The 56,122-nt window shown below is 60.5% G+C and carries 53 protein-coding genes and 8 pseudogenes (2 of these 61 cut by a window edge); 17 read left to right on the top strand and 44 right to left on the bottom strand.

The window, feature by feature from the left end:
* Positions 1-683 carry the 3' portion of an acyltransferase family protein gene (locus ABVQ20_RS30515; RefSeq protein WP_354463393.1) on the top strand. It extends 388 nt beyond the left edge of the window, so the window shows 683 of its 1,071 coding nt (coding positions 389-1,071); its start codon lies beyond the left edge, outside the window; its stop codon occupies positions 681-683.
* On the top strand, positions 680-949 hold the full coding sequence (locus ABVQ20_RS30520; protein ID WP_354463394.1) for a hypothetical protein: 270 nt from the start codon (positions 680-682) through the stop codon (positions 947-949). The genes ABVQ20_RS30515 and ABVQ20_RS30520 overlap by 4 nt, the downstream gene beginning before the upstream one ends.
* Before the next feature lie 208 nt (positions 950-1,157).
* Here the strand turns inward: ABVQ20_RS30520 and ABVQ20_RS30525 are convergent, their stop codons facing one another.
* The 4 genes from ABVQ20_RS30525 to ABVQ20_RS30540 form a co-directional block, all read right to left on the bottom strand.
* Positions 1,158-1,784, bottom strand: coding sequence for a hypothetical protein (locus ABVQ20_RS30525; protein ID WP_354463395.1), 627 nt, complete (start codon positions 1,782-1,784; stop codon positions 1,158-1,160).
* The gene (locus tag ABVQ20_RS30530; RefSeq protein ID WP_354463396.1) at positions 1,781-2,365 is read right to left on the bottom strand and encodes a thermonuclease family protein; all 585 of its coding nucleotides are present in this window, start codon (positions 2,363-2,365) and stop codon (positions 1,781-1,783) included. The genes ABVQ20_RS30525 and ABVQ20_RS30530 overlap by 4 nt, the downstream gene beginning before the upstream one ends.
* Positions 2,362-2,697: a single-stranded DNA-binding protein gene (locus tag ABVQ20_RS30535; RefSeq protein WP_354463397.1), complete on the bottom strand. Its 336-nt coding sequence runs from the start codon at positions 2,695-2,697 to the stop codon at positions 2,362-2,364. The genes ABVQ20_RS30530 and ABVQ20_RS30535 overlap by 4 nt, the downstream gene beginning before the upstream one ends.
* A gap of 184 nt (positions 2,698-2,881) precedes the next feature.
* On the bottom strand, positions 2,882-3,151 hold the full coding sequence (locus ABVQ20_RS30540) for a hypothetical protein (protein WP_354463398.1): 270 nt from the start codon (positions 3,149-3,151) through the stop codon (positions 2,882-2,884).
* A 122-nt stretch (positions 3,152-3,273) separates the two neighbouring features.
* On the opposite strand from ABVQ20_RS30540, the gene ABVQ20_RS30545 reads away from it, so the two are divergent.
* Both ABVQ20_RS30545 and ABVQ20_RS30550 read left to right on the top strand, forming a co-directional pair.
* Positions 3,274-4,254 carry an IS30 family transposase gene (locus ABVQ20_RS30545; protein ID WP_354463471.1) on the top strand — a complete coding sequence of 327 codons (981 nt, stop codon included), beginning with the start codon at positions 3,274-3,276 and terminating at the stop codon, positions 4,252-4,254.
* Positions 4,255-4,377: 123 nt separating this feature from the next.
* Positions 4,378-4,929: pseudogene (locus ABVQ20_RS30550) on the top strand (helix-turn-helix domain-containing protein); the annotation flags it as partial.
* A gap of 256 nt (positions 4,930-5,185) precedes the next feature.
* On the opposite strand, the gene ABVQ20_RS30555 reads toward ABVQ20_RS30550, so the two are convergent.
* The 5 genes from ABVQ20_RS30555 to msuE are packed head-to-tail and all read right to left on the bottom strand — an operon-like array spanning position 5,186 to position 9,828.
* Entirely contained in the window at positions 5,186-5,947 is a 762-nt protein-coding gene (locus ABVQ20_RS30555) for an ABC transporter ATP-binding protein (protein WP_354463399.1), read from the bottom strand.
* 14 nt (positions 5,948-5,961) lie between these two features.
* On the bottom strand, positions 5,962-6,960 hold the full coding sequence (locus tag ABVQ20_RS30560; protein ID WP_354463400.1) for an ABC transporter substrate-binding protein: 999 nt from the start codon (positions 6,958-6,960) through the stop codon (positions 5,962-5,964).
* 39 nt (positions 6,961-6,999) lie between these two features.
* Positions 7,000-7,845 (bottom strand): ABC transporter permease, encoded by an 846-nt coding sequence (locus ABVQ20_RS30565; protein WP_354463472.1) that lies wholly within the window; start codon positions 7,843-7,845, stop codon positions 7,000-7,002.
* Positions 7,846-7,870: 25 nt separating this feature from the next.
* Positions 7,871-9,235, bottom strand: a complete 1,365-nt coding sequence (locus tag ABVQ20_RS30570) for an LLM class flavin-dependent oxidoreductase (RefSeq protein ID WP_354463401.1) — start codon at positions 9,233-9,235, stop codon at positions 7,871-7,873.
* 35 nt (positions 9,236-9,270) lie between these two features.
* Complete coding sequence (msuE, locus tag ABVQ20_RS30575) at positions 9,271-9,828, bottom strand: FMN reductase (protein ID WP_354463402.1); 558 nt, start codon at positions 9,826-9,828, stop codon at positions 9,271-9,273.
* Positions 9,829-10,432: 604 nt separating this feature from the next.
* Between msuE and ABVQ20_RS40545 the strand changes: the two are divergent.
* A pseudogene (locus ABVQ20_RS40545) lies at positions 10,433-10,935 on the top strand (Ros/MucR family transcriptional regulator).
* Between the two features lie 555 nt (positions 10,936-11,490).
* Positions 11,491-11,682, top strand: a complete 192-nt coding sequence (locus ABVQ20_RS30585) for a hypothetical protein (protein WP_354463403.1) — start codon at positions 11,491-11,493, stop codon at positions 11,680-11,682.
* 184 nt (positions 11,683-11,866) lie between these two features.
* Here the strand turns inward: ABVQ20_RS30585 and curA are convergent, their stop codons facing one another.
* From curA to ABVQ20_RS30610, 5 genes and pseudogenes are all read right to left on the bottom strand, one after another.
* A complete protein-coding gene (curA, locus tag ABVQ20_RS30590) occupies positions 11,867-12,886 on the bottom strand; it encodes an NADPH-dependent curcumin/dihydrocurcumin reductase (protein ID WP_354463404.1) in 1,020 nt (339 codons plus the stop codon).
* A 50-nt stretch (positions 12,887-12,936) separates the two neighbouring features.
* Positions 12,937-14,019 carry an amino acid ABC transporter permease gene (locus ABVQ20_RS30595; protein ID WP_354463405.1) on the bottom strand — a complete coding sequence of 361 codons (1,083 nt, stop codon included), beginning with the start codon at positions 14,017-14,019 and terminating at the stop codon, positions 12,937-12,939.
* On the bottom strand, positions 14,016-15,209 hold the full coding sequence (locus ABVQ20_RS30600; RefSeq protein ID WP_354463406.1) for an amino acid ABC transporter permease: 1,194 nt from the start codon (positions 15,207-15,209) through the stop codon (positions 14,016-14,018). The genes ABVQ20_RS30595 and ABVQ20_RS30600 overlap by 4 nt, the downstream gene beginning before the upstream one ends.
* Before the next feature lie 6 nt (positions 15,210-15,215).
* On the bottom strand, positions 15,216-16,238 hold the full coding sequence (locus ABVQ20_RS30605) for an amino acid ABC transporter substrate-binding protein (RefSeq protein ID WP_435528458.1): 1,023 nt from the start codon (positions 16,236-16,238) through the stop codon (positions 15,216-15,218).
* A 442-nt stretch (positions 16,239-16,680) separates the two neighbouring features.
* Positions 16,681-17,117, bottom strand: a pseudogene (locus tag ABVQ20_RS30610) (2OG-Fe(II) oxygenase family protein); the annotation flags it as partial.
* An 82-nt stretch (positions 17,118-17,199) separates the two neighbouring features.
* Between ABVQ20_RS30610 and ABVQ20_RS40550 the strand changes: the two are divergent.
* On the top strand, positions 17,200-17,982 hold the full coding sequence (locus ABVQ20_RS40550; RefSeq protein WP_435528459.1) for an ATP-binding cassette domain-containing protein: 783 nt from the start codon (positions 17,200-17,202) through the stop codon (positions 17,980-17,982).
* A 709-nt stretch (positions 17,983-18,691) separates the two neighbouring features.
* On the opposite strand, the gene ABVQ20_RS30620 is transcribed toward ABVQ20_RS40550, so the two are convergent.
* The 4 genes from ABVQ20_RS30620 to ABVQ20_RS30635 form a co-directional block, all read right to left on the bottom strand.
* The gene (locus ABVQ20_RS30620) at positions 18,692-18,970 is read right to left on the bottom strand and encodes a hypothetical protein (protein WP_354463408.1); all 279 of its coding nucleotides are present in this window, start codon (positions 18,968-18,970) and stop codon (positions 18,692-18,694) included.
* 572 nt (positions 18,971-19,542) lie between these two features.
* Positions 19,543-19,746 carry a hypothetical protein gene (locus tag ABVQ20_RS30625; protein ID WP_354463409.1) on the bottom strand — a complete coding sequence of 68 codons (204 nt, stop codon included), beginning with the start codon at positions 19,744-19,746 and terminating at the stop codon, positions 19,543-19,545.
* Positions 19,747-19,883: 137 nt separating this feature from the next.
* On the bottom strand, positions 19,884-20,006 hold the full coding sequence (locus ABVQ20_RS30630; RefSeq protein WP_354463410.1) for a hypothetical protein: 123 nt from the start codon (positions 20,004-20,006) through the stop codon (positions 19,884-19,886).
* Positions 20,007-20,277: 271 nt separating this feature from the next.
* Entirely contained in the window at positions 20,278-20,505 is a 228-nt protein-coding gene (locus tag ABVQ20_RS30635; RefSeq protein WP_354463477.1) for a hypothetical protein, read from the bottom strand.
* Between ABVQ20_RS30635 and ABVQ20_RS30640 the strand changes: the two genes are divergently transcribed.
* Positions 20,411-22,066, top strand: a complete 1,656-nt coding sequence (locus tag ABVQ20_RS30640; protein ID WP_435528452.1) for an MFS transporter — start codon at positions 20,411-20,413, stop codon at positions 22,064-22,066. The two genes, ABVQ20_RS30635 and ABVQ20_RS30640, sit on opposite strands and share 95 nt — an antisense overlap.
* Before the next feature lie 599 nt (positions 22,067-22,665).
* Here the strand turns inward: ABVQ20_RS30640 and ABVQ20_RS30645 are convergent.
* The 13 genes and pseudogenes from ABVQ20_RS30645 to ccoN form a co-directional block, all read right to left on the bottom strand.
* Positions 22,666-23,199 (bottom strand): GGDEF domain-containing protein, encoded by a 534-nt coding sequence (locus ABVQ20_RS30645; protein ID WP_354463412.1) that lies wholly within the window; start codon positions 23,197-23,199, stop codon positions 22,666-22,668.
* A gap of 57 nt (positions 23,200-23,256) precedes the next feature.
* On the bottom strand, positions 23,257-23,589 hold the full coding sequence (locus ABVQ20_RS30650; RefSeq protein WP_354463413.1) for a hypothetical protein: 333 nt from the start codon (positions 23,587-23,589) through the stop codon (positions 23,257-23,259).
* 206 nt (positions 23,590-23,795) lie between these two features.
* Positions 23,796-24,977 (bottom strand): 5-demethoxyubiquinol-8 5-hydroxylase UbiM, encoded by a 1,182-nt coding sequence (ubiM, locus tag ABVQ20_RS30655; RefSeq protein ID WP_354463414.1) that lies wholly within the window; start codon positions 24,975-24,977, stop codon positions 23,796-23,798.
* Positions 24,977-25,381, bottom strand: coding sequence for a globin domain-containing protein (locus ABVQ20_RS30660; RefSeq protein WP_354463415.1), 405 nt, complete (start codon positions 25,379-25,381; stop codon positions 24,977-24,979). The genes ubiM and ABVQ20_RS30660 overlap by 1 nt, the downstream gene beginning before the upstream one ends.
* Positions 25,382-25,421: 40 nt before the next feature.
* Positions 25,422-25,859 (bottom strand): substrate-binding domain-containing protein, encoded by a 438-nt coding sequence (locus tag ABVQ20_RS30665; RefSeq protein WP_354463416.1) that lies wholly within the window; start codon positions 25,857-25,859, stop codon positions 25,422-25,424.
* A gap of 303 nt (positions 25,860-26,162) precedes the next feature.
* Positions 26,163-26,312: pseudogene (gene ccoS / locus ABVQ20_RS30670) on the bottom strand (cbb3-type cytochrome oxidase assembly protein CcoS); the annotation flags it as partial.
* A complete protein-coding gene (locus tag ABVQ20_RS30675) occupies positions 26,309-28,588 on the bottom strand; it encodes a cation-translocating P-type ATPase (RefSeq protein ID WP_354463417.1) in 2,280 nt (759 codons plus the stop codon). The pseudogene ccoS and the gene ABVQ20_RS30675, both read right to left, overlap by 4 nt.
* Complete coding sequence (locus ABVQ20_RS30680; protein WP_354463418.1) at positions 28,585-29,079, bottom strand: FixH family protein; 495 nt, start codon at positions 29,077-29,079, stop codon at positions 28,585-28,587. The genes ABVQ20_RS30675 and ABVQ20_RS30680 overlap by 4 nt, the downstream gene beginning before the upstream one ends.
* On the bottom strand, positions 29,076-30,635 hold the full coding sequence (ccoG, locus tag ABVQ20_RS30685; RefSeq protein WP_354463419.1) for a cytochrome c oxidase accessory protein CcoG: 1,560 nt from the start codon (positions 30,633-30,635) through the stop codon (positions 29,076-29,078). Before ccoG ends, ABVQ20_RS30680 begins: the two co-directional genes overlap by 4 nt.
* Before the next feature lie 205 nt (positions 30,636-30,840).
* On the bottom strand, positions 30,841-31,704 hold the full coding sequence (gene ccoP / locus ABVQ20_RS30690; protein WP_354463420.1) for a cytochrome-c oxidase, cbb3-type subunit III: 864 nt from the start codon (positions 31,702-31,704) through the stop codon (positions 30,841-30,843).
* 2 nt (positions 31,705-31,706) lie between these two features.
* Positions 31,707-31,856 (bottom strand): cbb3-type cytochrome c oxidase subunit 3, encoded by a 150-nt coding sequence (locus ABVQ20_RS30695; RefSeq protein ID WP_354463421.1) that lies wholly within the window; start codon positions 31,854-31,856, stop codon positions 31,707-31,709.
* 11 nt (positions 31,857-31,867) lie between these two features.
* The gene (ccoO, locus tag ABVQ20_RS30700) at positions 31,868-32,599 is read right to left on the bottom strand and encodes a cytochrome-c oxidase, cbb3-type subunit II (RefSeq protein ID WP_354463422.1); all 732 of its coding nucleotides are present in this window, start codon (positions 32,597-32,599) and stop codon (positions 31,868-31,870) included.
* Complete coding sequence (ccoN, locus tag ABVQ20_RS30705; RefSeq protein WP_354463423.1) at positions 32,590-34,221, bottom strand: cytochrome-c oxidase, cbb3-type subunit I; 1,632 nt, start codon at positions 34,219-34,221, stop codon at positions 32,590-32,592. Before ccoN ends, ccoO begins: the two co-directional genes overlap by 10 nt.
* Before the next feature lie 374 nt (positions 34,222-34,595).
* Between ccoN and ABVQ20_RS30710 the strand changes: the two genes are divergently transcribed.
* Positions 34,596-34,733, top strand: a complete 138-nt coding sequence (locus ABVQ20_RS30710) for a hypothetical protein (RefSeq protein WP_354463424.1) — start codon at positions 34,596-34,598, stop codon at positions 34,731-34,733.
* A 155-nt stretch (positions 34,734-34,888) separates the two neighbouring features.
* Here ABVQ20_RS30710 and ABVQ20_RS30715 read toward each other — a convergent pair whose 3' ends face one another.
* Positions 34,889-35,635 (bottom strand): Crp/Fnr family transcriptional regulator, encoded by a 747-nt coding sequence (locus ABVQ20_RS30715; protein WP_354463425.1) that lies wholly within the window; start codon positions 35,633-35,635, stop codon positions 34,889-34,891.
* 156 nt (positions 35,636-35,791) lie between these two features.
* Here ABVQ20_RS30715 and hemN point away from each other — a divergent pair, with 156 nt between their 5' ends.
* The 3 genes and pseudogenes from hemN to ABVQ20_RS30730 all read left to right on the top strand — a co-directional run bounded on the left by hemN (position 35,792) and on the right by ABVQ20_RS30730 (position 38,288).
* The gene (gene hemN / locus ABVQ20_RS30720) at positions 35,792-37,141 is read left to right on the top strand and encodes an oxygen-independent coproporphyrinogen III oxidase (protein WP_354463426.1); all 1,350 of its coding nucleotides are present in this window, start codon (positions 35,792-35,794) and stop codon (positions 37,139-37,141) included.
* Between the two features lie 112 nt (positions 37,142-37,253).
* Positions 37,254-37,428 (top strand): annotated as a pseudogene (locus tag ABVQ20_RS30725) (integrase); the annotation flags it as partial.
* 650 nt (positions 37,429-38,078) lie between these two features.
* Positions 38,079-38,288, top strand: a complete 210-nt coding sequence (locus ABVQ20_RS30730; protein WP_354463427.1) for a hypothetical protein — start codon at positions 38,079-38,081, stop codon at positions 38,286-38,288.
* A gap of 844 nt (positions 38,289-39,132) precedes the next feature.
* Here ABVQ20_RS30730 and ABVQ20_RS30735 read toward each other — a convergent pair.
* From ABVQ20_RS30735 to queC, 4 genes are all read right to left on the bottom strand, one after another.
* Positions 39,133-40,248, bottom strand: coding sequence for a hypothetical protein (locus ABVQ20_RS30735; RefSeq protein WP_354463428.1), 1,116 nt, complete (start codon positions 40,246-40,248; stop codon positions 39,133-39,135).
* A 640-nt stretch (positions 40,249-40,888) separates the two neighbouring features.
* Positions 40,889-41,623 carry a 7-carboxy-7-deazaguanine synthase QueE gene (queE, locus tag ABVQ20_RS30740; protein WP_354463429.1) on the bottom strand — a complete coding sequence of 245 codons (735 nt, stop codon included), beginning with the start codon at positions 41,621-41,623 and terminating at the stop codon, positions 40,889-40,891.
* Positions 41,620-41,976, bottom strand: coding sequence for a 6-carboxytetrahydropterin synthase QueD (gene queD / locus ABVQ20_RS30745; protein WP_354463430.1), 357 nt, complete (start codon positions 41,974-41,976; stop codon positions 41,620-41,622). The genes queE and queD overlap by 4 nt, the downstream gene beginning before the upstream one ends.
* On the bottom strand, positions 41,976-42,674 hold the full coding sequence (queC, locus tag ABVQ20_RS30750; RefSeq protein WP_354463431.1) for a 7-cyano-7-deazaguanine synthase QueC: 699 nt from the start codon (positions 42,672-42,674) through the stop codon (positions 41,976-41,978). The genes queD and queC overlap by 1 nt, the downstream gene beginning before the upstream one ends.
* A gap of 237 nt (positions 42,675-42,911) precedes the next feature.
* Here queC and ABVQ20_RS30755 point away from each other — a divergent pair, with 237 nt between their 5' ends.
* Positions 42,912-43,127: a hypothetical protein gene (locus ABVQ20_RS30755; protein WP_354463432.1), complete on the top strand. Its 216-nt coding sequence runs from the start codon at positions 42,912-42,914 to the stop codon at positions 43,125-43,127.
* Between the two features lie 1,243 nt (positions 43,128-44,370).
* Positions 44,371-44,652, top strand: a pseudogene (locus tag ABVQ20_RS40555) (spore coat protein U domain-containing protein); the annotation flags it as partial.
* On the opposite strand, the gene ABVQ20_RS30765 reads toward ABVQ20_RS40555, so the two are convergent.
* Positions 44,631-44,975 (bottom strand): hypothetical protein, encoded by a 345-nt coding sequence (locus ABVQ20_RS30765; protein WP_354463434.1) that lies wholly within the window; start codon positions 44,973-44,975, stop codon positions 44,631-44,633. The pseudogene ABVQ20_RS40555 and the gene ABVQ20_RS30765 sit on opposite strands and share 22 nt — an antisense overlap.
* 85 nt (positions 44,976-45,060) lie before the next feature.
* Between ABVQ20_RS30765 and ABVQ20_RS30770 the strand changes: the two genes are divergently transcribed.
* Positions 45,061-45,450: a hypothetical protein gene (locus tag ABVQ20_RS30770; RefSeq protein WP_354463435.1), complete on the top strand. Its 390-nt coding sequence runs from the start codon at positions 45,061-45,063 to the stop codon at positions 45,448-45,450.
* Between the two features lie 1,152 nt (positions 45,451-46,602).
* On the opposite strand, the gene ABVQ20_RS30775 is transcribed toward ABVQ20_RS30770, so the two are convergent.
* From ABVQ20_RS30775 to glmS, 3 genes are all read right to left on the bottom strand, one after another.
* Positions 46,603-46,857, bottom strand: a complete 255-nt coding sequence (locus ABVQ20_RS30775) for a helix-turn-helix domain-containing protein (RefSeq protein ID WP_354463436.1) — start codon at positions 46,855-46,857, stop codon at positions 46,603-46,605.
* 416 nt (positions 46,858-47,273) lie between these two features.
* Positions 47,274-47,495: a hypothetical protein gene (locus ABVQ20_RS30780; protein WP_354463437.1), complete on the bottom strand. Its 222-nt coding sequence runs from the start codon at positions 47,493-47,495 to the stop codon at positions 47,274-47,276.
* Positions 47,496-47,578: 83 nt separating this feature from the next.
* The gene (glmS, locus tag ABVQ20_RS30785) at positions 47,579-49,402 is read right to left on the bottom strand and encodes a glutamine--fructose-6-phosphate transaminase (isomerizing) (RefSeq protein ID WP_354463438.1); all 1,824 of its coding nucleotides are present in this window, start codon (positions 49,400-49,402) and stop codon (positions 47,579-47,581) included.
* A 194-nt stretch (positions 49,403-49,596) separates the two neighbouring features.
* On the opposite strand from glmS, the gene ABVQ20_RS30790 reads away from it, so the two are divergent.
* Positions 49,597-51,081, top strand: coding sequence for a Fic family protein (locus ABVQ20_RS30790; RefSeq protein WP_354463439.1), 1,485 nt, complete (start codon positions 49,597-49,599; stop codon positions 51,079-51,081).
* A 601-nt stretch (positions 51,082-51,682) separates the two neighbouring features.
* Here ABVQ20_RS30790 and ABVQ20_RS30795 read toward each other — a convergent pair.
* The 3 genes from ABVQ20_RS30795 to ABVQ20_RS30805 all read right to left on the bottom strand — a co-directional run bounded on the left by ABVQ20_RS30795 (position 51,683) and on the right by ABVQ20_RS30805 (position 55,226).
* Positions 51,683-52,657: a hypothetical protein gene (locus ABVQ20_RS30795; protein ID WP_354463440.1), complete on the bottom strand. Its 975-nt coding sequence runs from the start codon at positions 52,655-52,657 to the stop codon at positions 51,683-51,685.
* Positions 52,658-52,857: 200 nt separating this feature from the next.
* Positions 52,858-53,553 (bottom strand): DNA -binding domain-containing protein, encoded by a 696-nt coding sequence (locus tag ABVQ20_RS30800; protein WP_354463441.1) that lies wholly within the window; start codon positions 53,551-53,553, stop codon positions 52,858-52,860.
* A gap of 281 nt (positions 53,554-53,834) precedes the next feature.
* Positions 53,835-55,226, bottom strand: a complete 1,392-nt coding sequence (locus ABVQ20_RS30805; protein ID WP_354463442.1) for a TolC family outer membrane protein — start codon at positions 55,224-55,226, stop codon at positions 53,835-53,837.
* A 327-nt stretch (positions 55,227-55,553) separates the two neighbouring features.
* Here ABVQ20_RS30805 and ABVQ20_RS30810 point away from each other — a divergent pair.
* Positions 55,554-55,790 (top strand): annotated as a pseudogene (locus ABVQ20_RS30810) (hypothetical protein); the annotation flags it as partial.
* Positions 55,791-56,045: 255 nt separating this feature from the next.
* Here the strand turns inward: ABVQ20_RS30810 and ABVQ20_RS30820 are convergent.
* Positions 56,046-56,122 (bottom strand): annotated as a pseudogene (locus tag ABVQ20_RS30820) (LuxR family transcriptional regulator) (it continues 641 nt past the right edge of the window).

Consider the following 56,122-nt stretch of genomic DNA (forward strand, 5'->3'; position numbering starts at 1 on the left):
GTTTCGGGGGCGCCGCAGGATGCGGGAACGCCTTTGCGTTCGCGCCATTCTGGTCGGTCGCTGCGGAGGTGCAATTCTATCTGCTGGCTCCGCTCCTGGTGTTCCTGCTACCGCGGCCCGCGCTTGTCGCGCTGGCCGGGCTCGTCCTCGTGGTCGGGGCGTTCACGCTCCGGCCATGGGGCGGGACGCTTTGGACGTTCCGCATCGATGCAATCGCGGTCGGGCTGGCGATCGGAGCAATCATGGGGACGAGCTCATGGCCGCGTCTGGCGGAACACCTGCGGGCGATCGGCAACATGGAAGCGGCGTTCTGGATGTCGGTCGCGGCCTTCATGTTGGCGATCTTGCCGCCGGCGACGCATGGCGTGGCGACTGCCATGCTGGCGTTGATGTGCGGGTGGATCGTGGCAAGGGCGACCCTGCGAGCCGGTTCCGTGACCTGGCCAGGGCGGATGCTGCACCGACTAGGAGGTATCTCATATGCCCTCTACCTGATCCATCTGCCGGTGCTGGCGCTGTACAACTGCTCGCTTGGCCAATTCCTGGGTGCCCCGGCGACCGCAACGCTCTCGATCGCGACGGCGATCGGGATGTCTCATGTGCTGACGGCGGTCATGGGAGATCCGCTCCACCAGCTCGGTCGCCAATGGTCAAATCGAACAGTACGGGAGGTGTCGCCGTGACGGAAGAAAATCGTCAATGGTCGCTTGGTGGTGTAGATGTCGATCAGATTCCGCGAGGGGTGAGAGCGCTGGCGGAGCAGCTATTGACGGAGAACGACGGCAATGCCTTGGCAGCGCTCGTCGGGGCATGCTGCGTCATTGGAGCCATGCGCCCGGCGATATCGAGGGGCATGGTACGCAATGCATCCTCGTCAGGGGTCGATATAGCGCAAGTGCTGGATGTGTTCGTGCGAAGCGAGCACCAGCCAGAAGAGCAGGACCGGTAATGGTGAATTGCGTGTAGCTGCTAGAATTTATCCGCGACCGCCTGGGAAAAAATAGGCTCGGCGAGAGCATCGCCGAGCGGTCATCGGCCGATAGCGAGAGAGACGTGGTAGTAAATCGGCAAGCTGCGTGACGACACATCCGTAGCGTCGCAGAAGCCAGTAGCGAAAGCTTTGGTTTTGCTCGACCATTGGAGTGTGACGGCGCCGCTTAATAGCGGTCGCCGAACCAACCCTTGCTCTTTGGGGGCGAGGGTTCCTGATAAGCCCACGGTACGGACTTGTAGGACGGTCTTGGATCTTGGACGCGCCAAGCCTTCTGCCAGTAGTAGAAATTGAGGGGTACTCGGGCCAGCACGCGGCCATCGTCCGACAGGAGGTCGCAAGCGCAGGCGACGACGGGGCCGTTGTAATATTGCACGCGGCCGGAATAGCCGTTGAGCGCTCCTGGCCGGCAGGCAAAGACGCGGACGCCTGCAGCAATCATGTCCGGGGCTTCTGCAGGGACGGAGATCATCTTTATGCCTTCCTTCGTGAGCGATCGCAAAGGCACGGAGCTCCAACGCGAACGGCGCAAAGCGTTGTTCGCCTGGGCTTCTGTTGGGTAGCCGGTGAGCCGGGTCACGATCGGCGGGAAGCGGCCCCAGTCGGGGGCATATTCCTGCCTGCTGCGGCTGACCCAACCCGGCTTCCAATAGGGGTCTGTGACCGCAACGGGGCTGGCGAAGGCAGAATGTGAAGCATCCGGCGAAAGCCCGGCGCAGCCGGCGAGCAACGCCGCGGATGCGACGACGGGAAGGATATGGCGAAAGGGACGCATGTCGTGCTCCGGGGTCATGGATTTGGCGAGGATTTCCGGTACAGCCAAGGCATCTGGAAGGCGCTGGCCCAAATACCGCGATAGGATTTGCGAGCCTCACGCTCGAGCTGGGCGTAGATTGGGATGCGACGATCGGGATCGTCGGGGAGGGTGATGGCTATACCGGCTTTCAGCATTTCGCCTGCGACGTCGGCCATTTCGCCGGTTGCACAACGCGCGACGATGACAGCCTCGTCTTTCCGGACCGGCAAGCAGACAACCCATTTATTCAAGGTGGCGTTCACGAGCCATGCCACGGCGACAACGCCACATGGCCATGTTTGCTTTCCAAGCCTCGCGGTCTGGCTTAGGTCGCAGGCGTCAACATAGAGCCGGTACTTTTGTTTGGTTTCGACATCCTGGAACGTCGTGGGGGAGAGGACCACGACGCGCATCGGATTGCTCGCTGCGCGGTCGCCCGGGGTATAGACATCGGGCGCCGTGGGGGTGTCCAACGTGGGGATCTGCGCTGGCGCGACTGGCGGCATTGTCAGGGCGAGGCCGCAAGATGTCGCCGCGATCGCAAGCGCAACGCCAATGGTTTTACGCGCCGGCTTCACTGATCAGGTCTCGGGCTGGCGGGAGCGAACAGATCGATGTCTTCGGCGATCACGTCCGTGGTGGAGTGGATGACGCCGTCCTTCTGATGCATGCTTTCCGACACGCGCGCCTGGACGAGCACCTTGTCGCCTTGGTGAATCTGGCGCGGCACGAATTCGGCCACCTTTCCCTCGAAGAAGGTGACCGTCACCCAATCGGCGACTGATTTTCTTTGACCCTCGTCGTCAAGCCATGACTGGTTGGTGGCGACACTGAGCTTGACTGCCTTGCCGACCTGGCACGGTTCCCGACCGACATTTCCAGGAAGCAAAAGCTGACTGCTGGTTCCCATGACGAACTTCTCTCCAGATTCATTGGATCAATAAACTATCTCACAAATCGCTGTGCAAGAGAATGTCGTCTCCCTGCTCGTTTCCAAACGGGGGCAGGGCGAAGCGCGTGTGACGATGACGGATTTGCTGGCCACGCGCTGCGCGGCAGGAAGTTCGCGGCGCGTTTGATTCCGACGTCTTTAATCAGGTGATTTTCGACAGCGTGAATGCGGCCAGCGAAGTCGAAGCTACGGACTTGAACGCTGACGTTGATCTGATGCGCTGACTAGGCCGGCTAGCGTCGGCGGCAGAGATGGAGACAAGGTTGACCGGCATCCTGTCCCGCCTTTTTGGTGACATCTCAGGCGAAAAACGCAACAGATGAGACCGCAGTTTACCGAGAAAATCCACAACTTCATAAAGGGCGGTTTGAGCGAAAAAAGCAACAGCCGAAAAACCGCCTGCAAGTTCCATAAGCTATCTTATGCAACTTTAAGCTGTAGCAGGGTGCGTTCTATCTTGAAGTGCGACTGCGCAGCGATACCAATGGCTTATCGCATGCAAGGATCCGCACATGAAACGCACCTACACTCCAGATCGATTTGGATGAACGCCGCAAGATCGAGCGCTGGCGCCAGGCTGGTGTCAGTGTCGATGCGATTGCTGAGAAGCTTGGCCGCCATCGCTCGACGATTTTCCGAGAGATTGAGCGGAACAAGTTCGAGGATCGGGAGATGCCCGATCTCAGCGGCTATTTCTGTGTGGCGGCCAACCATCGGGCCAAAGGACGTCGCGGCCGTTATCGTAAGCTGGTTCGGCATCCGAAGCTTTGCGCATCGATCATCGAGCGCATCAAGCATGGCTGGTCGCCCGAGCAGATCGCCGGTCGATTGGCTTATGAACGCAGCAGCGTCCGCGTCTGCCACGAGACGATCTATCGCTTTGCCTATTCGGCCGACGGTCAGGAGATAAAGCTGTGGCGCTATCTTCCGGAGAGCCGCGCCCGACGCCGGCCGAGGCACGCCAGACGGCGTCATGGCCGTCGATTCAGCGCAGAACTAAGCATTTTGCACCGTCCGGACATCGTTCGGGACAGAAAACAGCTCGGACACTGGGAGTGCGACCTGATCCAGTTCCGCAAGAGATTCGGCAAGGCGAACGTTACTTCGCTCGTTGAACGGGTGAGCCGCTTCACGGTCTTCCTGCGCAATAACGACCGGCAGTCGCGCGCCATCATGGACGGCTTGATCGATGTGCTTGGTCCCCTTCCCCTTTCCGCACGTCGATCGATCACCTTCGACCGCGGCACAGAATTCACAGACTGGCCCTACCTTCAGGCCGGTCTCGGCGTTCAGATATGGTTCTGCGATCCGCAGGCGCCGTGGCAGAAAGGCACGGTGGAAAACACCAACCGCCGCGCTCGCAAATGGCTTCCGCGAGACACCGATCCACTATCGATCGAGCATCGAGACCTTCACCAGGTGTGCGCCCATCTCAACTCGACGCCCCGCAAATGCCTCGACTTCCGAACACCGGCCGAAGTCTTCCGTCAGAAGATACTGTCGGCCAATCGGTGAACGCGCTAACCTGCCGCACTGCCGGGTCGCACTTCAGCTGGAACTCACAATGCGACACTTCCCGCTTCCGAGGCTGGTCAACATGAAGCTGGAAAGGAAGGCTGGCGACTTCAAATGCCTGGCGTGAGACCGGGTGCATTGCGGAGCCATCATGCCTTCGGTCACCTTGTCGCAAAAAGAGCTGTTCGTGACCGACGGCGGAGCGTCGTCCAGGCGGCGGAGCTGCTGCACCTCAGTCGAAGTCAGGTTCATCGGCTGTTGCAGGCCTATGACCAGGACGGCCCCGGCGACCTGGCCTCGATGAAGCGCGGCCGGCCGAGCAATCGAGGCCATGATGATGACTTCCGCAACACCGCGCTGGATCTGGTGCGCGATCGCTACCGGAACTTCGGCCCGACACTTGCGCGCGAGAAGCTGCTTGAATGGCCCAGATTGCCGGTCAGCACCGAGACGCTGCGCAAATGGATGACGGAAGCTGGCATTTGGACATCGCGCCGGGAGCGCAAGAGGCGCGACTGCCTCGGCGAGTTGGTTCAGATCGCCGGCTCGCACCATTGGTGGTTCGAGAACCGCGGCCCCAAATGCGCCCTGCTCGTTTACATCGACGACGCGACGGGCAAGCTACTGCATCTTCGGTTTGCCGCGTCGGAGAACACGTTCGACTACCTGATCGCCTTCGTCGGCGACTGTCGGGCCAGAGTCCCTCCACGGGATAATCGAATCCGCCGCAAACTGCGGCATCCGCCTGAACATCAGCGGCACATCGCATTACTGGTGTCCGGCTCCGGCAACGTAGGTATCGGTATCAATCCTACCACTAACCTCGAAGTCTCCGGTATGATCGCCCGGGCGCATTAGGCTGCCAATTTCTTTATCCGTTCGCTTCCGCGGCGTACCGAGGCAGCTTGCAGCGTCGTCGAACAGCCGACACTCAGTGCAGGCCGAACTCGCGCAACAGTTCCTCGCGATAGCGCACGAAGCGGCTTTCGCTGCGTTCGCGGGGGCGTGGCAGGTCGACGGTGATCAGCCGTGCCGCGCCGCCTCTGTCCTTGGGCAGGATCAGCACCCGGTCGGCGAGATAGATCGCCTCCTCCAAGTCGTGGGTGACCATGACCATGGTGACGTTCTCCTCGCTCCAGATGCGCGCCAGTTCTTCCTGCATCGAGATCTTGGTCATGGCGTCGAGGGCGCCGAGTGGTTCGTCCAGCAGCAGGATCTCGGGCTGAACGGTCAGCGCCCTGGCGATGCCGACGCGCTGCGCCATGCCGCCCGAAAGCTGCCGCGGATAGGCATCGCTGAACTCGGCAAGGCCAACCAGCGCGATGTAGAAGCGCGCCCTCACCTCGGCCTCCGACCTGGGCACGCCGCGAACTTCGAGACCGAAGGCGACATTGCCGAGCACGGTGAGCCAAGGCAGCAGCCGCGGCTCCTGGAAGATCACCGCCCGTTCCTCCCCGACGCCGTCAACCTGCTTGCCGTCGATCGCGACTGCACCGCCGTCGGCGGCCTCCAGCCCGGCAAGGATGCGCAGCAGCGTCGTCTTGCCGGACCCGCTGGCGCCGACGATGACCAGGCATTCGCCGGAGCGGATGTCGAGGTTGAGCGAGCGCAGCACGGCAAGCTGGCGCCCGCCGAGTGCGAAGGATTTCGACAGGTCGCGTATCCTGACCTCGCCGCCGCGTGCGGTAGCCATGCGCGCGATCCTCCTCAGTTGATCTTGGTTTCGCCTGGACGGTAGAGGATGTCGGCCGCCTTGAGCTTGCGTTTCGGCAAACGGCCGTCACGCTCGAGAATGCTCACCCAAAAGTCGACGTCGTGGTCGGTCGCCACCGCCTTCTCGCGCAGGCCGAAGCCGGTCCAGTAACGCGCCAGATCGCCATTCTCGCCGCGTTTGTTCAGGACGTCGGCGACCACCTTGCGCGCCTCGTCCGGATTCTGCCGCGACCAGTCGGCGGCACGCGCCGATTGCTCGACGAAGTTGCGGGCAGCGTCGGGATTGGCGGCGATGAAGTCCCGCCGCAACACGACGAAACCGCCGGCGATTTCGCCGAGCACATCGGTGTCGTTGAACACGCCGCGAACCCCGCCATTGCTGACCAAGGCGCCAGCGAAGGTCGCCTGCCAGTAGCCGAGCCCCGCGACGTCGACCTGGCGCGAGCGCAAGGTCTGTTCGAGCTGCGGCCCCGGCACCACGACGAGCTTGGCGGCATCCGGCGGCAGGCCGACGCTGTGCAGTGCTTCGCGCACCGTATAGTCGAGATGGGCGCCGAGCGTGTTGACCGAGATGGTCTTGCCGGCAATGTCGGCGATCGATTTGATCGGGCTGTCTTCCAGCACGTAGAAGACGCTTTTCACGTCCTTGTTGATGCCGTTGCTCGGGTAGGCCGCGACGAAGTCGTTGCCGCCTGCGATCGAGTTGATCACGGCTGGCGTAGCCGCCGAACCCAAATCGACGCTGCCGGAGGCCAGCGCGAACAGCGATTCCGGACCGCCGCCGGCATAGCCGACATTTTCGAGCTCGATGCCGAGGCCCTCGAAATAGCCGAGCGCGTCGGCGAGCTCATGCGGGGAGATGCCGCCGCGGCCGGCGAGATAGCGAATTTTGACGGAAGCAGCCTGCGACCGCGCGATGGCAGGCAGGCCGGCGGCGATAATGCCGGCGGCGATGGGAGCACGCAAAAGAAGCGAACGGCGAGTGATGGTCATGATCCGGGCTTTCACGGTTCGAGAAGGGGAGACGGCGTCTCAGACGGAAGTGTTCCAGCGGCAGAGCCGCCGCTGCATGGCAACCAGCACCTGGTTGGCGATCAGTCCGAGCGCAGCCAGGATGACGATCGCCGCGAACATCAGCGGGATCTGGAAATTGTACTGGGCATTCATCACCTGGAAGCCGATACCCTTGTTGGCCCCGATCATTTCCGAGGCGATCAGGAGCAGCAGCGCGGTGGTCGCGCCCAGCCTCAGGCCAACGAAGATCGAAGGCACGGCTCCCGGCAACACGACGCGGCGGAATACCGTTAGCCGCCGGGCGCCATAGACCCGCGCCATTTCGAGCAGCTTCGGATCGACCTCCTTGACCCCGCTGATCGTGTTGAGCAGCAGCGGAAACAGCGTCGCCCAGAAGATGACGAATACCTTGGAGGCTTCCCCCAGCCCCAGAAGCAGGATGAAGACGGGGTAGAGCGCAAGCGCCGAGGTCTGGCGGAAAAGCTGCACGATCGGATCGAGCGCGGTTTCGACGGCGCGGACCTGGCCCATGACCAGACCGAGCGGGACGGCGACAACAACCGCCGCGGCGAAGGCGAAGCCGGCGCGCTGCAGGCTGATGGCGATGTCGCCGAGCAGGCCCCCGCCGGCGAGGCCCTTCCAGAGTGCCACGACGATCGCGTCGATCGGCGGCAGTACCGCCGCGTTGACCCAGCCGCTGCTCGCCGCCTCCTGCCAGAGCGCCAGGAAGCCCAGAAGCACGCCATAGCGCGACAGGATCCGCGCCGAGGTCCGGCCGGCCAGCCGCAAGGCCTCCTTGCCGAAGCCGTTGCCGCTTTCATGCCTGCCGATACCGATCGACCGTTCGATGTGCTGCAAAGTCATCGTCATGCCTTTCGCTTCAAACGGGTCATTCGGCGGCGAGCACGGTCGAGCGCGCAACCGTCCACGGGTTCTCCGGCAGCCTGAGGCCGAGATTCTCGCGCAGCGTCCTGCCCTCATAGGCGGTGCGGAAAAGGCCACGGCGCTGCAGTTCGGGGATCACCAGGTCGACGAAATCGTCGAGCGCGCCGGGCAGCCATGGCGGCAGGATGTTGAAGCCGTCGGCGGCTTCGTTTGTGAACCATTCCTCCAGCTGATCGGCGACCTGGACGGCGCTGCCAATCACCGTGTAGTGGCCTCGGGCGGTTGCGACCCATTGATAGAGCTGGCGGATGGTGAAGTTGTGCTCGTCGGCGATCTGGCGGATCAGCGCCTGGCGGCTCTTCATGCCCTCCGTTTCCCTGCTCGGCGGCAGCGGCCCGTCGAGCGGATAGCCCCTGATGTCGAGCGTCTGGCCGGCAAGTGCATTGAGCAGCGCCACGCCATCCTCGGGCAGGATCAGGTCGTTCAATTGCTGGTATTTGGCGCGGGCCTCCTCTTCGGTGCGGCCGACGAACGGCGCTACGCCCGGCATGATCAGCACCTGATCGGGATCGCGGCCGACAGCAGCTACGCGCGCCTTGATGTCGCGGTAGAATTCCTGCGCGGAGGAAAGATTCTGATGCGCGGTGAAGATGACTTCGGCCGAGGCCGCCGCAAGCCCGCGCCCGTCCTCCGACTGCCCAGCCTGCACCACCACAGGATGACCCTGCACCGGGCGCGGCACGTTGAGCGGCCCCTTGACGCTGAAGTGCTCGCCCTTGTGGTCGATGTCGTGGAGCTTGTCCTTGTCGTAGAAGCGGCCCGTCTTCTTGTCGCGGATGAAGGCGTCGTCTTCCCAGCTGTCCCACAGCGCCTTGACCGTCTCGACATGCTCATGCGCCCGCGCATAGCGCTCGGCGTGGTTGGGTTGGACGTCGCGATTGAAGTTGCGCGCTGTCTCGTCGCCCGCCGAGGTCACGACATTCCAGCCCGCCCGGCCATTCGACAAAAGGTCGAGAGAAGCGAATTTACGGGCGAGCGTGTAAGGCTCCTCATAGGTGGTCGAGGCCGTGGCGATGAAGCCGAGATGGCTCGTCAGCGGGGCCAGCGCCGCAAACAGCGTCACCGGCTCGAAACCGGCGATCTTGCCATTGCCGCCCTCGCGGGCGCCGAGCCCGACCGTCAGATTGTCGGCGAGAAAATAGGCGTCGAACAGGCCGCGTTCGGCAGTCAGCGCGAGCTGCTTGTGAAACTCGAAATTGGTTGCGCCGTCGGCCGGCGCCTCGGGATGGCGCCAGGCGGCGACATGCTGGCCGCCACCAGGCAGAAAGGCGCCGAGTTTGATCTGTCTGGACTTGCCGGAGCTGGTCATAGGTGGGTCCTTTGTTCGAAACGGCTGCTTGGGAATTAGGCGGCGAGACTGACGGCGCGCGCCGCCCCGACGATGCGGGAAACCTCGGCGACCGCTTGCTGGGCGCGGGTGTGGATCGCTTCCGACACCAGGACGCCGTCGGCGAAGTCCTTGTCCGATGCGTAGATCGCGGTCGGCATTGTGAGTGCCTCGAAGAAGCCGAAGAGCGGCCGCAGCTGATGCTCGACGATCAGCGAATGGCGTTCGCCGCCGCCGGTCGCAGCAAGGATCACCGGCTTTCCGCGCAGCGATGACGGGGCGAGTAGATCGAACAAATGCTTGAAAAGCCCGGTATAACTCCCTTTGAAGGTCGGCGACCCGGCCACCAGCACATCGGCGCTGGCCAACTGTTCGATGATGGCGCGGGCCGCCGGATCGAGATCACCGAGGCGCCGTGCGGTTGGGAGCGACGGACCGAAATCTTCAATGTCGAATATCGCCGAGGTCGCCCCGATGCGGTTCGCCGTCTCGCCGGCGATGTGGCTGATGAATGCCTTGGTCTTCGACGGACGGGTCAGATTGCCAGATATTCCCACCACCAGCTTCTTCGACATGCCAGGCTCTCCTCGCAGATGTTTATTCATTAAGACTACCGATTTTGTAGAATTAAATGAGCGAGAAGATTTCAAAACTGGCGGAATAGGGGGATTGAGTTTGCGTCGTCGCGCCGTCCATTGGTTCAGCTGATGCGGGTTTTCGAGCGTTGGTGTCGTCACCGCAGGCGTCGAACACCGATCCTTTCCGGTTTAGACTGAGGGGTCCCGCGCGCGAGGAAATCCTCTCCGGCAATCACGGACCAATGTTAGTTCGGCTCGGCCTCGCTCCTCGCAGGATGCAGTTCTGGCGCATCCAGCCGTTGAACGGGGTCGCGCTAAGCATCGAGCGTCGAGCTGGCGATACCAGCCGCTGACGGACGGATAGCGTAGAGCGGCAGATTGCCGGCATTGTTGAAGGGCAGGAACGTCGCCGTTCGGAAATCGAAGTAGGACCCAATTTCCGACCAGCCATTTCCGCTCGGAAAGCTGCGCCTCGAGGATTGCCGCCGCTGGCACGGCGCCACTGGCCTCCGTGGAGGCGGGCGTTCTCCGGCCCCCATATCGGCGCAGCCGCCGCGGACGCGACCACATAAAGGAAGGGCGTACAGGCGGAAGCACCGAAATGTCCGCCGGCGGGACTAAGTCAGTTCGGTACTGGAAAAGTTCGTGGAGCGTGAATTCGGCATTGTCGAATATTGGCCCAGCGTCTCGTACCCCAGAGCCGGCCCCCAAGCCGGGAGTTAATCCTAAAAGGCCGGTGTTTCCGGACTACATCATCAGCCTTAAGGACGGGAGGCAATACAAGTCGCTTAAGCGCGATCTTGCGACCAGCCATGGGCTGACGCCTGATGAATATCGGTGGGTTTGGCGAAAGACTATCCCATGGTTGCGCCGAACTATTCGGCGACCCGATCGGCTTTGGCAAAGTCGCTTGGCTTGGGAAGGAAGGCGCCTCCAACCAAGAAACCTGTGGCGAAACGCAAAGGCGAAGGCCTGAGGTGCGGCCGCTGTCGCCTTCGGCATTCAACGCTACCCCGATGGGTGGCGTTGAGTTCCGTCGCGAACGTTACACGTGGATACGGCCGAGGTGGCGAGCCTCGCTGGCATAGGTCGACAGTGGCTTGATCCGAGATTTCACCAGCGACGATCAGGTTGACCCAGACATGCTGGATTGGAGTGTGTGGAAGCAGCCAGGCGGCGCTTCCTAAAAATGGGGTTCGGCGGCGTCTTGATCTGGACCGTAGCGGTCGCGGCTCTTCACTAGCGTGCTACGAAAACCGCCAAGGAAGTGGCTGCCATGCTGGCGAAGGCCGGTTTACCTCTGTCTCGGCGGTATGGTTGAGTACGAAAATCAAGGAGCGTGTCCACGCGATCGCTGCGATCCTTCCCCTTCTTTGACAGGAGCGATCGCATCCGTCCCAGCGCTCCCTTGCAAATCGTGTCCTGAGGCCATCTCGTCGGCGGGCTCGAGTGCGGCATCATGTCAGGGGGCCCCAGCCTCCAGGCGCGCGAGGAATGCCGAGACCTCGGCCCCGATGTCAGCCCGTTCAGTCACCGTGGGCGACGTCCTGGCTACTCCCCCGATGTCCCCGATTTAAATCAAATCCGTCTGTGGATATTGACGATTGCGCGACCCTCACCTCGTAGACGACTGACGCGGGCGGCTACTGAAAGGGTCACATGACAAGCGATTTTTCCGCCGCCCGAGTGCATTTAGATCGAGCGTATCATTACCTTCGTGGCGATGACCCGATGAGCCGGAGGGGACGCGAAGCCTTGGACCTGTTGATTGAGGCGGTTGCCGTCGAAGAGTTCAAGCAGCCACGCCAAAACGCCAAGGTGCTAAGGTTTCCGATTGGGCGCCGCTTTTGAGGCGATCTCCATGGCCGCATAGCGGCATTGGAAAAACACGGCCCGGATGCCCTTGCTTCGTGGTCTGCATACCTTGAAATTGACCGGCGATTGCCAGGATCCGTCATTGATGTGGTACGAGATTTCGCAATAGGACGCCGCCACAGAAATTGGCTCGGCAGCCCCACCCACCTTTGCGCGACAATTATCCCGCGACCCGCACGATGAGCTTGCCGAAATTCTTGCCCTCGAGAAGGCCAAGGAAGGCCTGTGGCGCGTTCTCTATTCCATCGACGATATCTTCCCTGTATCGAACGCGGCCGGACGCGATCCAGTCGGCCATGTCGCGGTAGAATGCCGGGCGCGGGTCGACGAATTCGCGCTGGATGAACCCCCTTATCGTCAGGCTGCGTTGGAGCACTTGCTGCATCAGCGTCGGCAGGCGGTCGATGCCGGAATCCGCGATGACATTGTATTGCGCTATCAACCCGCAGACCGGCACACGCGCAAATTCGTTTAGCAGGGGAAACACCGCATCCCAGACGGGACCGCCGACATTCTCGAAATAGATGTCGATGCCATCCGGGCAGGCTGCCTTCAACTGCCCGACAAAATCAGCGGCACGGTGATCGACGACCGCATCAAAGCCGAGTTCCTGACGCACAAAAGCGCACTTTTCGGCGCCGCCGGCGATGCCGACCGCACGTGCCCCCTTGATGCGCGCGATCTGGCCAACGGCCGACCCAACCGCGCCGCTCGTCGCCGCCACGACGACCGTCTCGCCAGGTCTTGGCTGCCCTATGGTGAGCAGACCGGCATAGGCGGTGAAGCCGGGCATGCCGAGCACGCCAAGTGCCGTGGTGACGGGTGCCGCCGCGGGGTCGAGCTTGCGCAGCCCAACACCGTCGGACAGCGCAAAACTCTGCCATCCCGAATGAGACAGGACGATATCCCCTTCCGCAAACTCCGGGTGGCGGGATTTGATGATGCGCGCAACGGTGCCGCCTTCCATCACAGCGTCGATCTCGACCGGCTTGGCGTAGGATTTGGCGGCGTTCATGCGTCCGCGCATATAGGGATCAAGCGACAGATAGAGGATCTGCAGCAGCAGTTCGCCCTCCCCCGGCTCGACAATTTCAACCGCTTCGATGCGGAAATCGCCGGGCTTCGGCCTCCCTTGCGGCCGCGCCGCGAGCACGACGCGAGTGTTTGTCTGGATTGGCACTGGGATACCTCGCTGCAAACGGATGTTGTACTCGAAAATCGCGTTGAGGTTCAGCGGCGCTCCGACCGACGCAGGTATTTCTCCAGCCACAGGCTGTAACGCGATCCACCGAAGCACAGCACGAAATAGATCAAGGCGGCGAACAGATAGGCCTCGTCGTAATAGCCGAGCCATTGCGGATCGGTCGCCGAGGATCGCGCGGCATTGAGCAGATCGAAAATACCGATGACGGCGAGCAGCGACGTCGCCAGCAGGAAACCGATCGCCAGATTAACCATGCCGGGAATGACCAGGCGCAGCGCCTGTGGCAGGACGACGAGCTGCATCATCCGCCAGTAGCCGAGGCCAAGAGCCGTCGCTGCTTCATACTGGCCTGCCGGGATCGCCTGGAGACCGGCGCGAACGACTTCGGCGACATAGGCCGACCAGAACAGCGTGATCATGATCATCGCCCGGACGTTCTTGTCGATCAATTGGCCACTGGGCATAGCCATGGGCAGGATGAGCATCGCCACATAGAGGATGGCCACCATTGGCGTGCCGCGCATCAGTTCTATGAAGGCGATCGCGAGCGTGCGCAGGCCACCCATGCTGGAACGCCGCGCCAGTGCCAGCAGGATCGCCAGCGGCATCGCCAGGCCGAAGCAGACCGACCAGACGAACAACGTCACCGCCAGTCCGCCCCATTGGTTTGAAGGAATGGCCGGAGGCGTCAGCGTGCCGGACATCAGGGTCCAACTGACGGCGATCACGACAGGCCAGGCGACGAGCAGTCCCTTGCGCCAGAATCGCGGTTGCGCGGTGATGACGAGCAGCCCCAGCAACAGCACCATGACGGCCAGCGGCCGCCATTGCAGCGCCGGCGGGTAGAAGGCGAACAGGATGAAACGGAATTTTGTTCCCACGAACGCCCAGCATGCACCCGATGCAGCCGCGCAATCGGCCGACGTTCCCGTCCACGTCGCGTCGAGAATGCCCCAGCGCAGCAGCGGCGGTATGATCCAACCTAGCAGCGCCACCGTGACGACGGTGATGGCAGAATTGAGCGGCGTGCCGAAAAGCCCGGTCTTCAGCGTCCGCAGTGTTACCGACGACCGCCATGTTCGCACGTCAAGAGCCTCGGCAATGGTCATATCCCAGCAGTTCCCCTGAGCGCGACGCGCCGGTTGTAGAGGTTCATGGCCGCCGAGACCGACAGGTTGATCGCCAGGTAGATGGCGATCAGCAGCGTCAGCGCTTCCAGCGACTGACCGGTCGTGTTGGCCGTGGTGTTGATGATGCTGACAAGGTCGGGGTAGCCGATGGCGACGGCAAGACTGGAATCCTTGGTCAGGTCCAGGTAGCTGGAGGTCGTCAACGGCGTGATGACACGCAACGCCTGCGGCAGCACGACGAGGCGCATGATCTGGCCGTTGTGCAGGCCAAGCGCCCTCGAGGCCTCCCACTGACCGCGATCGACCGACTGGATGCCGGCCCGCACGATCTCGGCGATTGCCGCCGAGAATTTTACCACCAGTCCAGTCAGGAGTGCCGCGAATTCCGGCGTCAGATTGTAGCCGCCACGGATGTTGAAGCCGGCCAGCACCGGTATCTCCCAGGCGGCGCCGGCGCCTGTCAACGGAAAGGCAAGCACGACGCCGCCAAGCAGGGCGACGGTTGCCAGGCCGAGCCGCCTGGCAGGCAAGCCGCAATGGCGCCGCGCCCACACAAGGAAAGCCAGATAGGCGATGGCGAGGCCGCCAAGCAGCCAGAGCGTTGGCGCCGACACATTGTGGAAGCCGAGCCCTGGAACGAACACGCCTCGGTTGGTGAGGAAGAAACTGTCGAAGGCCGAGAGCGCCTGGCGTGGCGACGGAAAGGATTTTGCCAGCGAGATCCAGAAGAACAACTGCAGCAGAAGCGGCGTGTTCCGGACGATCTCGACATACCAGCGCACCAGCCCGGCCAGCAGCAGATTGCCGGAGAGGCTGGCCACGCCAAGCGCGACGCCGAGGATGGTGGCCAGCACGCAGCCAAGTGCTGCCGCTTTCAACGTATTCAGAAGACCGGCGAGAATGGCAAGCGCATAGGGATCGCCCGCCTTGAAGGCGATCGGCGCCTCGCCGATCTCGAAATTCGCGGGACGGCCGAGGAAGTCGAAGCCCGGCGTGATGCCGATGCGCGTCATCGTCTCGGCCGTGTTGTGGCCGAGCAGCCAGAACAGCGCGATGACCGCCGCGATCGCGGCGACCTGCGTCAGCGGCCAGCTGCCCCACCACTGGGCGATCTTGCCGATTGTGCCGGGTCCGTCTGGACCCGGCATGGCTTCAACCGTCGAGGACATCGGTTCTCAGCGGAACGGCGGCGAATAGAGCAGACCGCCATTGGTCCACAAATTGTTATAGCCGCGCTCCCAGCCGAGCGGCTTCAGGTTGCGGTCGTAGATCTCGCCGTAATTGCCGACCGTCTTGATGATGTTGTAGGCGAATTTCGGATCGAGGCCGATGGCCTGGCCAAGCGACGGGTCGACGCCGAGAAAGCGCTGGATGGCCGGGTCTGGCGACTTGAGGAACTCGTCGACATTCTTGCTGGTGATGCCCCATTCCTCGGCCTGGATGGTTGCGTTGACCGTCCAGTTGACGATTTCCAGCCAGCGGTCGTCGCCGCCGGCGATCGCCGGTGCGAGCGGTTCCTTCGACAGCCGCTCGGGCAGGATGATGTAGTCGTCGGGCTTCTTCAGCTGGGTGCGCTTGCCGACGAGATCGGACGAATCCTGCGTGATGGCATCGACGCGCGACGTTTCCAGCGCGTTGGTGAATTCGCCGGTGTCCTCGATCGTTACGGGCGTGAATTTCTTGCCGGTCTTGCGGAAGAAGTCGGCGATGTTCAATTCGCCGGTGGTGCCGCTTTGAACGCCGATCGTGGCGCCGTCGAGGTCGGCCGCCTTGGTCACCCCGAGATCCTTGCGCACCAGAATACCCTGCCCGTCATAGAAAACCGTCGGCCCGAAATGGAAGCCCAGCTGGAAGGCGCGCGTGATCGTCACGGTGACGCCCGACAGCAGCACGTCGAATTCACCGGCCTGGAGCGCGGGCAGCCGCTGCTGCGGTGAGGAATTGGTGAACTCCACCTTGTCCGGATCGCCGAAGACGGTGATCGACAGGGCGCGACCGTAGTCGACGAAGAAACCCTGCCAGCGACCGTTGCTGTCCGGCGAGAAGAAGCCTTGGGTCGTGCCGACGCCGACCTTGATGGAGCCGCGCTGCTTGATCTTGTCGAGCGTCGGGCCGGCCTGGGTCGCGGTCGAGAACAATCCTGCCGCCACCACCAGCGTCGTCGCCAGTGCCGTCCTCCAACCGGCGCCAGGCCGCATTGCAATCGTCATGTCAGTCAACTCCTTAGGTTCATCGTTGTCAGCCGATCGCGGAACGTCCCCCGCTCTGTTCGACTGCCTCGAAGTTAACTCTATAATTTTTGTAGACTAAGAAACGGCAATCCAATTTTTTGCCCATCCGGAAAGCAGATTGCTTCCAAAATGCACATCGGCGGCGAATGCGAGCCGTCTTGTTTCCGAATGATTGAACCCTAGGAAAACGCCTTCCAGCGCCGCTGAGCAAGGGGCCGCCCGCCGGGCTCGAATGCGGCCCGGCCAAAAGAAGGTTAAAACCTTCAGAGGGGAACACCGTTCAGCCGAATGGGAGGAAACCGCTGAACGATTTTACCTGTTTGAGCTTATTTCAGGGCTTTGGCGACGAAAAACGTTCCAAAGAAAGCGCGAAATGGCAAAAATTCGTGCTCCGCATCGCCCGCAGGCCTCACGAGCGCGCGGCTCCGGTTTCGAGAAGATCGGCATAGTGGCGGCGTGCCACGTCCGGATGTGAACGCAGACGACTTTTCAGGACATTGGTGCCGACATCGCGGCAACGGGGTTGTCCGGATCGCTTGCCGGTCCGCGTGCCTCGGCCGCGAGTTCCTCCGGCAGACTGAGAAGCGGTATGGTCGTATCCGGCCGCGCGCTGAAGAAGAAAGGAACGGAAATCCGCTCGACGCCGGCAGGCGGTGTCACGACACGATGAACGGTGGCGCGCAGATAGCCATTCGAGGCCAGTTCGAGCAGTTCGCCAATGTTGACGACCAGCGTTCCGGGGAGCGGGTCCATGTTGACCCAGCCGCCATCATAGTCGACCTGTAGCCCCTTCTTGTCGTCTTGAAGCAGCAGGGTCAGGAAGCCCACATCCTTGTGCGCGCTGAGCGCTGCCGAACGGGGCAAACTCGTTCGCGACCATCTGCATCTCGTCGGCCTCGATCAATTCGCCAAAGCCTATCCCGCCCAATTGTCGGGCGGCATGGCGCAGCGTGCGGCGATCGCCCGCGCGCTCGTGACGAAGCCGCGCTTTCTGCTACTCGACGAGCTGCTGGGAGCCCTCGACGAGCTGACCCGGCTGCGCTTGCAGGACGAGCTTCAGCGGATCGTCCGGCACGACGGCACAACCGCCGTGCTCGTCACGCACGACGTCGATGAAGCAGTCTATCTCGGAGATCGGATCGTCATAATGCATCCCCATCCTGGGCGGATAGCCACGATTCTGCCCGTGACCGACGCAGTGTCTCGCGATCGCTCCGATCCGAATTTCATTCGGCTTCGCGACGACATCGGCAACCAGGTGGCCGAGCAAATCAAGCTTGAGCGTGCCGAAATCGCGGTCGAGGAAGCCCGCAAGGCAAAACTGCTGCTTTCGGTAGAGCTGGAGGACAAGGATAACAAGCTTGCCGAGCTGGAGGCGATGTTGAAGGCGCGCGAGAAGCTCACCGAAGCCCAGCAGCAACAGGCGGAATTCCTGAAAAAGCAGCGTACGCTTGACGATGAAAAGCGGGAGATGGCGCTGACCATCGAAAGGAAGGGAAGGATTGGACGCCGTTCACGTGAAGGCGAGCTCCGAAGCCGAAGACGGCCTCAAAATGAAGGTTGCGGAAAAGAAGAACAGATCGCCGGCAGGGCGCTGATGGTCTCGGAAGCGTTGCCTTCCTGCGTGGAAACCTTCGATCTTGTGGCGGAGTCTATGTCGTCCATCCCAAATGTGCGATCCCGATCGCCATTATGCTTCGACAATCCATGATCGAGCTGGCGAACTCCCGCCTGGCCCAGGACGGCCAGGCTACCAAATGGAGCAGGTTTACGGCTATCTGACCGGTCCGCGGTTCCGCCGCCGCGTCGAGGCGATCGTGGAGAAATTCTCCGACATGCAGTAGGACCTTGCCAAGGAACGCAAGGCCACGACACGCCTGTGGGCTAAGCAGGAGGCTCGAATACAAGGCGTAGTCGAGTCGACCGTCGGCATGAACTCGGCATGTATGGTGACTTGCAGGGTATCGCCGGAAAAGTGATGCAGGAGATTGAGGGGCTGGATGTGCTGGCGATTGAAGCCTCTTCGCCCGAAACCGAATAGGTGAACCGAATAGACTGGTTGTGGACGTGAGGTGGAGAATTTTTCGGATACCGCGACGCCGAAGATTTGTGATCGGCCAAGGGACTCAGCACGTTGGTCGAATTTCAACAATGCGAAGGCATCGTGGCTGCGAAGCGCATTTTCGCCGTACACACGTCGAACGGCCTACGCTCGGTACCCCAACTACGGGGCCTATAGCCCTCATGCCGGCTTCGAGGACTCTCCAGCATCGGCCATATTCGGATAGGCGTGAGCGAGACCGAGGCATCAGAAGGCACGCCCAAACGCTACCATGATGACGCGCCGTTGCCGAAGAGCGGTACCGTTACCTTCGTCACTATGCGGAACGCGGGGCGACCGCCGCTTCAGCCATAGGCCTTTAGATGTCATTCCCCATAGCGGAGTCGACCCCTCCCGACAAAAGCCTGACCTTTGCCAGTCTTCTACGGGCAAGCGTTCGCGCCAAAAGCTCAAAGCCGCGTCCGTAACATTCAACAATGAAAGCCAGCGTCATCAGATCGAGCAGAAAGTCATCGATCGCATGTCTGAGCGCGTCAGACCTTTCTTCAAGCTGATGCAGCAAGGTGCGCGCCTCTTCGATCGCGGCCCGGCAATCGTCTGCGTCTATTAGCGAATCCATCCTGTCAAAGATCTGCAAGCGTCCTCACTCTCCCCACACTCAGCGCATTGAACGCCGCTGGTCGGTGAGTTTTCAACGAAAGAAACATCGTCGCATCTCGCGAAAAGGCATCGCTCAGCAAAGTTCCCTTTGATGAAGCATGGTGCGTCAAACGACAAGCGAGAATCCGGGCTCCCACAACTATGCACCTTGGATGACGTGGTCGAAGGCGAGATGAACCCTGTGCAGCAGCTCTCGGCCGCAAAACTCTGGTTAGATTCCATCTTTGCTTCTTTGGCTGAACCTAATGCATCCCGCCGGCTGGCGAGATGAGCTTCACGATCGTTGATACGATCTGCTTGGCGTCCAATGTGAGTTCAGCCGGCTTTTGCGTTTATGTCGGAGCGCCGAAACCGACCGCTATGTCGGCAGCGCCGGGAGATGCCGGATTGGCTTTGGAAGCACGTATGGAAAGCCCCCCAGCCTAGCACCGAAGGTGGCATGAAGGGCCGGCCACAATGGGTGAAGGCGACCTGATCGGCCGTATCAGACACCTGCCAGGCGAACCGGACTTGCGCCACGCTTCGCTACTGGGGTTTTCTCGGCGAAAACTAGCGCGCCGATTGTTTCCTGGCATAGGTGGCGACGGCGCAGAGGAAAGCCAAAGCAGCGGTGTCACACGCCGTTCGAGACGGCCCTCTTGCGAACAGTACTGCATCCGCAATCGGGAGAGTCAGGCCATGCTTTTTGGCGAAGGAGGTGAGCTCGTAAGGCTGATCGTCATCTTGATTGCGAATACCAAGTTCGTAGTCCATCGATCATTTCCTCCCAGGTTTCCGACCACCCCCTCTTTGGGTCCAAAATGATTAGCTGCCTATGCCAGGTTCTTGTAAAGAGCATCTTCTTCGAAAACGCCCATACCAAATAGGTCCATTGCTCGCATGGCCAACTGCTACGCTTCAGCAGTGTCTGCGCGGATACCTCTTTCTTGGCAGATCCGATCATAGATCCGCTTCAGCAACGCGAGATCGTCAGGGTAGGCTATGCCGCATGCGGATTTTTCGGAATTGGTCATCGCTCCCTCCCTGTTTTAGCGCGGAAGCGCGACAATCGCTCTCAGCCGACCTTGTCACCGATGTAAAGAATGTACTCTCTTTTTTGGCCAAAGACATAGAAACAAATAAGGTCGCTCGAGGATTCATCGCGCCCTAGACTCCCGGATAATCTGGCACGCATGGGTCCGCTCCATTCCTCAGTGCCTCTGCGATCAGCCGGCTTTCTGCTGGCGTCGTCCAGGCATTGGTCAGCAAAACCGTCGATGTCCCGCTCAATGGCGCGTCGACCCGTTAAAAATTCCCGATCGGCAATGATCTCTCAATTCTATCAGCCGCCACGATCCAGTCTCTATCAGCCGCCATGATCCAGTCGAGATTACATGCGAGACACCGCTGCCAATAACGGAAAGCAAAGGCTCGCAAAATGAGTAGGGTGGCTGGATCAAATGAAGATTTGGCTGCACCAACGACCTTTGCGCCACTCATGCAGCCGACCTTTCGTTCGATCTGGCTCGCCACGCAGGTCTCGAGCCTCGGTTGGTTGATGCAGACTGTTGCCATCAGCTGGCTGATGGCAACGATTTCGTCTTCCGATCTGATGGTTGCGCTGGTCCAGGCCTCGTCGAACCTGCCCGCTTTCATTTTGTCTGTGTTCGCCGGGGTTCTCGCTGATAATTTCAGCCGTCGCCGGGTCATGTTCGCCGGCCGCTGCCTTATGGTGATAGCCTCTGCGATGCTGACCGCTGTTGTGGCGCTGGGCTTTGTCAGTCCGTGGATGATCCTCGGCTTCAGCTTTTTGATCGCATCTGGAGGCGCTCTCAACGATCCCGCTTGGCAAGCTTCGGTTGGCGATATGGTGGATCGGCGCGATGTCCCCGCAGCCGTTACCCTGCTCTCCGTCGGCTTCAACACTGTCCGGACCGTGGGCCCGGCACTCGGCGGCATCGTGGTTGCCTCTTTTGGCCTTCTCACCGCTTTTACCGTGACCACCCTCGCCTATCTGGTACCGCTAGTCACCATATGGCGCTGCAAGTGGAAGGTTCGCTCTTCGCCTCTCCCGCGCGAGTCGATGAGAACGGCAATCTATGATGGGCTGCGCTTCACGGCGATGTCATCGGAAATAAAGGCAGCGATCGCCCGCGGAACCCTCTTTGGCCTGGCGAGCATCGCCATACTCGCGCTGCTGCCGCTGGTTGTCCGCGATCATTTGGGAGGAGGGCCGCTCGCCTATGGCACGCTCATGGCCGGCTTTGGAACTGGCGCCGTCTTCGCCGGCATCTCCAACAGCACATTCAGACGGAGCTTGTCGCAAGAACGACTGATGAGGCTCTCCTGCGTCGCTTGCGCGGCATGCTCCCTGTCCCTGGCACTGACCTCTTCGATTACGGTGGCGGCAATCGCGCTTGCCTTGGGCGGCGCGGGTTGGGTCACCGCCTGGTCCGGGGTTGGCATAAGCGTGCAGCTGGCGAGCCCGCGCTGGGTCGTGGGCCGCACCATCTCGATCTACTATGCTTTGATAGATGGCGGCATCGCGGCCGGCAGCTGGTTGTGGGGCACGGTGACGCAGAACCATTCCCTGACCTTGGCGCTGGAGGGCTCCGCTGGAGCGCTGCTGCTCGTCGCTGCAGCCGGCGTGCTGTTTCCTCTCCGAGAACGTCGAGAATCTGAGCCGGATCCTTTGGAGGAATTCAACGCCCCGGCAGTCGCTCTCAATTTGAAGCCAAGAAGCGGCCCGATCTCGGTCAAGGTCGAATATCTGATACCCGAGAGAAATCTCGAGGCCTTCCTCGACCTTATGCGCGAGCGCCGGCACGTCCACAGCCGCGTCGGGGCTCGGAACTGGACGCTTCAGCGCAACCTTCAGAAGCCTATGCAATGGACAGAAACGTTCCGCACGCCGACCTGGACGGACTACCTTCGCCTCAACCATCGTCTCACGGAAGTAGACAAGGAACTGGACGAGCGTGTCTTCCAGTTGCATGCGGGAGAGTGCCCTCCTCAAATGACGCTTTCGATTGAGCGGCCGACGAGCTCCGCCCGCAAGCCCTATCAGTCAATCCTTCACATTCCCCGTCATTGAAGCCTGACCGTCACATATCTGGGCACCAGCGTTCGCTAAACGCATCGCGCTCAAATTGTTCGGGGCGGAGGCGGACCAACCACCGGGATTATTCAATGTCAGCGGCGAAGAAGAATAACAGGCTGCGAGCGCGATCGATCGGCCACACCTCGACGAGCATTGACAGCCAAACCGCCGCAAGTTGTCTATAAAACATGACTGCGAAGGACACATTCTCCGTCCGCATCGCTCAAAATCGCCGCATGGATCGTTTCTGGTCAGCTGGAGCGCTTAGCGACCTCAGTATTTGCTGCGCTCACCGAGCCAGACGGCCGGGCACAGGCAGTGGAGATGGGGTCGCGCCCAACACCATCAAGCTCGCACGAAATCCTGTGTTCGCCATATAAAGGCGAAGACCGATTCAATCCGGCAGGACCTAGCTTCTGCAGCATGCCGGAAGGCTTGGCGGGGATGCAAACTTTATTTGGGATGCATTTGTCGAACGTCGCGCGTCTTTTAAGCTACCCACCAGCTCGCGAATAGCACTGCCATGACGGTCACGACAATCCAAAACATGCATATCTGGTTGCTCCGGCTGGGGTCTTCATATTGCGACAATGCTAGCGCTCCCTTACGCACGTCCCGCCTTCATCCCGCACGATAAATCGCGCCACCAAGGCGACATGGCGGCGCTGCGGCCAGGCGAGATCACTGGCAGAAAGCGAATCCCCCGGTGAGGGAAAAAACAGCACGAATTCATCGCCGCCGATGCGGGCGAGCGTTGAGCCTTCCGGTGCTTCCTCCTCTATCCGGCGGGCGATCCTGACAAGCAGTTCATCACCGGTCCTGTGACCGTAGGTATCGTTGACGGATTTGAACCCGTCCAGATCGATCAGCATTGCAACGAAGGGGCCGTCTGCGGTCTCGAACCGAGCGATAGCGTGTTCGAGGCCACACCTGTTGAGAAGGGCCGTCAGGTGGTCCCGCCCGGAACTGGCCTCCATTTCGGCCGCAAGCCGCTCGGCTTCATGCCTCAGGCGGCTCGCTGCGCGGAAGCGCGCTTGTCCAACAAACGAAGCTCGAACCAGGCCGCCCAGGAAGAGCAGAACGGCGAAAGCAAGAACGTACCCTTCAAAGTTGCCTTTCGCCAGCAAGCACCCCGCTGTGATGAGGAGTGGGGGTGTGATGAAGTTGGTCGCTGCCGCGGCATATCAACTGCCGTATGTAACAGCACCAGCTGAGATGCCTGCCAGAATAATCAGATGCAGAGGTGCGTGCGGTTTCGTGTATCCAACCGTAAGGACGGCAAGGAAGGACAAGGCAAACCCTGCCAGAAGAGCAAGGATGCCAAACCAGCGAAGCCGCGGCGAAATCCCTGTCAGATCGTCCTGGCGTCCCGTTTGCTTTAGCTGGTAGCGGGCGAGTGCAAGGCGGCCGACATTTATCGCATTGACGACCAGGAACCAGATTGCGGCGCCAAAGCCGCCGCCGGAAAGGGCCTGCACCGTCAAAATAAGGCCTGATAGCATAGTGCTGATCGGCATTGACACGAAGGGACCGGCCCTCAGATCAGCAAGCTGATCCTGACGGATTCTGGCCTGGTGCGGTGGCTCGTATGCCTCCTCTCAACATTGCCGGCTGATCATTGAGGTCTTGCCCGCGCCACGCCTTGATCCGCATCATTCCGAGCATCGCCAACGACACATGGACGCAGCGTTGCTAACGGCAGGAGTCGAGACTGTCTGTGATTTCATCGCCTAAGCATGGCCGAAATGCCATGGCGGACAAAGGGAAGATATTGAACAAAGCGAAGCCCCGCATGTCTTGCAAGCCGTGCCGCCAAGTGCTCTCCTGAGTAGAGTCCGACAAGTAAATTCGTAGCATTATAGAGCGGTGCAGCCGACCGGCGCAGGCAGCTTTCGTATCCGTGGAGCATGTCGGGATCGGCAATGTCGCGCCGGTCGCGATATGCCGTCAGGATTCTATGGGCGAGTTGCTTCTGGCCACTGAGGCTGATGTTAAAGCCATGCGCAGTCACCGGGTGCATACCAATGGCAGCGTCGCCGATGAGTGCGGCGCTCGGTGCCCAGAACTTGTGCGCCCACGTCGTGACCAGCGGATAGCTATGGCGGTTGCTTGCCAAGGTCATTTCTCCGAGGCGCCCTCGACACCGGTTCGTCAATTCCCTCAGGAACAAATCGTCGTCCAAAGCAAGCAATCTATCGGCCTCGTTTAAGTGCAAAGTGAGAAGCAGCGACGACACGCCTTCCATGAGCGGCAACATCGCTATCGTCTGACGGTGATCGAACCATTCGACTGCGATCTGGTGATGGGCGCGCTCGTGCCTCACCCGGCAAATCAGCATCGCCTTGCCGAGCCGATTGATATCGGCGCCGATGCCGAGCAGGTCGCGCGTTGCCGACAAACGCGAATCCGCCGCAACGAGAAGCCGAGCGGTCAACCGCCTGCCATCAGAGAGCGTTATGACTGCTCCTTTATGGCTGGTTGCTGCATCGACGACCGAGTGGCCGCATATCAGCTGAGCATGATCCTGCAAGCGGATGATCTTGAACAGGACATCGCGGATGCGACAATTTGGGACCAGAAATCCGAGTGGTTCCCCAGATCCTCTGGGAGAATCGAAGCACAGAGCGAAAGGGCTCGATCCGTTGAGCACACGCGCGCCTTGCAGTGGTGATTTGTGCGAAGCGGGGATGGCATCCCAGGCGCCGAGCTCGCGAAGGATTCTGATCGAGGCGTGGGTCAGCGCGATCTCGCGACCGTCGAAAGCCGGATCCGCCAACCTTTCAAGGGGCTGCTGTTCAACAACTGCCACCTTCAGTTCGCTCTGCCCCAGCGACGCGGCGAAGGAAAGTCCGACCGGCCCGCCTCCGACGATAACGATGTCGAAACTGTCGTCGGAGCCGGCCATCAGCGTGCCGCCATCGCGTCGGTTATCTGCGTGAGATGCAGGTGGAGTCGAGCTGCAAACCGTGGACCGATTGCGCTGGGTTCCAGTGCCCGCCGCATCGCTTCAAGCCACTGCGCATGAACGTCCGCATAAATGGGCAACGACGGATGCAGTCTTATCAGGCACGGACGCAGCTGATCGCACCAGTCTTTGGGTCCGCCCAACCAGGCAGATAGCCAGCCGGCAAGCGAGATTCTCACGCCGCCGGTTCCTGACCGGTGAAGCAGGGACTGCAAGATACCGTGCTTGCCAAGCTGGACGTGCTGGGTGGGGATGGTCCGTGTCAGCACCATCTCCAGCCGCTCGCGCCAGAATTGCCCCTCCAGCGCGACATCAACGACCCGAACCGGCTTGAACTCGTTCATTGGAACGCATCCGTTCCTGCAATGAAGCGCATTGGCGTGCTCACGGCTTCGACGATGCCCGCACGACCAGTGAACACAGCCGACGCCTGACGCCGCTCAGCTTCCCTTCGGCGATTGTCTCCAGCACGCTGTCACCAGCCTCGTGTCCGAGCGCGCTCAGGTTCACATCGATGCTGGTCAGCTGCGGTCGCGCCGCAAGCACCATCACATCCCAGTTGTCAAATCCGACGATGGCGACGTCGGCAGGTATTGCCAGGCCAATCTCGCGCAGCGTGTTGCACGCGCCGCCGGTGATCTGATCGTTGCCGCAGAAGATCGCGTTCGGCGTTTGCGGTCCCGAGAACAATCTGGCCGCCGCGTCGCGCCCCAACGCCTCGGCTGACTTTTGGCTTTGGCCATTCTTCGTGTTGGTCTTGATCCAGACCGGTCGCCGAGGTGTTCGGCGGCGCGATCCATTGAAGGAGCCGACCACTACCATGAAAAAATCCAAAACCCGCCAAGACGCTGGTAGTGACGACTAAACTGTCCGTTAGACATGCGTTCTCCTTTGAAAGGCTAGTCGACGAAACCACGCCGATGAGGAGATAACCTTGATCTGGATCAGCCAGACACGACAAATCCGAGCGACGCAGTCCTTCGAGCGACAGGGGCTTTTCACAAATCTACGTCAAGCGCGGCTTAGCTAAGCCAGCTGTGGAGCCTCTGTAGGTTGTTCCCGAGCAAGCCGACTCGGCTGACGACCGGCATCCGCACGGTCGTCGGCACAGCGATCTGGGTCAGATTCCGGCTTGTCGTCCAGGTCGATGAGGATGCGCTCGGCGGCCCCGTGAAGATCCTCATATTGACCACTCCTCAAGGCCCACAGAAAGCCGGACAGCCCCAGCGCGCCAAGGAACAGAGCTGCTGGTATGAGGTAGACGAGCGTCGTCATGACGGCTGCACCGATGCGCGAATGCCCGAACGCGTTGCCGAGGGAGCCCTCGTCACCTCGGCGAGCACAAAACCCTGCAGGCGCAACGCATTTCCGATGACAAGCAGCGACGAAGCAGACATGGCAATCGCCGCGATCAGCGGCGTGACCTGCCCCAGAATGGCGATCGGCACGGCGACAGCGTTGTAGACGATCGCGATCGCGATGTTCTGGCGGATCAGCCGTCCGGCCTTCCGTGAGACGTCCAGGGCAAGGGGTACGGCCAAAAGGCTTTCGCGCAGGAAGACGAAGTCCGCGGCGTTGCGGCCAATGTCGGCGGCGGTGGCCGGAGCGATCGAGACGTGCGCTGCGCCCAGCGCAGGCGTATCGTTGAGCCCGTCGCCAACCATTAGAACCTTGTGGCCGGCTCTCGCCAGCGTTTCGATGCACTCGACTTTGTCCGAAGGAAGCAGCGCCGGAACGAAGTCGTCGATACCCAACGTTGCCGCGACTTCGCCACAGGCGCCCGCGGTATCGCCGGACAGCATCTCCACGGACACCCGGGCATCGTTCAACTGCACAATGGCCGCCCTGGCATCGGCACGCAGCGCATCCTCGAAAACGAAGGACGCGACAATGATCCCGTCTTTCGTCAGAACCGTCCCGCCAAATTTGCTTTCGCCACCGGTTCGAGCCTTGCATCCAGCCCATCCGCGCCGGCCCAGTCGCCAAGTGCTGCCCGCGGCTGTGGCTTCGATCCCGAAGCCCGGGTGCTCGCTGACGGATTCGAGTTTCGGCTGACCGGCAAAGCCCGCCAAGCCGGCTATGGCTCTTGAGAACGGGTGGCGGGAGTGCGCGGCCATATCGGCTGCTATTGCCAGCATCGCCGGATCGATAGATGACGCGTTGACCAGCCGGGGCTGTCCGAGCGTAACCGTTCCGGTCTTGTCGAATATCGCCGTATCGATTGCCGCCAGGCGCTCCATGGCGGAACCATCCTTGACCATGATGCCATTTTCGAACAGCCGGCGCGCGGCGACCACCTGCACGATCGGCACGGCGAGGCCGAGCGCACATGGGCATGTGATGATGAGAACGGCGATGGCGATCGTTATTGCCCTGTGCCAGTCGCCGGTTGCGGCCATCCAGCCAAGGAACGTCACGAAGGCGGTCAGATGAACCACAGGAGCATAGAGCGCCGAAACCCGGTCGGCGATCCGGCGATAATGCGCCCGGCCGCCCTCGGCGGCCTCCATCAGGCGAACCATTTCGGCCAGGAACGAATCTTTCGCGGCCGCTGTCGCCTGGACCGTCAGCGGACCGGTAAGGTTGAGCACGCCGGCCTGCACGGGCTCGCCTGGCGCCACGGTTCTGGGTGTGCTCTCTCCGGAAGCCAGGGAACAGTCGAGATCCGAAGAGCCTTGTATGATCTTGCCGTCGACAGGAATCCTTTCGCCGGCCGCGATCAGCAGATGCATGCCCGGTTCGATCTCGTCAACCGGCAGGTAATCGCGCGAACCATCCGCGCGCAGCACCATGGCGCCACGCGCGGCCAGCTGTGACAGGCCTTTCACCGCGGCCCGGGCACGCTCCCGCATCACATGATCCAGTGTGCGGCCGATCAACAGGAAGAACAGCAAGGATACCGACGCGTCGAAATAGGCGTGGTCGCCATGGTTGATGGTCTCGTAGAGGCTCATGCCGTAGGCGAGCGAGACGCCGACGGCGATCGGCACGTCCATGTTCATGCGGCCGTGACGCAGCGCATTCCAGGCCGAACGGAAGAAGATGCCGCCGGCGCAGGCAAGCGCGGGGACGGCGATCAGCGCCGAGACCCAATGGAACAGGTCGCGGGTCGCGCCTTCGGCGCCTGACCAGACCGACACCGAAAGCAGCATGATGTTGCCGGCCGCAAAGCCGGCAACCGCGACGGCGCGGATCAGCTCTGAAAGCGTCCTGTCCTTTTCATCGATCTCGGCAGCGAACAGGTGCGCCTGGTAGCCGAGCCGCCCAAGCGCGGCGACGAACGGCGGAACCTCGTCGCCACGCCACTGGATCGCAACGCGTTTGGTCGACAGGTTGACACGTGCGCCCTCGACATTGTCGAGCTTTCCCAACACCGTCTCGATCGTCTGGATACAGGCCGCGCAACGAACAGTCGGTACTGAAAGATTGATCTGGCGAGTGTTGTCGCCAAGCGAGCGGCTGACCAATTTGATTTCCTGATTCGACGGATGGACGGATGCGACCTTGTCCAGAGCCAGCGCCATTTCGGCGCCCGGCGCACAGCAGCTCATTGCAGCGCTCCTTTGGAAATCATGATCCGACGGACGTCGCGATAGGGTTGCGTAAGGCCGGCATCGGCGTCGACTTCGACGATCCAGACGCCATCTCTTGGGGTGTGCTGCGCAGCAAATTGGCCCGCCGCGAGAGTTAAGATGACGGACTTGTCCTCGGCCTCATAGGCGGGATGACGAAACAGCACCTTGACGGCATGCAAGGAAACCGGCTTGCTGGCGGCATCGCTGAGGCTGTAGCGGACTTCACCCCTTTCTATCGTCAATTTGCCCGTCCAGCCGAGTGCAGCCTGCGCGCGCCCTTCCTTTGCCTTTCGGTTGAATTGCTGGCTGGCCACATATGTGTTTTCGACGACAAGGCCGGTCCAGCTTGTGTTGGCGAGTGTCGCCATGGTCAGATTGACCGCGATGACCACCCCGAAAAAGGCAAGGATGATGGCCAGCATGTGCCTGCCGGTGAATTCGCGGGATTTTTGGGTTCTAGCTTTCATCTGGCGGTCTCCGGTGCGTTGAAGGTGGCGATGTACTCGTCCGACTCGAAACTCGCCTTGTCCTCGACACGGAACGTGAAGGTTTGCGCTGTGCCGTGGATCTGTTCCGCCGGCTGGCGCACGAAGACTTTCAGCATCTTCAGCCGGTCGGGCTCGACCGGAATGGCGAAAGAACGGCCTGCCGGGATTTCGGCGCCGACCACGCTCATTTCGGCCCCTTGCAAACCTTGCATCGTGACGACGATCGTCCTTGGCTCGGGGATCATGTTGAGTAGCTTGACTGTGTAGCCGTTGCGGATCGAACCGTCGGACAGCGTGACGAATTGCGGATTGCGGTCATGCAGCACGTTGACTTCGAGCCGGTCGCGCGTCAGCAGCGAATAGAGCAGCGCGAGCCCGACCGCCGTCCACGCGCCCATGTAGATGAAGGTTCGCGGCCGGAAGATCTTGCTGACATGGAAATGGGCCAATCTGTCGGAGAACTTGCCGTCAGCCGTCCTGACCAGGGAGGGGCTAGCCGCGCAGGAGCCGCCGGCGGTGGCCACCGCCATGTTGGCATTGTAATCGGATAGCGTCGCATAGGAGATCAGCCCGCGCTCCTTGCCGAGCTTGTCCATGACGCCGTTGCAGGCGTCAATGCAAAGTGCGCAGGTGATGCATTCGAGCTGCTGGCTGTCGCGAATATCGATGCCCATCGGGCAGACCGCGACACAGGCATTGCAGTCGACGCAATCTCCCACCGGCCGGCCGGCGGCCTGGACCTTCTTGGCGTGACGCGAACGAGGTTCGCCGCGCCAGTCATTGTAGGTCACCGTGAGCGAAGTCTCGTCAAGCATGGCCGCCTGGATGCGCGGCCACGGGCACATATAGGTGCAGACCTGCTCGCGCATCAGCCCGCCGAACGTATAGGTCGTCGCTGTCAGCACGGCGACGGTGATGTAGGCGACGGGTGCCGCAGTGCCGGTGAAAAGCTCGCCAACCAGCGTCGGCGCATCGGCGAAATAGAAGATCCAGGCACCACCGGTCGCCGCACCTATGACCAACCACATGGCGTGCTTCGATACCCGCAGCACGAGCTTGCGAGCGGTCCAGGGCCCGGCATCGAGCTTCATACGCGCGTTGCGGTCGCCCTCGATGGCCCGCTCGACGACCAGAAATAGATCGACCCATACGGTCTGCGGGCATGTATATCCGCACCAGGCACGGCCAACCGTGGAGGTGACCAGGAAAAGACCGACGCCGGCCATGACCAGAAGGCCGGCCACATAGTAGAATTCCTGCGGCCAGATCTCGATGAAGAAGAAATAGAAGCGTCGGTTGGCAAGATCGAGCAGCACGGCCTGATCAGGCGCGAACGGCCCTCGATCCCAGCGCAGCCAAGGCGTCAGGTAGTAAATGCCGAGCGTGATTGCCATCACCAGCCATTTGAATCGGCGAAAGCTGCCGGAGGCGCGCTTGGGGAAGATCTTCTTGCGCGGGGTATAAAGCGGCTGACGGGCCTTGGCGGAGTTGACCGATTCGGCTTCGAGCCGTTCTATTTGCGTGTTATCAACCACGAGAAGCTCCAGTCACCAGCGACGATTTCCCGGCGGAAGCCCGACCGATCGGTTCTGGCTGGCGGCCACGTTGAGCACGCTTTGCCGCATGGTGAACTGCACCGCGTTGATGCAAGTCATTCGCCGGACGCCGGAATGGTGTCGAGGCCCGGCGTGCGCCGGGCCTCGTCGCTTGGCGGGGAGGGCCGAGAATAGGCTTCCGTTCCTATTCTCCGCCGCCAAGCGAATGGACATAGACCGCGAGCTCCTTGACCTTGGTCTCGCCAAGACGACCGATCCAGGCCGGCATGACGCCGTGCTTCGGCGCGCGGACCTGCGCGGCAATAGCCGTCTCGCCCGGTCCATAGAGCCAGATGGCGTCGGTCAGGTCGGGCGCGCCGAGCTCTCTGTTGCCCTTCGCTGTGTCGCCATGACAGGCGACGCAATTTTCCGCGAACACCTTGGCACCGGGCTCGATCAGGCTTGCGTCCTGGACCAAGCCGGACAGGCTGGCAACGTAGGCGCTGACCTGTTTGATCTGGTCCGCCGTGATGATGTCGCCAAAAGCCGGCATTTCCGACAGGCGCGTATCCGGGTCTGATGCGAAGCGGATGCCGTGCGTGATCGTCTGCTGGATCTGCTCGGCGCTGCCGCCCCACAGCCAATCGTCGTCATTGAGGTTAGGAAACCCCTTGGAGCCTTGCGCACCGGAGCCATGGCACTGCACGCAATTGACCTTGAAAGCCGCACCGCCGGCAGCGACGGCGAACTCGCGCAATGCGTCGTCGGCAGCAATCTCCGAGACGGTTTTCGATTCCACCGCCGCGACATATTTGGCCTTGGCGGCTTCGGCGGCCGCCAGTTCATTCTTGACCTGGTTGCGGCTCGAATAGCGGAGCACACCTCTGGTCGCGGAAGTAAGCATTGGCCATGCCGGGTAAGCGATGGTGTAGCCGATCGCCCAGACGATCGTTATGTAGAACGTCCAGATCCACCAGCGCGGAAGTGGGTTGTTGAGTTCCCGGATGCCATCCCACTCATGGCCGGTTGTCGGGATGCCCGAGACCTCGTCGATGTGCTCGCTGCTCATGATCAGTCGTCCTTGAGAGGAATTCGAGCGGCTTCGTCAGCTTGCCCGCGGCCGCCAGGGCGAAGCGCGAAGGCAACGCATCCGACAAAGAACAGCGCCATGGCGAGCAGGCCCCAGCTGTCGGCGAATTCCCGCATCAAATTGTAGTCCATCGTCGCTCTCCTCAGCGGTAGCCGGCGGCTTCGTCGTAAGTCTTGAAATCGACCAGCGTGCCAAGCATCTGAAGGTAGGCGACGAGAGCATCCATCTCGGTGACCTGTTGCGGGTTGCCGTCGAAGTCGCCGAGCTTGGCCTTGGGGTAGCGCGCTTCAAGGCCGGACGTATCGATGTTGGGATTCGCCTGCGCCATCAGATCGACATTGGCGTTGGCGATCATGTCATCGGAGTAGGGCACCCCCACCCGACGGTTGGCGACCAGATGCGTCGAGAAGTCCTTCACCTCAATCGGCCTATCCTTCAGGAACGCGTAGCTCGGCATGATCGATTCCGGCACCACCGAGCGCGGCGCGCTGAGATGCTGTACGTGCCATTCGTTCGAGTAGCGGTCGCCAACCCGGGCAAGGTCCGGTCCAGTGCGCTTTGATCCCCACTGGAACGGGTGATCGTACATCGACTCGGCCGCCAGGCTGTAGTGCCCATAGCGCTCGACCTCGTCGCGGAACGGCCTGATCATCTGGCTGTGGCAGAGGTAGCAGCCCTCGCGCACATAGATGTTGCGTCCGGCGAGTTCGAGCGGCGAATAGGGCCGCATGCCTTCGACCTTCTCGATCGTATTGTCGAGATAGAAGAGCGGCGCGATCTCGACGATGCCGCCGACCGTCACCACAAGGAGGGAGCCCACGAGAAGAAGCGTGGCGTTCTTCTCAATGACGGCGTGTTTGTCGATCAAGCCCATTTTCCGGCTCCTGATCGCGCACGCTGGAGGGCGGGGATGGAGCCCGGCATCGGATCCTCCTCGCGTTGGTAGCCAAAGATAGTCATGGCGATGTTCCAGGCCATGATAAGGGCGCCGGACAGATACATCGCGCCGCCGATGGCACGCATGATGTAGTAGGGATGCATGGCGGCAACGGTTTCGGCGAAGGAGTAGACCAGGAAGCCCTGCTCGTCGTACTCGCGCCACATCAGGCCTTGCATGACGCCGGAGACCCACATCACCGCCGCGTAAACGACGATGCCGAGCGTAGCCAGCCAGAAATGCCAGTTGACCAGCCTCAGCGAATAGAGCCGCTCGCGGTTCCACAGCTTCGGCACCATGAAATAGATTGCGCCGAACGAGATCATGCCGACCCAGCCAAGCGCGCCGGAGTGGACGTGCCCGATCGTCCAATCGGTATAGTGCGACAGCGAGTTGACCGTCTTGATCGCCATCATCGGGCCTTCGAAGGTCGACATGCCGTAGAAGGCGATGGCCATAACCATCATGCGGATGATCGGATCGGTGCGCAGCTTGTCCCAGGCGCCGGACAGCGTCATCACGCCGTTGATCATGCCGCCCCAGGAGGGCATCCAGAGCATAATCGAAAACACCATGCCAAGCGTCTGCGCCCAGTCGGGCAGAGCGGTGTAGTGGAGATGGTGCGGACCAGCCCAGATATAGAGGAAGATCAGCGCCCAGAAGTGGATGATCGAAAGGCGGTAGGAATAGACTGGGCGGTTCGCCTGCTTGGGCACGAAATAATACATCATGCCGAGAAAGCCGGCGGTGAGGAAGAAGCCAACGGCATTGTGGCCGTACCACCATTGCGTCAGCGCGTCCTGGACGCCGGAAAAGGCGGAGTAACTCTTGGAACCCAGGAACGAGGCCGGCATCGACAGATTGTTGATCACATGCAGCATCGCGATGGTAACGATGAAGGACAGATAGAACCAGTTAGCGACGTAGATATGCGGTTCCTTGCGCTTCAGGATGGTGCCTAGGAACAGGATAAGATAGGCGACCCAGACGATGGTCAGCCACAGGTCCACATACCATTCGGGTTCGGCGTACTCGCGACTCTCGGTGATGCCGAGCAGGTAGCCTGTCGCAGCCATGACGATGAAGAGCTGATAGCCCCAGAACACGAACCACGCCAGATTGCCGCCAAACAGCCGGGCGCGGCAGGTGCGCTGCACGACATACAGAGACGTGCAAAGCAGTGCATTGCCGCCGAATGCAAAAACGACGCCCGACGTATGCAGCGGCCGCAAGCGACCGAAATTAAACCAGGGCTCAATGTTGAGATCCGGATAGGCAAGCTGCAGCGCGATGACCACACCAACCAGCATGCCTACGACGCCCCAGATCACCGTTGCGACGGCCCCATAGCGTATCGGCCCATCCATATAAGCAGCGGGGTCGATCGGAATTGCTGGCTTGAACTCTGTGTTGCGCAACAGGATCGCAGTGAAGCCAGCCGCGGTGAAGAACAAAACCAACATATGCTGGCGAAAAGGTTCATCTACGCCGAAGCCGGCAGCCACGAGGGCCGCAAAAGCAAACAGGCTTAGAAGGACGATCTCTGTGCCGAATTTCATCGCAAGTCCCGATCTCCAATTCCGGCGGACCCAAATCCGCAGCGCATTATTTGCGCAGCCGCCGCCTGCTCGCCCTGATCCATGTCAGAGCTGCACGATTTTGCTTCGGGCAGCATCGAGTTCGGTGCGATCAGAAGGTGGCGATTGAACGAGGAAACGCAGCACGGCCGCCCCGCTCATGAACAAGTCCGGCGTCCGCGGGGCCGCCCGGCGTGGAGACGATTGCGTGCGATGTGATGAAGCGCGCGCACAGGGAAAACCCGCAGCTCTGCAATGCTTAGGAAAATATCGCTGATGGGCTGCCGAGCGTCGATCGCCTGAAGTGCCTCGGCACGTAACGCAATCCTGCCATTGTCGCGCAAACGTTCATCAATATGAAAGAAACGATTGTCTTTTCCGCCTACGAGGCCGCTGTCGTCGGCGGCGACGCCAGCCTCGCTTCTACCCGGCGGTTGCGCGCCCAACACGTCGAAGACAAGTGCTTTGCTGGTGAGGTGATCGAATTCTGCTAGCGATCGGCCATGGCGAGACAGTGGAGAATGTGGAAGCCGTCGGTCTCATTCTGCGCGGCTTCTTCGAAGGCTTGCGGCGACACACCGCTTTCGAACGCGAACATGTCCTGCCGCGGGTCGGAGTAAGCGACGCAGGCTCCGCCGTTTAGGTCTCATTAAAGGGCGGTTGCGCGTCGGCCGCCGCAGCGCTGCTCCAGCCGGCTGATACTGTCCACCGTGACATGGCGATTGTTCTCGATCCGGATCACGCCGTCCATTCTCAGTCTGGTCAGCTGGCGGCTCACAGTCTCGTTTGTAAGTCCAAGGAAATCAGAGATGTCTGCACGCGTCAGTGGCAGATCGAAGCAGGCGGACCTGGCCGCCGGGCCAACACTGGGATCGATATTCCGGGCGATCATGAGGAGAAAGCTCGCCACCTTCTCCGGTGAGGTCTTGCGCCCCAGAGTCACCATCCATTCGCGTGCCTCGTCGAGTTCGTTCAGCGTCTGTTTGAGCAGGCGATGCTCAAGTTCCGGTGATTCCTTCATCATCCGTTCGATGGCCGCCCTCGGAAACGTGCACAGCGAGACAGCGGTTACCGCTTCCGCATTGATCGCGCTTTTCACCTTGAACGGCCGTCCCAGAAAATCCGGTGCGAACTGGAGGCCGACGATTTGCTGGCGGCCGTCCGAAAGGCTTTTCGTCAGCTTCACCACGCCTGAAAGCACGTTTGAATAGCTGTCGACGGCCTCGGCGTCGCCGATCAGTTCGACCCCCGGCTCGATCTTGTGCCGCGACGAAGTCTTGGCGAGCCGCGCCAAATCGTCTGGATCGAGCGCACCGCAGACGCCGCGGTGCCGTGCCTCGCAAGGTAGGCAAACAACGGGAATGCCGGAACTATGAATATCCTGCCGTACTGTCATTCGATCGCTCTACCGATCCCAAGTGGCGGCAGGATAGCAATCGACGGTAGAAAAATCGTTGCGGCAGTTTGTCCGTGCTGGAGGTTGACCGAAATCAGGGCTTTGGCTGTTAGACGCGTCCAGAGTTCCGGCGACTCAAACATGGTGGACCACGACATGCGACCGGAATTAGCTGCCAGACTTGGCCAGAACGTTCCCCGCTACACCAGTTACCCGACCCCGCCGCATTTCCATCCGGGCGTCGACGCGGCGGTCCAGAAAGCTTGGTTGGAGGCGCTCGAAGGCGGTGACGAGATATCGCTTTACCTGCATATTCCCTATTGTGACAGACTCTGCTGGTTCTGTGCGTGCCATACCAAGCAGACGCGCCACTATGAGCCGGTGACCGCTTATCTGCGCTCGCTACGCGCGGAGATCGCGACGGTTGCCGCCCTTATCAGCGGGAAGGTCTTCGTCCGCGCAATCCACTTCGGCGGCGGCTCGCCGACAATGCTGAAGCCTGAGGATATGGTGGCTCTAGGCGCGTTCTTGCGGGACAGCTTCGATTTTGTTCCGAATACGAAAATCAGCATCGAGATCGATCCGAACGATATGGACGAAGCGCGCCTCAATGCACTTGCCGAAATCGGCATGACGCGGGCGAGCCTCGGCGTGCAGGATTTCGATCCGAAAGTGCAAAAGGCGATCAACCGCGAGCAGAGCTTCCTGCAGACCAAGACGGTTGTTGACGGCGTTCGTTCGCGCGGCGTCGAATCGGTCAATCTCGACCTGCTCTACGGCCTGCCGCACCAGACCAGGGAGAGCGTTTCCTCCACGGTTGCGCAGGCACTGACCCTGGAACCGGACCGGATCGCGCTTTTTGGCTATGCGCACGTACCGTGGTTCAAGAAACATCAGACGATGATCGACGAGGCATGGCTGCCCGGTCCCGCGGAACGGTTTGCCCAATCGCAACTTGCCGCGCAGGCGATCGTGGACCAGGGCTACGAGGTAATTGGGCTCGACCATTTCGCCAAACCGGGCGATGGCCTGGCGCTTGCGGCACGCGCCGGGACTTTGCACCGGAACTTTCAGGGCTACACCGAGGATCGTTGCGAAACCTTGATCGGCCTCGGCCCATCGTCCATCAGCCAATTTCGGCAAGGTTATGCACAGAACATGCCTTCGACCACCGAGTATGGGCGCATGGTCGCAAACGGCGGGTTGGCCGCGGTCCGTGGGATTGCGTTTTCCGATGACGACCGCGTTCGCGGCTGGATCATCGAGCGCCTGATGTGTGACTTCGGCTTCTCCGCGATCGACCTGGTGGAGCGCTTTGGCGAAGCCGGTCAAAGGCTTCTCGTCAAAGCGAGTTCCACGGCCCTTCACGATCCTGCGCGGTTGCTTGAACTTGACGGTGACCGCTTCGTCGTGCCGGTGGAAAGCCGGCCCTTTGTCAGGAGTATCGCGGCGAAGTTCGACAGATATTTCGAAACCGGCAAGGCCAGGCATTCGGTGGCGGTCTGAGCACCGCAGAGGAACGGTCACGGTTTTCAGTCGATCGTGAACCGATTGCGCCACGTTTTGACCATTCATCGGATACCGTCGTATTGCGGATACGAAGGTCTTTGGCCATAAGCGTCCGGGCTGGCGCGAGATCAAGGTCGGCCGCGGCTTCATTCGACGCCACCTGCCCGGTCGTGGCGCTGGAGACCACCTGGCTGAAACTCGCCTGGATTGCGCATCGTCCTCTTTTCCGGGGTGTCACCGGCCAGGGCAAGGCCGTTGGCGCCGATCGGCTCAATGACCAGGAGGCGCAATCTTCTGCTTATGGACGAAGGCGGAAAGAAAGCGAAATTTTCTGCAGCTTCTGACCAGTTTCGATCCGATGTACGATAGTGTTCCGCCTCCAACGGGGGAGAGGAACCTCTTGTCTACAGGGGAGCTGGAGTTGTGGGCTAGCGCCGAATGGCCTGATCCGCGCTGGTAGACTGCAGCGTCTGGGGAACCTCAAGAGACGCCGTACCCATCCATGCTTGGAAATCCGGCCCAAAACGATGCAAATGGCCGCTAACACGCAACCTCGCGTTTCCCGTCGACCACAGGGAGTGGCCGGCTGCCAAAGGATCGTCGAGGAACTCGGCGCGGGCGTTTCATGCGCCCGCCGGCCTTCCCGAGCATCGCCTCATGTAGCTGGTAGCTGGGAAATAATTTGTCCCCGCAGCTCACGCTGCGCGAAATCGCCAACCAGCACGAAGGCTTCATGAACGGGCACCACGCGGCGCAAGAAAATGGGCGCCCTCATCCGGCAAGAACCTCTTCGATCGGGCGAGGCGGAAGGGCTTGCTCAGTCAGGCTCGCTGCAAGGATCGAGAAGTGTTATGGCGCGAACGCAGTACCCATCGCGCGTCTCAACCCTAGCCCGAATTAGGCAAACAAATCGTAAACGCGGGAGCGCGCATTGATGGAAACCAGGATCATCGACAGCCGGGACGATTTTGCGCAATGGGCGATCGATCGGGCCAATGCGATCCTGACGGATGAGGGTTCGGAACTCGCCACCGCCGCGCGCAACGGAAACGAAGCCCAAACAGGTGAGACGGCACAGGCGCTCGGCCAGGCGATCGTCGATGCGCTGCTTGAGGCGTTCGACGGTCTCGTAGGCGACGAATAGCCACCGGCTTGGCCTGCATCACTGGCTGCGCCAACGGAAACGGCCGGTACGCGGGTTCACACATCGATCCAGCATCATGATTTCGGCCTGCGCAGGCTTCCGAGACCTCGACCGCCCTTCCCTCGATTGCCATCATCCGGCGGCCCATCGGTCTCCGCGGGCCTCTTTTCGGCATCGAGTTTGGCCGAAGCAGCGCCATGATCATCGGCCAGGCCGAGAATTTCCCGTCCCGAGCGCGGTCCGTCAGGCTGCGCGGTGCGGATTTCTGCACACACCGCTGGCGCGTGACTTTATCGAGAGAAGGCCGAGTGTCGGGGATTGGAGGTCGCTCTGGGCGTTACACGCAGTCTGGCAGCGGCCAAGCGATTGCCGCTGCGACCCCGTATAGTCTGGCGCTCCACAAATGACGGAAGTCGACCGGCCGCGTTGCGACAATAGGCCCCAAGTTACGCTCCTGGCGCGCGAACGCTGGGCTGCCGCCGCACCGCTCGGATCAGTCGCGCCGGATGCGAGCCGTCGACGCCAGCTCTGCGGATTTCGAAAAGAATCAACGGGTCGATCCCTCAAGCGACCGTAGGCTGACTTGAGTCCAAGCGCGGTGCCACGTTGGACCCGCGATCTCGAAGGTCAATTGCTTGACCGCGTCAGCCAAACGGGCATCCAATATCGTGGATGGAGTTCGCGGCGTATCGTTCGAAGCGGTTGCGTCTAACCACGCTGCCCCAGTGCCGCGCTCAAGCCTGAACAGGCTGGCATTATGTGTTTCATCTTTCCTCGCCCTTGGCTGATTGGAGTGGGTCAGCTCACGCGAAGCTCATCGATTCCAGGTCGGATGGGAAATCGGTCAGGCAAGGCTGAACACGCCCGAAAATACCGGCAGCTTATGACGCTTGATCAGGGCGTGGAAACGAGCGTGAGCGTCAAGCAGTTCGTCCAAATCGAAACAGAAGGGGATAGCCAGTTGCTTTGTCACGAACGGAGTGAACACAGTTGGCGCGGGCACGACGGAAAGCTCGGCAAGAGCTTTCAACCCCGCGATCGTACTATCGGATGGCTCTATTCCGGTCAGGAGGCAACTGCCGGCACGGAAAGGACCGAAAACGTCGACCGCATCAGCGAAAACAGGCAAATAGTCGCTGAAGACATACGTGCCTTTAAAGCCGCGGATGTATTTTCGTCGCACCTCGGTGCCGACTATCTCGACACCAGTATTAAACCGTGTGACGCCTGCTTCCCGAAGTTGAGTAAGATATTCTATCCGTCGTACTCGGTCGTTCCTGACGCTCGGAGGAACCACCTGGGATAAATAAATGTCGTGTGCGTAGCCTGCTTCACGCAGTCGTCGTGCGAGTGCCGCGTGCCGTTCTAGTTCTTTTGCTTCGTCCTTGATGCTCCCTGTGCAGAGCCAGACAATGTCATACAGACTGTTGAAGTTATGACCGTTACGCTCAATATAGGAGAGGCACTCTTGGAAGTTGGATTGGTAGTCTGTGCTGCCCCCGCCGCGTATGGCCATTACCTCCCATTCGTTCTCCTTAAAGCAATAATCACAAGAATAGCAGCAATAAACATGATGATCAAAAACGAAGCTGCGAGCGCCATTTTTGCGTGTCATGCCGAAATTGTACATACCGGTCGGCGCTCTGTCTTGGTCAATAAATTGACGGCAGGGTACGTGCTCGGTCACACCATTGATTGTCGCGATCAACGCCTCGCCGTCGAACATGAAGGGCGAATCGGAGTTCACTCTCGCGGTGAGTTTCTTTCGGAATACTCCGTTGGACAATTCAATCTCGATGCGGGGGATCACTTGCCCCAAGATCGGTAACCGGATTTCTGTCGTGAGAAGCTGGACCCCATCGCGAAGTACGCCGAGGCGCATAACCTCCTCAATGCGAAGGTTATGCCTGTTTTCCAGCGCAATGCCAAATCGGATCAATCGCTTGCTTTGAACACTCATGGTCCTCTCCCAATCCATCTTATCGACCAAAGACGCGCGGCACCGCCCTCCCCTGAGAAATGGATCGGCAGATCCCTTGAGTTCGATAATCAACGAGGACAAAACAGTTGCTTTGCGTAGCTTTCCCCGGGGTCGGGGACCGGCGCCTTCGGTCGGTCGGCTTAAATCTCTCCCATTCGCAGGACATCGCAAGAACTGTGCCAGCTGCAGGAGGCGCCGCCGGATCCCGATAGGAGATACTGTTTAATGGTAGCGTCGCGCCAACCTTTGAGTGGGCGCAGGGGTTGTCGGTCGTGGACCTTCATGCGGTGATGGACATGGAGTTCTCGCGCCAGGTTGCCAACGGTCTTGTGATTTGTGCCGTAGCGTTGGCCCGCGTCCTCAGGCCGTCTTGACCATGATGTATTGCTCGATGGATCGCCTCTGTCGTCGTGATGCTCCCATGCACAATCCGGCCCATCGCGCATCCCTGAATTCGGACCACAAGGATGCCCCATCAAAGTCGGATCAAACTCGGCTGGCCGCGCTCTTGGTGCCGGTACCATAAGTCCGCAAGTACCCCGAGAACGCCGTCAATGGGGGCCGACTCGGCTAACCGAAGATCCGCAGAAGCAGTTCCAGTGCAACGAAAGACGGAGGGCTAGACGGCCCTCTTGTTGCCCCACAGCAGAACGTGCAGCTGCGGCAGCACGCGGGCGTCGAACCACCTGTCGCCGGTTACCTTTTCAACCAGCCACTCCATACGTTTCATTATTCCGTCCAGATCGACAGGCGCGTCTTCGTTGCCAGGACGGGGCGGCGTGTGATTGCCGGGTTGCAGGTAAACCGGAAGGCGCGGAAATCGCTCCGCGGCGCCTTTCGCGTAGGCGTAGTCGCTCTCGTCGAAAACAACGAGCTTGAGCACGATTTGCGGCTTCTCCTGCGCCGCATCGACGCACGCCTCGAGAGCGGCCCAATCCGTCATCATTTCGCTTGAAGGCGGCTTTGGGCTGAGGACAAGCACGTCAAGGTCGGCAAACCAGTCCCTGACCACCGAACCTTGGGTCTCCAGCGCAAAACGGTAACCTTCACCATGGCCTCGCTCGATGAGCGCACGAAACGGCTGAATGGCCGGATTGCCGCCTGACAGCGACACCATAACTGGCCGGCCACCGGAAAGCTTAACGACGGTTTGCCATACCGCGTCGATTGGCATCATCTCCCATTCATGGCGGAATTGATGGTCCACCGCATGGAGACTGTCGCACCAGGAACAGCGATAGTCACACCCGCCGGTTCTGATGAAGACCGTCGGCAAACCGATGAGCACGCCCTCGCCCTGGATCGTCGGCCCGAAGATCTCGCTCACGCGGATTGCGGGATGCGTATCGGTCATGGCCGGTATTCCGCCCAGGTTTTCGGCGTTTCGCTCACCCGCACGGCCGAGGTTTCGGGCAGGCCTGCCTTGCACCATAGATAAAAATGTCTGGCCAGGCATTCCGCGGTGACTTGCTCATGTCCGAGCACGTCGTTGAGATGTCGGTGGTCGAAGCTCTCGTCGATATAGCGTTTGAATGGCGCCAAATCGTGATAGTCGCGCACGAAACCGTTGTCGTTCAGTCCATTCGCTGAAAGCTCCACTTCGACGATGTAGTTATGCCCGTGCAGGCGCGCGCATTGGTGATCGGGCGGCAACGTGGTGAGCTGATGCGAGGCCGAGAAGTGGAATTCCTTGGTGATACGGAACATTACGCGGTCCTCCTTCGCAGCGCATCGAGCCAGAAGTCGGAGTCCTCGTAGTCCGTGGGGTCCGGATGCCCAGAGAGATGAAACGCTTCGCGCCGCTCGACGCAGGTCCCGCACCTCCCGCAGTGACGTTCGGCGCCCTTGTAGCAGGACCAGGTCTGCGCAAATGGCGTGCCGTATGTTGCTCCATCCTTAACGATGTCTGCCTTCGTGAGATTCACATAGGGCGCATAAAGGCGAACCTTCGCGTAGCCGTCGAGCGCGCGGTCTTGCATCATCTGGAAAGCGTCGATGAAGGCCGGACGGCAGTCGGGATAAATGAAATGATCCCCACCATGCACGGCAGTCGCCACCGCTTCGACCTTGTGCGCGGCGGCGAGACCGAAGGCGGTGGCCAACATGATGGCGTTCCGGTTCGGCACCACCGTGACCTTCATCGTATCTTCGGCGTAGTGCCCGTCCGGCACATCCACACTGTCGGTCAGCGCGGAGCCGGAAAGGCCGCGGCCGATTTCGCGCATGTCGATGCTGCGATGCGGGACGTTCAAACGCTCGGCGCAAAGGGCGGCGAATCCCAATTCCTTCCTGTGCCGTTGGCCGTAATCAAATGATAGGAGGCTGGCGAGCTCGTACTCCGCTGCCACCTTGTGAGCAAGAGTAACGGAGTCCAATCCGCCGGAGCAGACGACGAGAGTCTTCATCGTTGGGTCCTTGTTTTAACCGGGTAGGCTGCGACCGGAGATTTCTCTGCGCTCCCAGTACTTCAGGAAATCGATTTTGTGAAGTGAACGGGAACGAGTTTCATGCGCGGACGTGCCGCTGTGTGCGAGGCGCCCTCAGGCGGTGAGCCTGCTAGGAACACGGACTAGCGAAACGGCACGCTTCAGTGGATGTTCAAAGGCGAGCGTACCAGAATATGCTCTGAAGGAGTCCGGATCTTGGGAAACAAGGTTCTCGACGCTTCGATCAAGCGCCCGGCGGTGCCGAGCTTCGAGGGACGCCACCGCGAGGGTTTCATTCATGTACAAGACGGCCTGAGGATGGGCTTGCCGCAAAGAACGGATTTGCCAAGTGGGATGTTTTCGCAGCCACGCCGAAATGCAGATGTCTGGAATGATCACGACATCAATTGTCGCGGCAACTTGGCTGGGTGACTTAGGCCCGACGCAGCTTCTACTTCCATCCTGTTTGCCATGCGGCAATCACCCGTTCAGTCTCGGTAGACTTGAATGTCATCTTGCCTGCCTGATTGCCCCAACACGGCCGTGTAGGGCACGCCATCTATGGTGAAATTTGTCTGCGGCCGGGACGCGCTGGGCAGTAAGTTCTGCCAGTGCATTCCGCGCATGAGGTCCACAGGCGCCCGTCGGTCGCCGTGTTGCCAGTCCGGGACGTACGCTGTTAAATCCGGCGCCGGAGGCGGTGCGTAAGGCACGTATGCTGGCCCAAAAATCGATGCTGCAGCGCTTTGCTCCAAGGATGGCGGACCTGGCTGATTGACGCTTGGCGCTGGCGAATGAGCAGGTGAATCTAGGCTCCTCCAAAAGTTCGACGTATTCCAACTATGGGTTGGCAACTGGCCCCTTTGATCCACCCCCGCCCAAAAGTCCGCCGAGTTGACACTGTGCGGCGAAGAGGCGGGTTGTTCCGCCGCATCATGCAATCGCCAAATCTCGTCTTGATCGAAACTTGATGCTGCCGACGGGGCCGGCTGATGCACTGGCTGGCGAGAAGTGCCCTCCGCGGCTCGCGAAGTACCCTCCCCTTGGGTCTGACGGTACCGCTTAAGCATGCTCAACCCTTTCGTGACCCCCCTGTTGCCCGGGAAGAACTCCCTAGCAAAGTCGTGGAGCGAATGGTCACTTAGTCCAGCGATACCCACCCCACGATTCTCTTGGAGCTTTTGAGACAGCTTCCGCAGACCGGTACGTCTGGTGACGAGAGACTCCGGCGTAATCCCGCGACGCGACTCATAATCAGTCGCCTCCTGGATGAGGGCTTCGTCTCCAGGAGCGGCCGTATACCGCGGCCGGGTCGACGGGCCAGCCGTGGCCGCCGCGCTCAGGTGCTGCTGAAAGTCCTCTTGCCCGGCCTCCTCCGCTTGCTCCGCCTGTCCTGCCTGCTGCTGGGTCAGCCCGGCGTAGTACTGTTGCCAATCCGGACTGAATGGATTGAAGTGGGTCGGGTCCATCTTAGTCTCCTACGTTCATAGATCAGGTATGCACGGCGCTTTCATGCTACTCTGGCTAGCTGTCGAGAAGCTGACGAACAACCTGCGGTAGAGGGAGTCCTGAAACGGAGCGGAGCGGCATTCGCGCCGCCCAAGCCCGTCCAATCGTCAATGTGATCCTCCTGCCGCTACCAAGTCCAGATCGCCTGCGACCTGGAATCTGGCTCTCTAAAGGCGTCATCGATGCCAATGTCGACCAGACCAGCACCATTTGTGTCCAATGCACCTCTGGCCAGACCTACAACGTTGGCATGAGCACCGGTGCGGGGGTGCGACCGTTGCGGTTCGCAATATGACTCGGCCGGGTGCCGCGACGGTCAATTACACGCTTTGCGGTGACACTGCGTGTACTCAAGCCATGGGTGGTGACAATTGGCACCGATACGGTTGCTGGAACCAGCAATGGCAATGTCCATAATCTGACCGTCTATGGACGGGGGCGGCCGCGCCGCAACCTGCCGAAGGATGCCGGCAGCTTCATTGGGCACTGTGTCGAGGGCTTGACGCCGACGTCGAGAACCACGCACTCCAGGCCAGCCGATGTTACAGCGAACGCCAAGACCGAATTCGCATCCGTACCTCTCCATGTGAGGATATGGGTGTCCTTGTCTGCCTGCAGGAACCGGGATTGCTCCAGACCCAACAGGTTGTAAGCCGCCCTTCCCTGCTCAAGGAAATCGGCTGCGGCCGAATCGATATAGGCAGGGATGTTCATTGAGGACAGGGTTGCCGGCATCTCGGCCGCGAGCCGGTGGCCAATCAGCAAACCCAAACTAATTGATCCATCGTGAGCCGACATCTGTGAACAAGCCGTGTGCGTCGATTGCAATCACCCCTGTGTTGCGCGCAGCTACCTTATGGCAGTGGGTGAACTGGATTTGATGGTTTTCCAGATGGCGGTCGAAAGCGTCCGCTCGCTCTCCTTAAGCTTCACTGATAAAGCCGCGGAGATAGCCACCAGGAGCCGCGGTATCCTGCTTTTCGACGTGCGGATCGACGGTGACGCGGAGGTCCAGCGGGTCGCAGCCATCCGATATCAGGGCGCCCAGACCGGCGTGCTGGCGTTGGACAGACAGGGCCTTGTTACCCACCATTGCATCGTCAATGGTGCTTTCTCACATTTCATTGCGCCATTGGAGAACTGGAACAGCATGTCCCTGCCGATGCAGGCCAAGATCGATGCCAATGGCCATGCCAGTCTCTTCCTAGGGGCCTTGCGAAATGCCGGACACATACTGGGCAGCTAGCATTTGGCTAGAACCATCTGTAAATTTTTGCATGCGGCATAGTTGCCGACACCGCCGGCATGATTGTCGTGCTCGAAAACGGCTGCGGCGATAGCGGCAAAGCAATGGCCGGGATGATGGCGATCAAAGCGTAGGCGTTGCATCGATGCGCGATCGTTTAGACCGAGGTCTCCGTCTGGCACCGAGCAACACGCACGGAGGTTACGGAAAGCGGAAATGCATCAAGTATTTGAGAGCACGAGCCCCCTCATGCAAATGAAGCTGGCTGCTGTCGTCCCATCGTGCCGCCGAACTCAAGGGCGTGACGATCGACCACCATGGGCTATTTTTTTGCAAGTCGAATGTCCCGATTCCGGAACCAGGGAAAACTCCGACTCGGCGAAAAATAGCAACAACAGGGACGACGCAAGCCGCCCTGCCCTTTTTCAAGCAGGGAAGTGCTTCCGGTGCTCTCACCGACACGAAATCGCAAATGGCACGCCTGCGAGCACCAAAACTGGAGGCACCCATGGTGAACGGCTTGACTCGCTGGAGGACGCGTAAGACCTCGGCGGGCAGAGGCGCAAGCGACGTTTGACTGGATGGCTGCTCGGGATCTGATCGAAGCGTAGTTGGACAAGGAGGCGTTAGTTACGGCCTACCTCGACATTGCTAGAAGCGCACCGGCAGCCTGGGCGGGGGGCTTGGGGTGAGACTGCCGGCGCACGCCACTCATGAAGAGCGGCCCCTTTTCGCGGTTCCGACACCCATAGTCAACCCAGCAGCGTCTGGGTGCCCGCTGTGCTCTTCTAAGAGCGGTGCGCGATTCCGGCCGTGTCCGCCGATCGTGCCTCGTGTGGTGGGCCGCTCTCGCCGGCCAACCTGATTCTCCAGCCAGTATCGCCTTGCCGACCAGCACGAGCTCGCCGTCGGCATCCTTCGTCGCGAGCCAATGCTATCGTATAAGTGTCGCAGACTCCGGCTGGCTGTATTACCTGAGACAGCATGAAGAAGCGTCCCAACTTTCCTGGCGGTACTGCGCCCGAAGCCATTCTTTGGTTTCCAGGACCCGGGCGCTTTTTTGACGGTGGTCAGCAAAGGAATTACGCTTCGTCTATCAGTCGCAAACCACACATCACAAGGTAGCGGATCTTCCACCAACTTGCAGACTGATCACGCGGCGTCCGATATGTCCGACTCCGCCTCAAGAATTCCCACAGGTATGGACAGGGATCTCGCTATCCGATCCCGATAGCCCTTGTTGTACCTCAGACCCGTCTCGATGTTTTGGATTTCCTCAGCAGCAAGCCCGCATGCCACTGCGAGGTCCTCGATCGAATATCCAAGGTGTTCACGATAAGCGCGGATGATGTGGGTCCCCTGCGACATAGCCGTCAAGACTGGCTCGGGAATGCGCGAATCCTTCATAGACACCTCCAAGAAGATAAGGAGCGCCTGATAAATCGGGAGATTTCCTCCCGGACCTGGCGCACCCAGCAAATCAAAAAAATGGACGTCGATTCGGCCGGACCGGCCTCATCCATGGAACGGGCCACCTGAATTTGGCAGCCGGATCGGAATATGGCGGCTCACCTGCTTCTGATCAAGTTTCAAGAACCTGCCTGCCCTGAGATGGCCTGATCCGCATTCGTCCTATGATCCCACGCGACTCACTCTCCTCGCCGATGGCCTTCTTGAACAGCAACTCGAACTCCCCTGCCGCCGCCTTCAGTTGCTATTCGCGGCATCGTCCACCCAGCCTAGTGGATGCTGATACCTTCGACCAATTTCCGCCGCCGATGCAGCGAAAAACGCATGTTTGAATCACACATCGATTACCGATGTTAACCAATTGTTTTAAGCCGCCGATGCTTATTCGCAGACTGAAAGGATGAGCCGGCCGAGGATACAGCCGAAAGGGCCGCGGGCTTCTGTGCTGACGTCGGCTTGAGCAAGCTCGATCCGGTTGCCCTGCGCAATTGCCCGACCTGCCAAAAAAGGATGGCGATTGTCATGGATACGGCGATCGCGAGTTTCCCGGAATCGCGGCGAACAATAATGGTCATCTGGATTTCATCCAAGCGTCAGTTCTAGACACGTGTTGGCGCTTTCGGATCGACGAGCATCGCCACCTATAAAAACGTCACGATCATTCGACGGTGACCGATTTTGCGAGATTGCGCGGCTGGTCGACATCTGTGCCCATGAAGAGCGCCGTGTGGTAAGCAAGAAGCTGTATCGGCAGCGAGAAAATTATCGGCGCGATAATCTCGTCGACGGCAGGCAGCACGATCGTATGCATGGTGTCGAGTTTCGATGCGGCTGCCCCTTTTTCATCGGTGATGAGGATAATCCGCCCTCCACGGGCAGCCACTTCCTGCATGTTGGAGGCGGTCTTGTCGAAAAAGCGATCATGTGGCGCGATGACGATCACTGGCATGTTCTCGTCTATCAGTGCGATCGGACCGTGCTTCAATTCACCCGCCGCATAGCCCTCAGCGTGGATGTAGGAAATCTCCTTGAGCTTCAGCGCACCTTCCATCGCCAGCGGGAAACTGGTGCCGCGGCCGAGATACAGGACGTCACGACACTTTGACAGTTCGCGCGACAGGAACTCGATTTGTGGCTGGATGCTGTTGAGTACCTGGCCCATGACGCGCGGCACTTCGGCGAGGCTCCTGACGAGCGCCTGCACCTCGTCTTCGGTTACGGTTCCGCGGGCCCTGGCGGCGGCGATGGCGAGTGCGGCAAGAACGGCAAGCTGGCAGGTGAAAGCCTTGGTGGAGGCGACGCCGATCTCCGGTCCGGCAAGGATCGGGAAGACCGCATCGGCCTCCCGAGCGATGGTCGATTCGCGGGCATTGACGATGGCGCCAATTTTCAGCCCAAGCTCCTTGCAGTATCTCAGCGATGCCAGCGTATCGGCGGTTTCGCCAGACTGCGAAATGAAAAGAGCCGCCGACTGCGGCGACAACGGGATTTCGCGGTAACGGAATTCGGACGCAACGTCGATTTCAACCGTCAGGCGCGCATAGCGCTCGAACCAGTATTTTCCAATCAGTCCGGCGAGATAGGCGGTGCCACAGGCAGAGATCGCCAGGCTCGGGATTCTGGCGAAATCGATGCCAGAAACCATGTCGGCGCGATTCTCTATGATGTTGATATAGTGACCGAGCGCATGCGCGATGACCTCGGGCTGCTCGTAAATTTCCTTCTCCATGAAGTGGCGATGGTTGCCCTTGTTGGCCAGATCGGTCGCGGCCGTGGAGGTCTGGCGCGGACGCTCGACAGGATGGCCGTCGAAATCGAAGATATCGGCGCCCGTGTTGCCGATTACGGCCCAGTCGCCGTCGATGAGATAGGTAATTTCATTGGTGAAGGGAGCAAGCGCGATCGCGTCGGAGCCCAGGAACATCTCGCCGTCGCCGTGACCGATCGCCAGCGGCGGTCCATTGCGCGCCGCCATGATGGTCGCCGGATCATCCTCGAAAAGAATGGCAAGCGCGTAGGCGCCCCTGACTCGTTTCAACATGGCATGCATCGCCTCACCTCGCCCCATGCCCTCCCGGCGGTGTCTTGCCAAGAGATGCGCGACGACTTCGGTGTCGGTGTCGGTCTGGAACTCGGCTCCCGCCGCCGCCAATTCGTCCTTCAACTCGGCGAAATTCTCGATGATGCCGTTATGGACGACGGCGACACCGTCGGTAGAGTGCGGGTGCGCATTGCGTTCCGTCGATGCCCCATGGGTTGCCCAACGCGTGTGGCCGATGCCGATGTTGCCGCTCAGCGGCTCTTCCTTCAGTCTCGTCTCGAGATTGACGAGCTTGCCCTCGGCGCGCCGGCGATGCAAGGCGCCCTCGGTGATCGTCGCAACGCCGGCCGAATCATAGCCGCGATATTCCAGACGCTTCAACGCGTCGACCAACCGATCCGACACCGGCTGTTGCCCAACAATGCCAACAATCCCGCACATGTTCGTCTCCGCATTCTTCCCGGCAGCTTCAGCCCACGTGAGACGGACACCCACCCGGCCCGCTTTCATTCAGCGTCTTGTAGTAGTATTCGGTAATATCGGTACAATTGATTGTAAGGATAGCTACCATCCACCCTATGGATAGACCAAGACGCAGGCCCTGATCGTACAAAATGGCACCGCCCCATGAGAAATTGGCCGAGTTGCTCGCCGCCCTGAAGGAACTGCAGGATCGTCGGATCGTCGCCATCCGTTCGAGTGATCTATCACGCACCCATCGCGAACGGCTCCTCAAAAGCGGCTTCCCGCAAGAAGTCATGAAAGGCTGGTATATTCCGGCCAATCCCAATCAGCGCCAAGGTGAGACCACCGGCTGGTACGCCTCGTTTTGGGATTTTTGCGCCAACTATTTGAACGATCGCTTCGGCAAAGATTGGTGTATCGCGCCTGAACCCTCCTTGTCCTTTCATGCAGGCAATCGCACCGTCCCGGCGCAATTGCTGGTGCGGTCCCCCGCCGCAGGCAATAAACCCACTGCCCTTCTGCACGGCACGTCGGTCTTCGACATGCGGGCCAGCATGCCGACTGCCCGCGACATTGCCGAAACAGACGGTCTTCGCCTCTACGCCTTACCGGCGGCGCTCATTGAAGCCTCCCCCACTTTCTTCGCGCAAAAACCGACCGACGCGCGGACAGCGTTGGCGATGTTCTCGGATGCCTCGGAAATTCTCACGCGACTTCTCGAAGGAGGTCACAGCACAATAGCCGGCCGCCTCGCGGGCGCATTCCGTAACATCGGCCGCGAGCGGATCGCAGATAACATTGTCCGGAGCATGCAGGCTGCCAATTACACGGTTCGCGAAACCGATCCGTTCGATACACGGCCGGAGTTGTCGCTGCCGCGCCGCGAGACGTCCCCCTATGCCGGACGGATCAGGCCGATGTGGCAGGAGATGCGCGGCGCCGTCATCGAGAATTTTCCGGCGGCGCCCGGACGTCCAAATGACGCCGGTGCCTACCTCCGGCGTGTTGATGACGTCTATGTGACCGACGCTTATCGCTCGCTTTCGATTGAAGGCTATCCGGTCAGCCCCGAGCTGATCGATCGAGTGCGAAGCGGCACCTGGAATCCGGATATGAATCCGCAAGACGGTAAGCATCGCGATGCGCTCGCGGCGCGCGGCTACTACCAAGCCTTCGAAGCGGTAAAACGCAGCGTGGCGTCTGTCTTGTCGAATGAGAACCCTGGCCGCGTCGTCGATGAGGATCATGGAGGGTGGTACCGCGAACTATTCGCCCCCAGCGTTGCCTCCGGTGTCGTCAAGCCCGGCGATCTGGCGGGCTATCGCAGCGAGCGCGTGTTCATCCGCAATTCCATGCATGTGCCTCTACCGCCCAATGCCGTGCGGGATGCGATGCCGGTCTTTTTTGAGATGCTCGATGCAGAAGAGCATCCGGCTGTGCGCGTCGCCCTCGGCCACTTTATCTTCGTATACATCCACCCCTACATGGATGGGAACGGTCGCATGGGGCGGTTTTTGATGAACGTCATGATGGCGGCAGGCAGTTATCCTTGGACCGTCATTCCCGTGCAAAGCCGCGCGGACTATATGGCGGCCCTTGAGCGGGCCAGCGTTCATCATGACATCGTCCGTTTAGTCGCTTTCTCGGGGAGTTGACACGTCAAGCTATGTCAGGGGACACGACCGCGATGCTCCCGGCCAGTTAAGCGATCACTGCGCATGCTGAGGTGCAGTGGGGATGGCCGGTATTGTGGTGATCGACCCTCCAGGCGACGCGCGCCATGAAGACCCTTTCCAGCCGGCTTGACGACGCGGGACTTGATGACGACGCGCGCTGCCGGAAGTCGGCGAAGGGGTCGCGCCAGCAAGCACGCGGCCGACGCCCGCACCGCGCCTCCAGCTGTCGTTACAGGCGCCCCGTACGCCCTGCGTTAGCCCCGCGCCGCCGCGCGCGAGATCGGCCGCTGGCAAGACCTGATGCGGATATTTTGGCGCGAGAGGAGCCGGTTGCATGTTCCGAGCTCGGTTCAAGGTCGTCGTCGCGCATCGACGCCCGGTTTGAGATCGATTCATTCAAGTTTGGCAACTCAGCCGGTCCGCGGAAATCGGCGCCATCTCACCTCGATTCGAACATGCGCTGGCTGGCGCCATGGCGAGACCCATAGCGCCAGCCAGTCCAACGGGTGTCAGACAACCGCTTTGGCGCCGAACAGATTGGAATGGCGGCACAGCCTTATCTTTTCGGGACTTTTCGAAATCAGCGGATCACAGGCTCGCCATGGAAGCGGCGGCGGGATGGAGGAGAAACGCCGAAGCCGACTTCCATCATCAGCCGTGGCCTGCGCGCAGGCACGGTACCCATATGGAAGCCGAACGGATCCTCGACGAAACCGAGACCGGCCTCCCCGGTCAGCGTGACCGGGCTCTGCTCCCCGTAGACGTCCAGAACCTCTTGCGCGGGATGGCCGACGAGAAGCGTAAGCTGGTGCTTGAGGGCGCGGCGGTTATGACTGCCTCGGACATAGACATGGGGGCCGGTGCCCTCGTCGACGGGCATCAGGTAGAAGAAGAACTTCAGCATCCGCCAGTCGTCGAGGTCGAAGTGGTATTTGCCAAGCGAAGCCAGGTTCTTGTCGGCGTCGGAGGCCTGGCCGGTCGGGAAACTCCACCAGACACGCGTGGTGATCAGCTTCGCCTGGCCGCCGAGATAGTGCGCGGCGATATCCATGAGCAGCGGATCGTTTTGGATGGCGAGTGCCGCCTTGCAGCCCAGAATGCGCTCGAAATAGTGGCCGCTGAGCAACGGACGGCCAAACCGGACCTCAGCCTCCGCATGCTCCGTCGGCATGAATTCGAGGCGGCGGTCGAAATTGCCGAAGCAAGGTGTGCACTTGGCGAATGCGGCTACATCTTCAGAGACCATTGTTGGCAAGACGAGACCGGAAAAAAGCCCGTCCGACCGCAGAGCGTCGACAACATCCTGGCGATTGACGCCAGCAAACATCGTGTCCTGGGCTTTCGGCTCCACTCGAACAGGCTTTGCACCACGCCAGTGCATTCTCCGTGCCGGCATGGTGCGGGCGAGCATGAACATCGGCAGCCACGCCGGATTCTCTCGAAGATCCGAGAGATAGGTCGGGATACGCACAGCGATGCGATGCAGCATGCTGCCGTTTCGCGCGATCGCCTCAAGGCTTGCAGTGCCGGCTTTGTCGGGGTTTGTAACGGTCATCAGGGTCCTCGGGGTGTGAATGCACTATCAACGAAGCATTGGTTCTCAGTGCTTCGTCCGTATTACCCAAACCCAATTCCCGCAGCGGAAAGACTAACGGCGCGTCAGGTTTTGTGCAATGCACAATAAGCCCGTCATGGCAGATGCGGTCAGATCCCTGCGCGTTTTGGAATAAGCCAACTACTAAGCTGTCACCACAATTACACCAGGGACTGTCTGTAGCCGCCGCCGATCAGGTAGCGGCCACGTTTGGATGGCGCGGCGCACCTGATCGCGAAGATGGCTGCCCGGACGAGACCAATCTTCTCGACACGCCGTCTCCCGAATAGGGCAATGGCGATCTCCTGGGATGCTCCGGCAAGCGAGCCATCCAAAGCCTGGAGCACGATACGCAGACGCCCTCCGCGGGGTTCCGGCGGAAGGCAAGCAGCTGCCAAGGCGGCCGCAACCATTGATGTCATCAGGAACTGAAGGGCAGCGACTTGGAACTTCAGGTGCCGCAGCGGCACGGTTGCGTCGAATATAGCCGCAACGGGCGGAGAACGGAGGCACCGGAAACGGCGATCTGCAGACTCCCGACAGTCCTCCCTCAACAGCACGTGCTGCACGCCGGCAGGTGTCAGCAGGATGTCCTTGCCGTGTGAGAGCGGAGAAAGATCAAGCGGTTCAAAATCGTGGTCGAGCCCAACCGGCTCTGCGGCCGCTCGTGGAATAGGGTGCAGTCGCGCGGATCCCAAAAGACCCTTGCCGACGTGGCGTCCGATTGTGGCAAGTCCGCAAAAAAGGGAGGAAGCGATCTCAATGCTAGACGCGGCCTGTGCGCCGTGTCTTCCTTGAGGATGATGTTCAAGCGAACGAGTTTCGCCGCCGTGCGCGAGCTGATCGCAGGCCTTCAAGAAAGATCGAGGAATCTCGTGCTTTCTTCGCTTACGGAGCAGATTTTGTTGGAGACCAATGAACTTCCGCGTTTGGCGCAAGTGGTGCTTACTAGACTAAGACCAGGGCTGCGAATCTGGACGTATCTGATCTCTCCACGCCCGGCATTGACAACGTTTACCGCAGTTTGTCAGTGCTGGAAAGTTGGACGGCGTATGCTCGAAGTGGGCTTGGATATAGCTGCCTTTGCCGTTCTCGACTCCGGCCAAGAGGGATCTTTCGCAGGGCGTGCGATGATCGGCTAGCGGCGGTCCGGCGTGCGCAGGCCGATCCACTTGTCCTTGACCGCGTTGTAATGCTCTTCAGGCTTGTACTTTGTCACGTTCAGGCCAAGGCGCTCGACCGACAGACACCCGGTCGCCTGTAGGATGGCATAGCTCGCTACCACCACGTCGTGCTCGGCGCTGGCAAGATCGATCTTGCCGGTGATGAGGTCGTTCTGGGCGTTCAACACGTCGAGCATAGTGCGCTGGCCGACATTGCGCTCCTCGATGACGCCGTTCAAGGCAAGCTGCGCGGCTGCGATCGCTTGCCGGTTGGCCGCGACGCTCTGCTGAGCGGCGGTATAAGCGGTCCATGCCGCAGTCACGGCTTGGCGCACCTGGTCGCGGCTGACGTCGACCTTGATCCTAGCCTGGCTGAGCGATTCCTTGGACTGGCGCACCAGTGCTGAAGTGCGGCCACCAGAATAAATGGGGACGGTCAGCGTCGCCCCGATGCTGGCCGAATTGGTTGTGCCTTCCGTTCCCGAGGTGATCACGCCGGGAACGGTGTTGCGATAAGCGCTCGATACGCCGGCGCTAGCGGAAAGCTGGGGCAGCAGCGCGCCTTCGGCCGATTTCACTAAAAACGCCGCCGCGTCAACCAGAAGCTGGGTGGCGAGGATGGCCGGATGCTCGGCTGATGTGATCGCGATTGCCGCATCGAGGCTCGACGGCAGCAATTTTGCCACCGGCGCCGCCGGCCTGAGCTTCCCCGGCTCGTCCCCGACGATCTGGCGATAGGTTGCCGCACTTGCCAGCGCCCGCGCGCGGGCGGCACTCAACTTCGCCACTGCGTTGGCGCGCTGGGCATCGGCCTGCGCGACGTCGGTGCGCGTGCCTTCCCCAACCTCGAAGCGCGAACGCGCAGCGTGCGCCTGTTCGGTCAGGAACTGCAGGTTCTGCTCCGTCAGCACGGCTACTTGCCGGTCGCGAATTACGTTCATATAGGCCTGAGCCGCGTTGAACAGGGTGTCTTGTTCGGCGTTGCGTAAGCTCTCGACCGAAGCGCCGACCTGCGCTTCGGCAGCCGCGACATTGTTCCTGGTCTGAAAACCGTCGAACAGGGTCTGATCGATTTCGACGCCGAAGTTGCCTTTGGTTAGGCGCACGCTCCGGTTCGAGCCGTTAAGGTGGCTGCTGGAATACTCGATGTCTGCGGAGCCGTTGAAGGTCGGACGCCAGCCCGACTTGGCGATGGCCACGCCCTCGTGCGTGACGCGTGTGCCGGCGCGGGTCGAATTCAGCGAAGAATTGTTCTGATAGGCCTTAGATAGGGTTCCGAAGATAGTCTCTGCCAACGCCGTTAACGGCGATAGCACGGTAGCAGAGCAAAAAATAATGGCAAAAATGCTGTTGCGTACAGTCGGCACAAACATATCCCTCATTTTATTTCGTCATGGCAACTGCGCCGCGTCGGCGGTCGCGATTAACCAGCCGACGCGACGTCTCGGGGCCCTTTATATTGGGCCCTATGCTTGCGCATAGAGAGAGCCTCGCGAGCGACCTTTTTCATTCCGGTCATTCTGCGTAAAATCGATTGTTTTGATGAAAACCCATCTACATGATGGATATCAACGGAACCAACCGCAAGCTGGAGGCATGGCGGTACAGCATATCGGCGATCGCAATAAAGTTCGCCATCCGGGAGATCGTCATTCGCCTCCGACAGCGGGACTGGTTCGAGAGTCAAGGTCGCCAAAATCGCCGAGCGCAGTGCCGCCCGCTGGGCCGATTTTCGCAAGATGCCGCAGATGCCTTCAAGCGGGACGGGACAAAGCACGGCAACGCCGCACCGTTCATGCGCAACGACGATACGCCGCAGGTCTTGCCGACTGGTGTCGCAGTCTTCCCCGGCTGGCAATCGGGCCAATCTTGCCCACAAGGCGCGCAAGGTCGGTATCCCGGTGTGGCGCATCGGAGGCGGCTGCGCTTAGCCTTGGCCTTGCACTAAGTGCCGCCGCCAAGAATCTGCGAGCTTCTGCTGGCGATCAGCCAGGTGCGGGACGCTTGGGCGTAAGTTCACGCTTGCTGCCCCTTCGTGAGCCCAATTCACCATCATGGTCGCCTCCGTGCGGGATGTTTTCGCCATCGAAGGACAAAGCCGCCGATGATGCAGCCTGTAGACGTTTACAGCGATCGCGGAAGGATCAGGATCTCGCCTGACCGGAGGCAGCCAGCCGTGCAACGGCCTAGTTGATCGTTCGCACGCCGAGCTTTGCTTTGGCGTTTTCCAGATGAAAGGTCAGGTGCGCTTTGAGACGCCGAG

It is taken from the genome of Mesorhizobium shangrilense, assembly GCF_040537815.1.
GTDB lineage: Bacteria > Pseudomonadota > Alphaproteobacteria > Rhizobiales > Rhizobiaceae > Mesorhizobium > Mesorhizobium shangrilense.

What these genes read in the sequence shown, in the direction of transcription:
- ABVQ20_RS30795 (WP_354463440.1), bottom strand. Translation starts at nt 52,657, where the DNA reads ATGACCGTTACAAACCCCGACAAAGCCGGCACTGCAAGCCTTGAGGCG.
- ABVQ20_RS30540 (WP_354463398.1), bottom strand. Translation starts at nt 3,151, where the DNA reads ATGGAACTTGCAGGCGGTTTTTCGGCTGTTGCTTTTTTCGCTCAAACC.
- ABVQ20_RS30565 (WP_354463472.1), bottom strand. Translation starts at nt 7,845, where the DNA reads ATGACTTTGCAGCACATCGAACGGTCGATCGGTATCGGCAGGCATGAA.
- ABVQ20_RS30775 (WP_354463436.1), bottom strand. Translation starts at nt 46,857, where the DNA reads ATGAAGGATTCGCGCATTCCCGAGCCAGTCTTGACGGCTATGTCGCAG.
- ABVQ20_RS30555 (WP_354463399.1), bottom strand. Translation starts at nt 5,947, where the DNA reads ATGGCTACCGCACGCGGCGGCGAGGTCAGGATACGCGACCTGTCGAAA.
- queE (WP_354463429.1), bottom strand. Translation starts at nt 41,623, where the DNA reads ATGACCGATACGCATCCCGCAATCCGCGTGAGCGAGATCTTCGGGCCG.
- ABVQ20_RS30770 (WP_354463435.1), top strand. Translation starts at nt 45,061, where the DNA reads ATGGCAGTGGGTGAACTGGATTTGATGGTTTTCCAGATGGCGGTCGAA.
- ABVQ20_RS30650 (WP_354463413.1), bottom strand. Translation starts at nt 23,589, where the DNA reads ATGCCGATCAGCACTATGCTATCAGGCCTTATTTTGACGGTGCAGGCC.
- ABVQ20_RS30595 (WP_354463405.1), bottom strand. Translation starts at nt 14,019, where the DNA reads ATGACCATTGCCGAGGCTCTTGACGTGCGAACATGGCGGTCGTCGGTA.
- ABVQ20_RS30715 (WP_354463425.1), bottom strand. Translation starts at nt 35,635, where the DNA reads ATGACAGTACGGCAGGATATTCATAGTTCCGGCATTCCCGTTGTTTGC.
- ABVQ20_RS30660 (WP_354463415.1), bottom strand. Translation starts at nt 25,381, where the DNA reads ATGAACGAGTTCAAGCCGGTTCGGGTCGTTGATGTCGCGCTGGAGGGG.
- ABVQ20_RS30730 (WP_354463427.1), top strand. Translation starts at nt 38,079, where the DNA reads ATGGAAACCAGGATCATCGACAGCCGGGACGATTTTGCGCAATGGGCG.
- ubiM (WP_354463414.1), bottom strand. Translation starts at nt 24,977, where the DNA reads ATGGCCGGCTCCGACGACAGTTTCGACATCGTTATCGTCGGAGGCGGG.
- ABVQ20_RS30630 (WP_354463410.1), bottom strand. Translation starts at nt 20,006, where the DNA reads ATGACCAATTCCGAAAAATCCGCATGCGGCATAGCCTACCCTGACGAT.
- ABVQ20_RS30525 (WP_354463395.1), bottom strand. Translation starts at nt 1,784, where the DNA reads ATGACCCCGGAGCACGACATGCGTCCCTTTCGCCATATCCTTCCCGTC.
- queC (WP_354463431.1), bottom strand. Translation starts at nt 42,674, where the DNA reads ATGAAGACTCTCGTCGTCTGCTCCGGCGGATTGGACTCCGTTACTCTT.
- ABVQ20_RS30535 (WP_354463397.1), bottom strand. Translation starts at nt 2,697, where the DNA reads ATGGGAACCAGCAGTCAGCTTTTGCTTCCTGGAAATGTCGGTCGGGAA.
- ABVQ20_RS30710 (WP_354463424.1), top strand. Translation starts at nt 34,596, where the DNA reads ATGAAAGAAACGATTGTCTTTTCCGCCTACGAGGCCGCTGTCGTCGGC.
- ABVQ20_RS30625 (WP_354463409.1), bottom strand. Translation starts at nt 19,746, where the DNA reads ATGGACTACGAACTTGGTATTCGCAATCAAGATGACGATCAGCCTTAC.
- ABVQ20_RS30780 (WP_354463437.1), bottom strand. Translation starts at nt 47,495, where the DNA reads ATGACCATTATTGTTCGCCGCGATTCCGGGAAACTCGCGATCGCCGTA.
- hemN (WP_354463426.1), top strand. Translation starts at nt 35,792, where the DNA reads ATGCGACCGGAATTAGCTGCCAGACTTGGCCAGAACGTTCCCCGCTAC.
- ABVQ20_RS30585 (WP_354463403.1), top strand. Translation starts at nt 11,491, where the DNA reads ATGACAAGCGATTTTTCCGCCGCCCGAGTGCATTTAGATCGAGCGTAT.
- glmS (WP_354463438.1), bottom strand. Translation starts at nt 49,402, where the DNA reads ATGTGCGGGATTGTTGGCATTGTTGGGCAACAGCCGGTGTCGGATCGG.
- ABVQ20_RS30695 (WP_354463421.1), bottom strand. Translation starts at nt 31,856, where the DNA reads ATGGACTACAATTTGATGCGGGAATTCGCCGACAGCTGGGGCCTGCTC.
- ABVQ20_RS30560 (WP_354463400.1), bottom strand. Translation starts at nt 6,960, where the DNA reads ATGACCATCACTCGCCGTTCGCTTCTTTTGCGTGCTCCCATCGCCGCC.
- queD (WP_354463430.1), bottom strand. Translation starts at nt 41,976, where the DNA reads ATGTTCCGTATCACCAAGGAATTCCACTTCTCGGCCTCGCATCAGCTC.
- ccoP (WP_354463420.1), bottom strand. Translation starts at nt 31,704, where the DNA reads ATGAGCAGCGAGCACATCGACGAGGTCTCGGGCATCCCGACAACCGGC.
- ABVQ20_RS30665 (WP_354463416.1), bottom strand. Translation starts at nt 25,859, where the DNA reads ATGGTAGTGGTCGGCTCCTTCAATGGATCGCGCCGCCGAACACCTCGG.
- msuE (WP_354463402.1), bottom strand. Translation starts at nt 9,828, where the DNA reads ATGTCGAAGAAGCTGGTGGTGGGAATATCTGGCAATCTGACCCGTCCG.
- ABVQ20_RS30675 (WP_354463417.1), bottom strand. Translation starts at nt 28,588, where the DNA reads ATGAGCTGCTGTGCGCCGGGCGCCGAAATGGCGCTGGCTCTGGACAAG.
- ABVQ20_RS30570 (WP_354463401.1), bottom strand. Translation starts at nt 9,235, where the DNA reads ATGACCAGCTCCGGCAAGTCCAGACAGATCAAACTCGGCGCCTTTCTG.
- ABVQ20_RS30680 (WP_354463418.1), bottom strand. Translation starts at nt 29,079, where the DNA reads ATGAAAGCTAGAACCCAAAAATCCCGCGAATTCACCGGCAGGCACATG.
- ccoN (WP_354463423.1), bottom strand. Translation starts at nt 34,221, where the DNA reads ATGAAATTCGGCACAGAGATCGTCCTTCTAAGCCTGTTTGCTTTTGCG.
- ABVQ20_RS30605 (WP_435528458.1), bottom strand. Translation starts at nt 16,238, where the DNA reads ATGCGGCCTGGCGCCGGTTGGAGGACGGCACTGGCGACGACGCTGGTG.
- ABVQ20_RS30600 (WP_354463406.1), bottom strand. Translation starts at nt 15,209, where the DNA reads ATGTCCTCGACGGTTGAAGCCATGCCGGGTCCAGACGGACCCGGCACA.
- ABVQ20_RS30640 (WP_435528452.1), top strand. Translation starts at nt 20,411, where the DNA reads ATGAGTAGGGTGGCTGGATCAAATGAAGATTTGGCTGCACCAACGACC.
- ABVQ20_RS30735 (WP_354463428.1), bottom strand. Translation starts at nt 40,248, where the DNA reads ATGAGTGTTCAAAGCAAGCGATTGATCCGATTTGGCATTGCGCTGGAA.
- ccoO (WP_354463422.1), bottom strand. Translation starts at nt 32,599, where the DNA reads ATGGGCTTGATCGACAAACACGCCGTCATTGAGAAGAACGCCACGCTT.